36 protein-coding genes and 1 pseudogene (1 of these 37 running past the window's edge) are annotated in these 46,047 nt (G+C 50.6%); 15 read left to right on the top strand and 22 right to left on the bottom strand.

Going from position 1 to position 46,047, the window contains the following annotated elements; translation table 11 throughout:
* On the top strand, positions 1-222 hold a 222-nt coding region (locus ACO0LM_RS17240), incomplete at its 5' end, for a hypothetical protein (protein ID WP_423038472.1).
* Here ACO0LM_RS17240 and ACO0LM_RS17235 read toward each other — a convergent pair.
* Complete coding sequence (locus tag ACO0LM_RS17235; RefSeq protein WP_423038471.1) at positions 219-578, bottom strand: 5-carboxymethyl-2-hydroxymuconate Delta-isomerase; 360 nt, start codon at positions 576-578, stop codon at positions 219-221. The genes ACO0LM_RS17240 and ACO0LM_RS17235 overlap by 4 nt on opposite strands.
* 347 nt (positions 579-925) lie before the next feature.
* Positions 926-1,351 (bottom strand): hypothetical protein, encoded by a 426-nt coding sequence (locus tag ACO0LM_RS17230; RefSeq protein WP_423038470.1) that lies wholly within the window; start codon positions 1,349-1,351, stop codon positions 926-928.
* A 199-nt stretch (positions 1,352-1,550) separates the two neighbouring features.
* Between ACO0LM_RS17230 and ACO0LM_RS17225 the strand changes: the two genes are divergently transcribed.
* Complete coding sequence (locus ACO0LM_RS17225; protein WP_423038469.1) at positions 1,551-2,237, top strand: MarC family protein; 687 nt, start codon at positions 1,551-1,553, stop codon at positions 2,235-2,237.
* A gap of 166 nt (positions 2,238-2,403) precedes the next feature.
* On the opposite strand, the gene ACO0LM_RS17220 is transcribed toward ACO0LM_RS17225, so the two are convergent.
* From ACO0LM_RS17220 to ACO0LM_RS17200, 5 genes are all read right to left on the bottom strand, one after another.
* Positions 2,404-2,697, bottom strand: coding sequence for a hypothetical protein (locus ACO0LM_RS17220; protein ID WP_423038468.1), 294 nt, complete (start codon positions 2,695-2,697; stop codon positions 2,404-2,406).
* 100 nt (positions 2,698-2,797) lie between these two features.
* A complete protein-coding gene (locus tag ACO0LM_RS17215) occupies positions 2,798-4,351 on the bottom strand; it encodes a SpoVR family protein (RefSeq protein ID WP_423038467.1) in 1,554 nt (517 codons plus the stop codon).
* The gene (locus ACO0LM_RS17210) at positions 4,348-5,619 is read right to left on the bottom strand and encodes a YeaH/YhbH family protein (protein WP_423038466.1); all 1,272 of its coding nucleotides are present in this window, start codon (positions 5,617-5,619) and stop codon (positions 4,348-4,350) included. Before ACO0LM_RS17210 ends, ACO0LM_RS17215 begins: the two co-directional genes overlap by 4 nt.
* A gap of 61 nt (positions 5,620-5,680) precedes the next feature.
* On the bottom strand, positions 5,681-7,603 hold the full coding sequence (locus ACO0LM_RS17205) for a PrkA family serine protein kinase (RefSeq protein WP_422985455.1): 1,923 nt from the start codon (positions 7,601-7,603) through the stop codon (positions 5,681-5,683).
* Positions 7,604-8,097: 494 nt separating this feature from the next.
* Positions 8,098-10,398 carry a putative bifunctional diguanylate cyclase/phosphodiesterase gene (locus ACO0LM_RS17200; RefSeq protein WP_423038465.1) on the bottom strand — a complete coding sequence of 767 codons (2,301 nt, stop codon included), beginning with the start codon at positions 10,396-10,398 and terminating at the stop codon, positions 8,098-8,100.
* A gap of 288 nt (positions 10,399-10,686) precedes the next feature.
* On the opposite strand from ACO0LM_RS17200, the gene ACO0LM_RS17195 reads away from it, so the two are divergent.
* Positions 10,687-11,058 carry a hypothetical protein gene (locus ACO0LM_RS17195; RefSeq protein WP_423038464.1) on the top strand — a complete coding sequence of 124 codons (372 nt, stop codon included), beginning with the start codon at positions 10,687-10,689 and terminating at the stop codon, positions 11,056-11,058.
* An 86-nt stretch (positions 11,059-11,144) separates the two neighbouring features.
* Here the strand turns inward: ACO0LM_RS17195 and ACO0LM_RS17190 are convergent, their stop codons facing one another.
* The 4 genes from ACO0LM_RS17190 to ACO0LM_RS17175 all read right to left on the bottom strand — a co-directional run bounded on the left by ACO0LM_RS17190 (position 11,145) and on the right by ACO0LM_RS17175 (position 15,215).
* Entirely contained in the window at positions 11,145-11,957 is an 813-nt protein-coding gene (locus tag ACO0LM_RS17190) for an ABC transporter ATP-binding protein (protein ID WP_423038463.1), read from the bottom strand.
* Positions 11,958-11,959: 2 nt separating this feature from the next.
* Entirely contained in the window at positions 11,960-12,862 is a 903-nt protein-coding gene (gene ntrB, locus ACO0LM_RS17185) for a nitrate ABC transporter permease (RefSeq protein ID WP_422985463.1), read from the bottom strand.
* Positions 12,863-12,871: 9 nt separating this feature from the next.
* Complete coding sequence (locus tag ACO0LM_RS17180; RefSeq protein WP_423038478.1) at positions 12,872-14,041, bottom strand: CmpA/NrtA family ABC transporter substrate-binding protein; 1,170 nt, start codon at positions 14,039-14,041, stop codon at positions 12,872-12,874.
* Between the two features lie 505 nt (positions 14,042-14,546).
* Positions 14,547-15,215, bottom strand: a complete 669-nt coding sequence (locus ACO0LM_RS17175; protein ID WP_423038462.1) for an ANTAR domain-containing response regulator — start codon at positions 15,213-15,215, stop codon at positions 14,547-14,549.
* 157 nt (positions 15,216-15,372) lie between these two features.
* Between ACO0LM_RS17175 and tsaD the strand changes: the two genes are divergently transcribed.
* A complete protein-coding gene (tsaD, locus tag ACO0LM_RS17170; protein WP_423038461.1) occupies positions 15,373-16,401 on the top strand; it encodes a tRNA (adenosine(37)-N6)-threonylcarbamoyltransferase complex transferase subunit TsaD in 1,029 nt (342 codons plus the stop codon).
* Between the two features lie 39 nt (positions 16,402-16,440).
* Here tsaD and ACO0LM_RS17165 read toward each other — a convergent pair whose 3' ends face one another.
* The 7 genes from ACO0LM_RS17165 to ACO0LM_RS17135 all read right to left on the bottom strand — a co-directional run bounded on the left by ACO0LM_RS17165 (position 16,441) and on the right by ACO0LM_RS17135 (position 26,666).
* The gene (locus ACO0LM_RS17165; RefSeq protein WP_423038460.1) at positions 16,441-16,914 is read right to left on the bottom strand and encodes a cache domain-containing protein; all 474 of its coding nucleotides are present in this window, start codon (positions 16,912-16,914) and stop codon (positions 16,441-16,443) included.
* A gap of 222 nt (positions 16,915-17,136) precedes the next feature.
* Positions 17,137-17,754 (bottom strand): glycerol-3-phosphate 1-O-acyltransferase PlsY, encoded by a 618-nt coding sequence (gene plsY, locus ACO0LM_RS17160; protein WP_423038459.1) that lies wholly within the window; start codon positions 17,752-17,754, stop codon positions 17,137-17,139.
* 89 nt (positions 17,755-17,843) lie between these two features.
* A complete protein-coding gene (gene ybaK, locus ACO0LM_RS17155) occupies positions 17,844-18,338 on the bottom strand; it encodes a Cys-tRNA(Pro) deacylase (protein WP_423038477.1) in 495 nt (164 codons plus the stop codon).
* Between the two features lie 147 nt (positions 18,339-18,485).
* The gene (locus tag ACO0LM_RS17150) at positions 18,486-20,483 is read right to left on the bottom strand and encodes a S9 family peptidase (RefSeq protein WP_423038458.1); all 1,998 of its coding nucleotides are present in this window, start codon (positions 20,481-20,483) and stop codon (positions 18,486-18,488) included.
* A 126-nt stretch (positions 20,484-20,609) separates the two neighbouring features.
* Positions 20,610-23,360: a TonB-dependent receptor plug domain-containing protein gene (locus ACO0LM_RS17145; RefSeq protein WP_423038457.1), complete on the bottom strand. Its 2,751-nt coding sequence runs from the start codon at positions 23,358-23,360 to the stop codon at positions 20,610-20,612.
* 463 nt (positions 23,361-23,823) lie between these two features.
* Positions 23,824-23,982 (bottom strand): hypothetical protein, encoded by a 159-nt coding sequence (locus ACO0LM_RS17140; protein WP_423038456.1) that lies wholly within the window; start codon positions 23,980-23,982, stop codon positions 23,824-23,826.
* A gap of 38 nt (positions 23,983-24,020) precedes the next feature.
* On the bottom strand, positions 24,021-26,666 hold the full coding sequence (locus tag ACO0LM_RS17135) for a zinc-dependent metalloprotease (protein ID WP_423038455.1): 2,646 nt from the start codon (positions 26,664-26,666) through the stop codon (positions 24,021-24,023).
* A 621-nt stretch (positions 26,667-27,287) separates the two neighbouring features.
* Here ACO0LM_RS17135 and ACO0LM_RS17130 point away from each other — a divergent pair.
* On the top strand, positions 27,288-30,170 hold the full coding sequence (locus ACO0LM_RS17130; protein WP_423038454.1) for a TonB-dependent receptor domain-containing protein: 2,883 nt from the start codon (positions 27,288-27,290) through the stop codon (positions 30,168-30,170).
* 82 nt (positions 30,171-30,252) lie between these two features.
* Here the strand turns inward: ACO0LM_RS17130 and xerD are convergent, their stop codons facing one another.
* The 3 genes from xerD to ACO0LM_RS17115 form a co-directional block, all read right to left on the bottom strand.
* A complete protein-coding gene (gene xerD / locus ACO0LM_RS17125) occupies positions 30,253-31,173 on the bottom strand; it encodes a site-specific tyrosine recombinase XerD (RefSeq protein WP_423038453.1) in 921 nt (306 codons plus the stop codon).
* 14 nt (positions 31,174-31,187) lie between these two features.
* Positions 31,188-31,709, bottom strand: coding sequence for a methylated-DNA--[protein]-cysteine S-methyltransferase (locus ACO0LM_RS17120; RefSeq protein ID WP_423038452.1), 522 nt, complete (start codon positions 31,707-31,709; stop codon positions 31,188-31,190).
* Positions 31,710-32,460: 751 nt separating this feature from the next.
* The gene (locus tag ACO0LM_RS17115) at positions 32,461-33,465 is read right to left on the bottom strand and encodes a TRAP transporter substrate-binding protein (RefSeq protein ID WP_423038451.1); all 1,005 of its coding nucleotides are present in this window, start codon (positions 33,463-33,465) and stop codon (positions 32,461-32,463) included.
* Between the two features lie 410 nt (positions 33,466-33,875).
* On the opposite strand from ACO0LM_RS17115, the gene ACO0LM_RS17110 reads away from it, so the two are divergent.
* From ACO0LM_RS17110 to ACO0LM_RS17070, 9 genes are all read left to right on the top strand, one after another.
* Positions 33,876-34,016: a hypothetical protein gene (locus ACO0LM_RS17110; protein WP_423038450.1), complete on the top strand. Its 141-nt coding sequence runs from the start codon at positions 33,876-33,878 to the stop codon at positions 34,014-34,016.
* A 117-nt stretch (positions 34,017-34,133) separates the two neighbouring features.
* Positions 34,134-34,772, top strand: a complete 639-nt coding sequence (locus tag ACO0LM_RS17105) for a TRAP transporter small permease (protein WP_423038449.1) — start codon at positions 34,134-34,136, stop codon at positions 34,770-34,772.
* Positions 34,773-34,870: 98 nt separating this feature from the next.
* Positions 34,871-36,160, top strand: coding sequence for a TRAP transporter large permease (locus ACO0LM_RS17100; RefSeq protein ID WP_423038476.1), 1,290 nt, complete (start codon positions 34,871-34,873; stop codon positions 36,158-36,160).
* Positions 36,161-36,320: 160 nt separating this feature from the next.
* Positions 36,321-38,312, top strand: coding sequence for an ATP-binding protein (locus tag ACO0LM_RS17095; protein WP_423038448.1), 1,992 nt, complete (start codon positions 36,321-36,323; stop codon positions 38,310-38,312).
* Between the two features lie 27 nt (positions 38,313-38,339).
* On the top strand, positions 38,340-38,930 hold the full coding sequence (locus ACO0LM_RS17090) for a response regulator transcription factor (protein WP_422985490.1): 591 nt from the start codon (positions 38,340-38,342) through the stop codon (positions 38,928-38,930).
* A gap of 34 nt (positions 38,931-38,964) precedes the next feature.
* A complete protein-coding gene (locus ACO0LM_RS17085; protein WP_423038447.1) occupies positions 38,965-39,855 on the top strand; it encodes an AEC family transporter in 891 nt (296 codons plus the stop codon).
* A 906-nt stretch (positions 39,856-40,761) separates the two neighbouring features.
* The gene (gene pgeF / locus ACO0LM_RS17080; RefSeq protein WP_423038446.1) at positions 40,762-41,430 is read left to right on the top strand and encodes a peptidoglycan editing factor PgeF; all 669 of its coding nucleotides are present in this window, start codon (positions 40,762-40,764) and stop codon (positions 41,428-41,430) included.
* A 202-nt stretch (positions 41,431-41,632) separates the two neighbouring features.
* A complete protein-coding gene (locus ACO0LM_RS17075; protein WP_422990617.1) occupies positions 41,633-42,109 on the top strand; it encodes a (2Fe-2S)-binding protein in 477 nt (158 codons plus the stop codon).
* Positions 42,110-42,120: 11 nt separating this feature from the next.
* Entirely contained in the window at positions 42,121-44,376 is a 2,256-nt protein-coding gene (locus ACO0LM_RS17070) for a molybdopterin cofactor-binding domain-containing protein (RefSeq protein ID WP_423038445.1), read from the top strand.
* 47 nt (positions 44,377-44,423) lie between these two features.
* Here the strand turns inward: ACO0LM_RS17070 and ACO0LM_RS17065 are convergent.
* A pseudogene (locus ACO0LM_RS17065) lies at positions 44,424-44,504 on the bottom strand (hypothetical protein); the annotation flags it as partial.
* A gap of 294 nt (positions 44,505-44,798) precedes the next feature.
* On the opposite strand from ACO0LM_RS17065, the gene ACO0LM_RS17060 reads away from it, so the two are divergent.
* Positions 44,799-46,047: the 5' portion of an alkyl/aryl-sulfatase gene (locus tag ACO0LM_RS17060; RefSeq protein ID WP_423038444.1), read on the top strand. Its footprint extends 764 nt past the window's final position; 1,249 of the gene's 2,013 nt are visible here — the first part of the coding sequence; it begins with the start codon at positions 44,799-44,801; its stop codon lies beyond the right edge, outside the window.

Genomic DNA, 46,047 nt, shown 5'->3' with positions numbered 1-46,047 from the left:
CTTATTGCCACGCTCGTCGACTCCATGCAACGCAAACACATTCTTTGCCAAATCCATGCCAATTGTCGTAATATTCATTTCGGACTCCTCGCCTCAAGTAGTTGGTCATACTTCTACTTTGGCACATTGATGCCGTCGGCGCTGGAGTCCTTCTCTATTTCCAGCAACCTGGAAGGCGGCGTCCATACCATTTGTTTGCGTTCTTACAGGACCGGGCTTTAGGTACTGAAATGCGCCTTGGCATAGGTTTCACGCTCCAGTTCCTGCACCTCGACACACAATTGCACATCCAGCCCTGGCGGCCATGGCCCGGCCTGGTTGATAACGGTGAGTACGCGTTCTGACAAATCCCGTTTCACTTCGGTCGTGCGGCCTTTCAATATCACCAGCTTGGCATGCAGAAAAGCCCTTTCTGCATTGGCGGTACCGACGACATAGGTGTCAAAACGGATGGCCCGGCTTTTGATATCGATTTCCTTGAAATGATTTGTCGCCACCAGGGCAGTATTGATATCCAGCAGCAGTTCCCTGGCCTGTATTGGCAGATTGGCGGAGTATTCGATGGTGAAATGTGGCATAGCTGTCCTGTATCTGTTCGTTTGATTGTGGTCTGGCAGTTTTTGATTCTTTGCTGATTGCTACAACTGTACCAGCATTGGCTAGAACTCACTTCACACATAGGGATGAGTGCGAGCAAGGCGATTCGGGATGCAGTGCAAGGCGTAAGGGTAAGCCTTGTTGCTAAAGCTAATGTGACGCTACCGCGCAGCAATGCGCCCGCAAAGTGTCAATGCGGCCAGCTCCCGCAGGGTTTTGGACCGCAAGCTGTGCGCAATTCGACTCACCAAATAGAAAAGAGGCCTTTATCCCTGAGTCTACATTCACACAGGGAAAAGACCTCTACACAGCTTGCTGCAATGAAAAATTACCTGGATGCAGTCACTGTGCTAGTGGCGTTCGCCTTTTTCAGCTCTTCGCTGGCGTCACAACTGCCTACATTTTCACTGTCAAATATTTTAAGTTCCCAATTGTTTTCCATGATGGAGTCTTTTTTGGCTGTGATGTAATAGCGTGTACAAGGCTGTACATCCAGCACCAGCATTTTTTGTGAAGGTGCGCGGGCCATAGACTGACCGATCTGTACCAAGACATTATGCTTGCCTGGGGCGATTTGTACCGGCCCTTTGAAGTACGCTTGCTGATCCACTGCAACAATGTGCACCGGATACTCATGATTGGGTAACGGGCGGTCAGGGTTGCCATTCAGGTAGGACAACGACGCCATAGTACAAGCCCCCAGAAATGCGGTACTCAGGGCAGAAGCAATGACTACTTTGATCAGGGATTTCATGTGTTTCCTTTATTTTAAGAGGAAAGTCAATTTTTATCAGCATTGTTGATTGGATACGTTATTTCTGGCAATGCAATATTGCCCCGTGTATCTTTTTGTATGCTGAATTCACCCATCCCTACCCTGCCAGCCCTGCTCTGACAGTCGCCAAGCAGGCATTTCTGTTGCATAATCGAAGCCCTATCTTTCAGGAGTAAGCATGAGTATCACGATGATCATTTTTTTCAAGGCATTAATCGTAGTACCGATCACCTTGTTACCTATCCTGAACCCCATCGCGATTGCCCCTATTTTTCTATCCATGACCGGCCCGATAGAGCCACAACTGGCCAACCGGCTGGCGAAGCGTATCGCCCTGAACTGTTTTTTCCTGCTGATGGGTGCGGTCTTTATCGGCTCTTACGTACTGGATTTTTTTGGCATTTCTCTGCCTATCGTACGGGTTGCCGGTGGTATCGTGGTCGCCATGGCTGGCTGGAAGCTGTTGAATGATCAGGGCCAGGACAAATTGCGTAATTCCGTCGCTGCCTCGCATGGTGGCAGCACCTGGACCCGTGAAGAGTTGCGTAGCCGCGGGTTTTACCCCTTCAGTTTTCCGCTGACGGTAGGGCCCGGCACCATCGCCGCCTCGGTGACCCTGGGTACCCAGATGCCAAACAAACCAGTGGACTGGCTGATCACCAGTATTGCTTCTGCCCTGGGTGTATTGCTGACCACGCTGGTGATTTACCTGTGCTATCGCTTTGCCCGCAATATGGAAAGACTGCTGGGTGACGTAGGCGCAACCGTGCTGATGCGCCTGTCCGCTTTTATCTTGTTGTGTATAGGGATAGAAATTGGCTGGGCAGGTATTTCTGACCTGCTTGCTGACCTGAAGCTGCACTAAAGCGACACTGAGGTCGTCTAGTCAAAGCGTGCCCGCATTCACCAGCGTAGGTCACAAACTCGCAAACAATTGAATAGCAAAGCTCAGCGCACAAACCTGCAAAGATAGGTACCAAGGAGAGTGGCATGAGGCAGGCGGATGCCGTATCCGCCTCGCCATTCTGTCGTTACAAAGGCTCTTCCAGCATCAGTGCATGCTCCACCAGTTCGGTTTCATCACCGATGCGGCTATTCCAGGCACGGGTGAAATAACTTTTCTCTACCTGGGTAGGGGCGACATACCAGATCACCATCAGCGTCCCCTTGTGGTCATGGATCTTGGCCAGCTTGGAAATGCATTCCTTATTGCCATCAATATCTGCCAGGCCTATCGCATAACCGTAAACACGGCTCAGACGTTCTATGCGATCTGGCTCGGTTTCACTATTGGTAGCAGAAATTTTCGGGTGATCCAGATACATGGTGCAGTCTCCGTCTTCAGATGGTCGTTTTTCATTCTATCGCATCAGTCTGCCCACAGCTATCGACATTTGGCATGCTTGCGCCGGCGGTGGGGGAAACTCAGGCCCTGTTGCGTTTTTCCCATTTGCATTCCTGCCTGGCCAGCACTTTATTGGTCGGATCCACAGTCTCCAGATAGACGTCAAACCCCCATAGTCTGGCGACATGCTTCAACATTTCGCCCGTCTGCATGTTCAAGGGACGGCGTTGGTACTGGGTATGACGCAAGGTCAAAGCGCGGTCGCCCTGCATATCGACGGACCAGACCTGGATATTCGGTTCACGGTTACCCAGGTTATATTGTCCCGCCAATTGTTCGCGCAGATAACGATAACCCTGTTCATCATGAATCGCCGAGATCAGCAACTTATCCTTACTGTCATCATCAAGGATGGCAAAAAAATGGAAGTCACGCATCAGCTTGGGTGACAGATACTGGGCAATAAAACTCTCATCCTTGAAATTGCGCATGGCAAACTGCAGGGTCTTTTGCCAGTCGCTGCCAGCAAAGTCGGGGAACCATTCGCGGTCTTCTGCCGTCGGTGTTTCGCAGATGCGGCGTATGTCGCGCATCATGGCGAAACCCAGGGCATAGGGATTAATCCCATTGAAATAGCGGCTGCTAACCGGTGGCTGGTACACCACATTGGTATGGCTTTGCAAAAATTCCATCATGAAGCCATCGCCGACCACGCCCTCTTCATACAATTGCTGCAGTATGGTGTAATGCCAGAACGTCGCCCAGCCTTCATTCATGACCTGGGTCTGGCGTTGCGGATAAAAATATTGTGACACCTTGCGGATAATGCGCACAATCTCGCGCTGCCAGGGTTCCAGCAAGGGTGAATACTTTTCTATGAAATACAGCAGGTTTTCTTGCGGCTCGGATGGCACACGCTGCTCTGCCTGGCTTTCTGGCACCTCATTGCGTCGCGGGACCGTGCGCCACAAGTCATTCACTTGTGACTGCATGTATTTTTCTCTTTCGGCCTGACGCACACGTTCTTCAACCAGCGATATTTTGGCGGGACGCTTGTAGCGGTCAACACCATAGTTTTGCAAGGCATGGCAAGAATCAATGATCAGTTCCACCGCTTCCATGCCATAGCGCTGCTCGCAGTCTGCGATATAATTTTTGGCAAACAACATGTAATCAATAATCGCTTCGGCATCGGTCCAGGTGCGGAACAGGTAATTACCTTTGAAAAAGGAGTTATGTCCGTACGCTGCATGGGCAATCACCAGTGCCTGCATGGTCAGGCTGTTTTCTTCCATCAGGTAAGAAATGCAGGGATTGGAATTGATGACGATTTCGTAGGCCAGCCCCATCTGTCCACGCTTATAGCTTTTTTCGGTAGAAAGAAAATGCTTGCCGAATGACCAGTGATTGTAGGACACAGGCATGCCCACTGACGCATACGCATCCATCATCTGTTCGGCAGTGATCACTTCGAGCTGGTTGGGATAGGTATCCAGCCCAAACTGTTCGGCTACCCGGCGTATTTCTTCATGCGCCTGCTCTATGAGTTCAAAAGTCCATTCAGATTGCTCGGGCAAGGCACGGGGATGCTTTCTTCTGGTACTGGCATGGCTGGCTTCCATGTTGGACCTCATTTCGGCTGCTTCTTGAACAATTCCCTAAACACCGGATAAATGTCAGCCGGTGTTTCTATTTTTTGTATCGCAAAGTGCGCATGATGTTCGGTTACTTTCTCATATTCCAGCCACAGGTTCTGCGGCTGACCATCGGTGATTTCCACGTAGGCATAATACTGCACCAGCGGCATGATGGTATTGGTCAGCAGTTGCCCGCAGGTAGCCGAATCATTGTCCCAGTTATCACCATCCGAAGCCTGGGCCACATACACATTCCAGTCGCTGGCGGTGTATCGTTCACGCACGATTTGCGATAACAGGTTCAATGCAGATGAAACAATGGTACCGCCCGATTCGCGTGAATGGAAAAAAGCATCTTCATCCACTTCCATCGCAGTCGTATGATGGCGGATAAACACCACCTCGATTTTTTCATAGGCACGGGTCAGGAACAGGTACAGCAAAATGAAGAAGCGCTTTGCCGTATCCTTTTTCTGTTCATCCATGGAACCAGATACGTCCAGCAGGCAAAACATCACACACTGGCTGGCAGGTTTGGGTACCTTGACCCGGTTGCTATAGCGCAGGTCAAATGGATCAAGAAATGGAATCGCCAGCAGGCGCGTACGCAGGTGGTGAATTTCCTGTTTTAATTCAATCACCCTGCTATCTTTATTGTCTATGCCAGCATCAAGCAGCATCGTCATTTCTGCTTCAGCCACTTTCAGTCTGCGTGCTGATTTACCGCCGACTGCAATGCGTCGCCCCATGGCACCGCGCAATGAGCGCAGCACATGCATGCTGGATGCGGTTCCTGATGTTTTGTAACCGGCACGCTGGCTTTTGAAATCGGTCGTGGAAGTCAATTGCGTCTTGACCATATTCGGCAATTCCAGGTCTTCGAAGAAATAGTTCATGAATTCTTCGCGTGACAGCTGGAACACAAAGTCATCTTCGGCCGGGTCTTCGCTATTGCCACCCTGCCCTTTGCCAGAACCACCACCACCGCCTTTGGGCCGGGCAACCTGGTCGCCGCGCTGGTATTGTTCATTACCAGGCTGCACACCTTCCCACACCCCACCATGCGTATGACCAAAGGTCGGCTCACTGACATCCTTGACCGGTATCGATATACGTTCACCGCTCTCAATATCGGTAATGGACCGCCCTTTTACTGCACGAGCAACAGCATCCTTGATCTGCCCTTTATAACGCCGCAAAAAGCGTTCACGATTCGGTGCAGACTTATTTTTACCCTGGACACGCCGGTCAATCAGATGAACCAAAATGCTCTCCCGTTTGCCGCAAAATCTTTCACTTGCCTGATTCCCATTCGTCCTCCTGCCATCAAGACGATTTTCTTACCCGCAAATACCATTCACACAGCAAGCGAACCTGTTTGGCGGTATAGCCTTTGGCCACCATGCGTTCGACAAATTCCTGATGCTTGTTGGAATCATCCGCACTGGCCTTGGCATTGAAGGAAATGACGGGCAATAATTCTTCGGTATTCGAAAACATTTTTTTCTCAATGACCGTACGCAGTTTTTCATAACTGGTCCAGGCCGGATTTTTGCCAGCATTCTGCGCCCTGGCCCTCAACACGAAATTCACGATCTCATTGCGGAAGTCTTTGGGGTTGGAGATGCCTGCCGGCTTCTCGATTTTTTCCAGTTCATTATTGAGCGCATCGCGATCAAAACTTTCACCGGTATCGGGATCGCGGAATTCCTGGTCCTGTATCCAGAAGTCAGCAAAGGTCACATAACGATCGAAAATATTTTGGCCGTATTCTGAATAACTTTCCAGGTAGGCCGTCTGAATTTCCTTGCCTATGAATTCTGCATAACGCTGTGCCAGATATTCCTTGATATAAGACACATACTTTTGCTCGATCTCTGGTGCAAATTGTTCCCGCTCTATCTGCTGTTCCAGTACGTAGAGCAAATGCACAGGATTGGCAGCGACTTCGGTATTATCAAAGTTAAATACCTTGGACAAAATCTTGAATGCAAACCGGGTGGACAAGCCATTCATGCCTTCATCGACACCGGCATAATCTGAATATTCCTGGCGTGACTTGGCCTTGGGATCGGTATCTTTGAGATTTTCACCGTCATATACCTGCATCTTGCTGAAGATGCTGGAATTTTCTGGTTCTTTCAGGCGTGACAGCACGGCAAACTGGGCCATCATTTTCAAGGTACCGGGGGCGCAAGGTGCACTCGCCAATGACGAAGTACGCACCAGTTTTTCATAGATTTTTATTTCATCATTCACACGCAGGCAATACGGCACTTTGACGATATAGATGCGGTCAAGAAAAGCTTCATTGTTTTTATTGTTTTTAAATGTCTTCCATTCCGATTCATTTGAGTGGGCCAGTACGATACCCTCAAAAGGTATGGCGCCAAAGCCTTCGGTGCCTTTGAAGTTTCCTTCCTGGGTAGCCGTCAACAAAGGATGCAAGACCTTGATCGGGGCCTTGAACATTTCGACAAATTCCATCAAACCCTGGTTAGACAGGCAAAGACCGCCGGAATAGCTGTAGGCATCTGGATCATCCTGCGCATATTCTTCCAGCTTACGGATATCGACCTTGCCTACCAGCGAAGAAATATCCTGGTTATTTTCATCACCGGGTTCGGTTTTGGACACGGCAATCTGTTTCAATACCGAGGGATAACGGCGTACCACGCGGAACTGGTTGATGTCGCCATTGAATTCGTGCAGGCGCTTGACGGCCCAGGGGCTGGGTATGCTTTTCAGGTAGCGACGTGGTATGCCGAAATCTTCTTCCAGCAAGATACCGTCTTCCTCTTCATTGAACAGGCCGAGAGGTGATTCATTGACGGGGGAACCCTTGATGCAATAAAAAGGGATTTTTTCCATCAGGAATTTCAGGCGTTCGGCAATCGAAGATTTACCGCCACCGACCGGTCCCAGCAGATACAGGATTTGCTTGCGCTCTTCCAGGCCTTGAGCAGCATGGCGAAAATACGCCACAACCTGCTCGATGACTTCTTCCATGCCATAAAATTCACGAAAGGCTGGATAGATCTTGATGACCTTGTTGGAGAAAATACGCGACTGACGGGAGTCATGACGGGTATCCACCAATTCAGGCTCACCGATGGCAGCCAGCATGCGTTCAGACGCGCTGGCATATACCAGCCTGTCTTTTTTACACAGATCGAGATATTCCTGCATGGAATACTCTTCTTCGCGTGTTCGTTCATACCGTGCGGTGTAGTTGTCAAAGATATTCATCCCGACCTCCATGGATAAGCAAAAAGCAAATTCCGAACCGGTCTGGTGGCAACACCAATTTCATTGCCGCCAGCACATTACAACTTTAGTGTAGTTGAAATTATCAAAACGTGCAGCGCAAATTGTTACTCTGTGCAAAATGTTGGATCAAAGCACTGTTGTAAATCCGGGACGAAACAACAATGACGGCGCAAGCAGTACTCACATCTGACAAAACAACATAGCGATACAACTACATTAGCTTAAATTTGCAACAGCATTGATATAAACATATTCACTTTATTACGCATGATGCAGACTTTCTCATGCAACGCACTATCACCCATGAACGTTGACCCGTTTGTTAAATATGGTGAGAAAATAATGTGGCACACATGTGTGCGAGTGCACATACAAGCTGACAGCGCTGGTGGATGATGAATTGTGAATTGTGAATTGTGGATTGTGGATTGCGACTTGAGAACGCATTACGCCCATGACGGATGAAATGCGCTTTACGCCAGCTTGAACTGGTAAGGAGGAAGGTCTTCTTTGGCCGGCAATTCCACCAGCAATAATTCCAGTGCCGATACTTCCAGCGGACGATAATAATAATATCCCTGGAAGAAGTCGCAACCTATCTCTTTCAGGAAAATTTCTTGTTCCTTATTTTCCACACCTTCGGCAACGGTATGGCAAGACAGGATATTGGCCAGTGAAATAATGGCTTTGATGATCATTTCACTTTTCTTGTTATGACCGATCTGCGCCACAAACGAGCGATCAATCTTGACGCTTTGTGCCGGGAAATGGCTGAGTTTGGACAAGGACGAATAACCGGTGCCAAAATCATCAATCGCAATACTGAAACCGCGCGCCTTGAGTTCATCCAGATGATGAATGGTCAGTGTTTCGTTGGCGATCAGGCCGGTTTCAGTAATCTCGAATTCCAGATAGGATGATGCAACGTCGTGGCGCTGGCAGCATTCATCAATCAGTTGTAACAAGTCACTGCGGGCTATATCCGTCACCGACAAATTCAGGGCAATCACGGGGCAATCACCAAAGCGGTTCAACCAGTCACGTGTCTGGCAGCACACCTGGTCCATGACGAAATTGCTGATCAGGCGTATCAATCCAGCCCGCTCGGCTATCGGGATAAACTCGGCAGGCGGTACATTGCCCAATGTCGGCGATTCCCATCGCAACAAGGCTTCCAGGCCCGCAATATTGCCATCACGCGCCACTTTGGGCTGGTACACGAGGCGGAATTCATTTTGCTTCAGGCCATTGACAATGCCGACTTCTATCTCGACACTGCGCCGTATTTGTTGCGCATCCTCTTCATCAAACAGGGTCACGCTTTGGTCGCTGGAACGACGCGCGGTATCCAGCGCGACTTCACTGCGCCGTATCAAATCATCTGGCAGTTTGTCCTCCGGCCGCACCAGGGCAATGCCAGCAGAAAACTGTACCAGTAAATTCTCGCCATTGATTTCCAGTTCTTTCGGCAGATTGTTACGGACTTTTTCTACCAGCTTGATGATCTCACCTGGTGTACGTGACTGTTCCACCACAAAAGAAAAAACAATGCTGCGCAGACGTGCGCAAAAACAGTTTTTGGGCAGTGCGCGTGACAATTCTTCGGCAAAACGTCGCAACAGAATATCGCCTGTATGGGCACCAAACTGCTGGTTGGCATGCCGTATGCTGTTCAAACGAAAGGAAACCAGGGCCGTCACCGTGCTGTCGTCATTGTCCGCCAAGATGCCATGCAGATGGCTGCGCAACATGTCGCGGTTAGGCAGGTTGGTCAAGGCATCGTGCCGGCTAAGATAGTCTTCGCGCTCCAGGCTCAATTGCAGGGCATGGTGCATGGAATGCAGGCCGGATACGTCCCTGAGGGCAACGATATAGTGTTCGGCCGAAGTTTGCGAGATATTTTCCAACGCCACCAGCTTACCGTCGCGCGTACGATAGGCTGACATGCGCATGTTTTCAGATTCATCGCTGTTCGAGCTTTTCAAACGTACGCTGTTATCCAGCGACAGCCAGGCAAACAGTGCCAGCTCGTCATCTTTGTCTGCATTGCGACCCAGCAAATTGTTGGCAAGTTGATTGGCCTGCAATATCTGGCCGCTGGCATCTGTCAGCAATAAGGCCGAACCAGCGTTTTGAAACACTTCTTCGTATTGGGCATGGCTCACCACCAGCGCATCACTTGCCTGCCGATAACGCTTGGCCGACACATCGAGCTCATGCAACACCCGGAACACGGCCAACGGCACGCAGGTATTAAAAAACAAAAATAACAGTGCCTGAATATACGTATTGCTGGCTGGAAGGGTAACGTCAAAACCGGGCACGGTGAATACAGGCCGGTTTGTCAACAGCAGCAGGAAAGGCAGGAAATTGAATACCATCAACCCCATGGCCAGTCGGGTACCAAAGAACAGGCGCGCGATGATGGGGGTGGTGTATATGAGAAGATAGCCAAATTTGGCTACTTCAAAATCGCTGACAAAGCTGACAATGGAAAATGCAGACGCATAAACCGCGCCTATTAATATCGTAGCGCCAGCACGCAAGTGACGGGATGAATAATACAAGCCCAAGGCCAGCACGGCATAGAAAAAACCAACGACCCACAACACCTGATAGGCACCAACCGCGATAGCATCCAGAGAACTGTGAATCGCTACGGCTGCTTCCAGCACAAAGCCGGACATCAAAATGATACGTAGTGCGCTTAATTTCCATGCGGTGTGCTCGGCAGGCGTTAATGCACTTTCATTAAGAAAAAGCCAGCGAAACATGTCATGTATTGGAATAAGAAGCTAAAGTCTGTTGCCGGGAACAAATGCACGCCAGCATACTTGCCGACACGACAGCCAGAAAATGCGTAGTACTACCTTGCGATATCACTACCCTGTCTTGCTGAACGGATTGCGCATCCCTTTCGTTGTCAACATCCCCCGGAAAAACCATGAAGAAATGTCTCCAAAATCAAGCCACATTCTCTCATAGATTTATATCGTTTCCGCATTTATCGTGACAATTTACAAACCTTTAATGAAAATTAGTTTTCATTAACTGATTTTCATATGGCGATAGATTTTCACTTTAGTTATTTTATCAATCATTCCAATCAAAATGAATCACTATTGAATTACATGCAATCAACTATAGACGACTGGTCTAATACTTTCGAAAAACAGCTCGAAATTGGAAAACTACTCATTATGTGGAAAATATGCGCAGAACGGCGCAGGAAAGGCCCGGAACGCGACGAAGAAATGGAATCTGCGTCAGTTAGAACAAACTGCAATCAACTTGGGGATTATTTGAACGCCAGCGCCGTTGATTATCCGGCTTCACCAAGCAACCAGGGAACAGCATCGACCACTAACCATGTACTGCAGCAAAGTGACCAGGCATGCGAGATCCACGTTTTGAAATCAACGAAACTGATCTGACAATCGCCGCCTGTCTATCGGGCATCTATCGGCTGAAGGTCAGATCAGGGTGTTACTGGCATCAGTACATCACGGCAACAGGAAAATCATGCCGCCTCATGCACAGGATGTGATTGGCGGTGGTACAAGAATTCCAGCACTTCTGTCCTGTATTGCGCATACCTGGGATTTTGTGCCAGAGCGACACGATCACGCGGCCTTTCCAGATCCACTTTCAGGACTTCACCGATAGTCGCCGCCGGGCCATTCGTCAGCATGACGATACGATCAGACAGTAGCACAGCCTCGTCCACATCATGCGTCACCATCACCACAGTCGATTGGGTCTTGGCGACGATCTTCAAGAGTTCATCCTGCAAATGGGCACGCGTCAAGGCATCCAGTGCACCGAAGGGTTCATCCATGAGCAAGACTTTCGGCTCTATCGCCAGCGCACGGGCGATACCGACGCGCTGCTTCATGCCACCAGAAATTTCATTCGGGCGTTTTTTTTCTGCATGCGTCAACCCGACCAGCGCCAATGCCTGCATGGTGCGTTTCTGCAATTTGGTACTGTTTTCGGTTGCACCAAATACGCGCTCCACCGCCAGGAAAACATTTTCATAACAAGTCAGCCACGGCAGCAAGGAATGATTTTGAAACACCACGCCACGTTCCGGCGAAGGGCCGGAAATTTCGCGGTTGGCGCAAATCAGTGTGCCTGCAGTGGCATTGGTTAAACCGGCGATCAGGTTCAACAAGGTTGACTTGCCACAGCCAGAGTGACCAATGAGGGTAATGAATTCGCCCTTGGCGACATTCAGGTTAATATCACGCAGGGCATGGAAGCTGCCTTTGCGGGTATGAAATACCATTTCAACCTGACTGATGGCGATGTACTTGTTGTCGATTTCGTTCATGATCATGCTCCCACATCTTCGTAAGTAAAGGCACGTGCAATTGCCACCAGAATTTGTTCAAGTATCAAGCCCACCATACCAATCACCACGATGGCGATAATGATGTGCGGCACATTCAGGTTATTCCATTCATCCCATACCCAGAAACCGATACCGACACCACCAGTCAGCATTTCTGCCGCCACGATCACCAGCCAGGCTGTGCCTATCGCAAGGCGCACACCCGTCAACATGTAGGGCAATACAGATGGCAATAAAATTTTTGTGACTATTTTCCATTCAGACAAATTGAGAACCTTGGCCACATTCATATAGTCTTGCGGCACGCGCTGCACACCAATTGCGGTGTTGATGATCATCGGCCAGATCGAACAGATAAAAATCGACCAGATCGCTGCCGGATGTGCAGACTTGAACACCAGCAAACCTATCGGTAACCAGGCCAACGGCGACACCGGCTTCAGCAAGCTGATGATGGGATTGAACATGCCCGACAGGAACTTGAAACGTCCGATCAGGAAGCCGAGCGGTATACCGACCGCAGCAGCCAGACCAAAACCCACTGCTACCCGTTTCAAGGACGCATAGATATTCCATCCTATGCCCTGGTCATTCGGCCCCTTTTGATAAAAAGGATCAGAGAATACCTTGATGGCTTCCTGCAGGGTGACCCATGGCGAAGGAAAGGTACTGTTCTTGACCGCGATAATTTCCCAGATCAAGATCAGCATGCCTATGCCAAACAGGGGTGGCAGCACGCTCAGAAAGAATGGGCGGAAAGAGCGCTGCTTCTTTGCAGTTGGATTTTTCACTGGCTTCACCTTTGCCGGTTTGAGTTCGACGACTGCCGATTCGGTTTTTTCCACAGCGGGCTTTTGCATTGCACCATGTACCAAGGTATTCATTGCGACTCCTTAAGCCTTGATTTTGAAGGAAGCTGCATAGGCAGCCGGGTTTTTTCCATCCCAGACCGTACCATCCATGAACTTGCTACTGCGCATGACATCCTTGGGAACGGATACCTTGGCCATGGCCGCTGCATCCTTGTATACGTCAATACGGTTAACTGCCTTTGCCACCGCCAGGTAATCAGGATCCGTCTTCAGCAAACCCCAGCGCTTATGCTGAGTCAGGAACCACATGCCGTCTGACAGGTAAGGGAAATTCACCGCGCCGTCGTTAAAGAATTTCATGTAGTTAGGGTCATCCCAAGTCTTGCCCAGGCCATTTTGATAGCGGCCCAAAATACGCTGATTGATGACATCAACCGATGTGTTCACGTAGGATTTATCAGCGATGGTTTCTGCCATTTTGATTTTGTTGGACAGCGAAGCATCGATCCAGCGTCCAGCTTCCAGAATTGCGGCAACCATGGCGCGTGCGGTATTCGGATATTTCTGTACGAATTCGGCCGTAGTACCCAATACTTTTTCCGGATGGTCTTTCCAGATATCCTGTGTCGTTGCTGCGGTGATGCCGATACCGTCGGCAATCGCCCTGTGGTTCCAGGGTTCACCGACACAGTAACCATCCATATTGCCGACACGCATATTGGCAACCATTTGTGGTGGCGGCACGGTAATGACCTTGGCATCTTTCATGGGGTTGATGCCATGTGCCGCCAGCCAGTAATACAGCCACATGGCGTGGGTACCGGTAGGGAAAGTCTGGGCAAAGGTATATTCGCGCTTGTCGGTCTGCATCAGCTTGGCCAGGCCTGCACCATCTACCGCACCTTTTTCTGCCAGTTTTTTGGACAGCGTAATCGCCTGGCCATTATTGTTCAGCGTCATCAGTACCGACATGTCTTTCTTGTTGCCGCCGACGCCCAGTTGCACGCCATACAGCAAGCCATACAAGACATGGGCAGCATCCAGTTCACCGTTCACCAGTTTGTCGCGTACGCTGGCCCAGGATGATTCTTTGGTAGGGATAATCTTGATGCCGTATTTCTTGTCGAAACCCAGGACAGAGGCCATCACCACTGAAGCGCAATCAGTCAGTGGAATAAAGCCAATATGTACTTCTTCTTTTTCTGGCTTGTCTGATCCGGCTGCCCATACACCACCTGTACTCAGACCCATGATGCCAGCTCCCGTTGCCAATGCAGCGCTTTGCAATAAACTGCGACGTTTGAAATTCGGTTCATGATCTTCCTGCTTGTTGACATCAATGATGAGAGATTTCTTATTCGATTCCTGATTCGACATGTCTGCACTCCAGCCTGAGAAAGTTTTTCTGCAACGAAAAAAGGTGTCATTCCACGTGGTAAAAAAACCAGTAGAAAGACACCTTTGTCTAATGAGGTGACCATCGTTAGTCAGTCTCATTTATTCTGTAGCGCCAGCGTTGGCGCTTTCTCTTTCATTAGCAATTGCCGTGCCAGAGCAGATTGCGTGGCTACAGCTCTTTAACCTACCCCCAGTGATACAAAATCAAGGACTGCCAGAACTCATTTCGCACCGGAATGACGCAGCGCACCAATTACACGCACAAACTTGGACTGCCATCTGCTGTGCACTAACTATTCACCATGAGTGACCATGAGGGACCGTGCATAACCATGAGTGCGCATCAGGGAAATGCGTTCTACCCACCCAGCAAATCGGCGACATCCAGCATGCGCTGCGCCAGATCCACCAGTTTCAGGTTCTTTTCCATGGCTTGCTTGCGCATTCTTTGATAGGCTTCGTTTTCCGACAACTGATGCCTTTGCATCAACAAGCCCTTGGCCCGCTCTATGGTTTTGCGTTCAAGCAGCTTGGCCTTGGTATCCGACAATTCGCTGCGCAGCTTCTGGTCAGCGTTGAAGCGCGCCATGGCGACATCCAGCACAGGCTTGATGCGGTCCGACTGCAGCCCGGCGACGACATAGGCCGACACTCCGGCTTCCATGGCTGCGGCCATATTCGACTGGTTGCCGTCTTCTGTGAATAAGACTATGGGGCGGGGGGCGTCGCGTGTCACCATGACCATATGCTCAAGCACGTCACGTGAATCGGATTCGGCATCAATGATGATCATGTCCGGTTGCAATTGCGCTACGCGCTCACTCATATACATATCACCAGGAATCACGGCAATGATGTTATAGCCAGCCTGCAGCAACCCTATGCGCAGGGCGCGCGAACGCGCCAGCTGTGCCTGCGCGTCTTCATGCAACTCATCCTCGGTCTGTATGACCGTATTCACCACAACGATACGCAAGCTGGGCGAAACAGGCATTGTCGCATTAACACTATTCTGTTTGGTGCGCATAGATGGGCCATGGCAGATATAATCTAGGTATGCGTTCTTTAGCAAGATTCGCACCAATCCGCCATATTATTTAAGTAAAAGCATCATTTCCTGTCATTCATCGGTCCACCCATGGCGAGACGGACCAGGCTGTGCTCTGCGCCATTTAGAAATTAACATGATAGTTCTTGGAGTTGAATCTTCCTGCGATGAAACCGGCCTGGCCCTGTACGACACCGAACAGGGTCTGCTTGCCCATGCCCTGCACTCACAAATCGCCATGCACCAGGAATATGGCGGCGTCGTGCCGGAACTGGCCTCGCGTGACCATATCAGGCGTGCCTTGCCCTTGCTGACAGAAATCCTGACCACATCCGGCTTGAAGAAACAGCAGATAGATGCGATTGCCTACACCCAGGGGCCAGGCTTGGCCGGTGCCCTGCTGGTGGGTGCATCCGTCGCCTGCGGATTGGGCTTGGCGCTGGACAAGCCGGTATTGGGCGTACATCACCTGGAAGGCCATTTGCTATCGCCCTTACTGGCCAGCAAACCACCAGAATTTCCCTTCATCGCCTTGCTGGTGTCGGGTGGGCACACGCAATTGATGCGTGTCGATGGGGTGGGTCGCTATCAATTACTGGGAGAGACGCTGGACGATGCTGCCGGTGAAGCTTTTGACAAATCGGCCAAATTGCTGGGCCTGTCTTACCCTGGCGGCCCAGCTATTTCACGCATGGCAGAATTTGGTGATCCAACTGTTTATAAATTCCCGCGTCCCATGTTGCATTCCAAAGATTTGAATTTCAGTTTTTCTGGCTTGAAAACTGCAGTCCTGACAGTCGTCAAAAATCACCCTGCGAATATTTGTGAACAGGACAAAGCCAATATCGCCCGTGGTTTTGTCGATGCCATTGTGGACGTACTGACAGCGAAATGTGTGACGGCGATACGCGAGAGTGGCTTGAAGCGGCTGGTGATTGCCGGGGGCGTCGGCGCGAATCAGCAATTGCGCGCATCCTTGAATGCAGCGGCACAAAAACGCCGCTTTCAAGTCTATTACCCCGAGTTGGAATTCTGTACCGACAATGGTGCGATGATTGCCTTTGCCGGTGCCATGCGACTCAAAAAAAATCCCGCACTGGCTACACGGGACTATGGTTTCAATGTACGGCCACGCTGGCCTTTGCAAGAATTACTGGAAGCCTGACAGGCTACCGCACCCAGGTCTTCATCGGCCTGGGCTACTTTACTTGTAGATGCCACAACCAACAATCACGCCCTCATATTTTTCTATGTACATGGACTTGGGCTCTATCTGTTTGGTGCTTGGATTGACAAATTTATAGTCTTGCCAGCCTTTACCCTTGGCCTTGACTAATTCCAGCCGTTCGCGGATAAAGAATTTACCATCCACATCGGTAAGATCTATCATGTCCTTGCCAACCATCTTGGGATTCAGGTGGGCGATATTTTTGCCCTTCATGTCGTACACGACCACATATAAATCCCGGTCCTGATATTGACCATCACGTTTATTGATCTCAGCGACGATGGTGTCAACGCCATTCTTTTTCATGGCATCAATCGCTTTTTGCACCAATGCTTTTGCTTCATTGGCTGTGCCATGCTCAGCGGCATGTACCGGCAGGCTCATTAACACCAGCACAAAACTGATCAGGCAAAAATTCAGGAAACGCAAACGGTATGAACTCGCAATCATTTCCAGCTCCATCGTGTGAGGGTGCAAGGCTGTGATAGCCCAGGTAACCCAAGTAACTCATCAATTTCTTAGAGCCGTTTACGATCTTACATCTGAGACTTACGCAAAACCGCCCTACATACGTTGCAGGGCCTTACTGGGACAATTTTGCATAAGTCCTGACATTGTTACTTCAGGATAATTAACAAACTGAAAAAAATCTAGCGCTATTTGCCGCATTACTTACTTTTTAACACTTTCTTTCTTGCTTCCCAAACGGCTTTCCTTGCCATTCATTAAATTCACGATGTTCTGACCATGGCGATATATCAGCAAACCGCTCATTACAAATACGGCCAGCAACTTGATATCCGGGCCAAACAGGAAGCCGTAATATAAGGGCGCGAAGATGGCTGCGATCAGGGCAGCCAGAGAAGAATAACGGAACGCAAAAGCCACGATCATCCAGGTAGCAAGCGTCGCCACCCCCAGCCAGATATCAATCCCGATCAGGACACCGGCAGCAGTTGCCACGCCTTTGCCACCAACAAACTTGAAAAACACCGGCCACAAGTGCCCCAGGAAAACGGCAATCGCCACCAGGGCAACGCTGCCATCATCCAGACCAAACTGGACTGCATAGGTGCTGGCCAGCCAGACTGCCAGCCAACCCTTGACGGCATCACCCAGCAGGGTCAGCACTGCGGCCGCCTTGTTACCGCTGCGTAAAACATTGGTCGCGCCAGGATTTTTTGATCCATACGTACGCGGGTCAGCCAGGCCAAACAATTTGCTGACCACCACAGCAAACGACAATGAACCGATCAGGTAAGCGGCAACGGCTGCCAGTATTGTATTCATCTTGATCCTTATTCTTCATGGGGAAAAATTCCCCGCAAGTATATGCCAGTAGCCAGCGCATCTGGCAAAAACCGGGGCAGCGGGGCTGATTACTCTTCCAGGGCGCAATCAACGGGGCTGGCCTGCAACAGACTTTCCAGCAAGCCCGGCGCAATACCCACCAGATAACCGCGCTGGCCGCCATTGATGTAAATCTTGGGTAAAGCCAGTATGCTGCGCTCTACATAGACAGGCATGGCCTTTTTAGTGCCGAAGGGTGAGGTACCACCAACCAGATAGCCAGAATGCTTTTGTGCATTCTCTGGCTTGCAGGGTTCTACCGATTTACAGCCTATCTGTCTTGCCAGGTTTTTGGTCGACACCTTTCTGTCACCGTGCATCAATACGATCAAAGGTTTGGCAGTGTCATCCTGCATCACCAAGGTTTTCACTACAGCATGCTCATCTACACCCAATTCGCGCGCAGACACGCCGGTGCCGCCATGTTCTTCGTATGCATACGGATGTTCAGAAAATTCTGCCTTGTGCTTGCGCAGGAACTGCGTTGCCTGGGTTACCGAAACATGTTCTTTCTTGGCCAAAATTACACTCTCAAAAACAGGATTTGCGAAATATACCGCTGCAAATTATAGCCTCCGATGGCCAACTTGCATAATTTGCGCTCCAATTCACCGGGAATAAAAAAACCGACAGGCAAAGCTGTCGGTTGTGATTTTTTTACGCCACGCCTCTTATTTTTTGGCTGCGGGAGAATTGTCGCCGATATATTTGTCTATGAAACGCAGGACAGCTTCACCCCATTTGATATTGTTGCTCTCTTTTGCCCAGCCATGGCCTTCACCGGTAAATACCATCCATTCCACCGTATTGCCTTGTGCCAGCAACTTGTCGCGCATTTTTTCACCATGAATCAGCGGAACCCTAACGTCTTCGCTGCCATATGCCATCAAGACCGGTGCCTTGATCTTGCTGGAGTTTTCTATCGCCGACACTTTATGGAAATAGGCATCGTCAGTTTTTGGATCGCCATGCATTTTTGCCCCCATATTATCCATATAGGGGCCGGACATATCTGACCAGTTGACGGTAAACAGCATTTTGACATCGGTCACACCTACCCAGTTAACACCGCATTTGTACAGATCAGGGTCTTTCACCAGACCGTACATGGTGGCGTAACCACCATAGCTGGCACCGATGATGCAGACACGATTCTTGTCAACAATGCCCTGCCTGACCAAATTCTCCACCCCGTCCGTAATGTCATCCTGCATAGCCAGGCCCCACTGTTTCCAGCCGGCGGTATGATGCTTCCATCCAAAACCGGTAGACATGCGGAATTGCGGCTGTAAAACCGCATAGCCGCGTGATGCCAGCATTTGTGTAATGGGGTCATAGCCATGGTGATCACGCGCATGCGGCCCACCATGAACATATGCTACCAGGGGTAGGTTTTTCGCTGGCATCCCTTCCGGCAAAGTCAGGTAAGCTGGAATATTCAAGCCGTCACGTGCTGTGTAATTGATGACCTTTTGCGCCGATAATTTCTTGCCTTCAAATTCAGGCTTAACGACGTACACAGGTTCCAGCACTTTTTTCTCGGTGTCATAAAAGTAAACAGAACCAACGTTATTGTCACCACGCACGGCGACAACGACATTCTTGCCACTCCACTGGAATGAAACCTTTTGTCCAGGAAAACTTGCCTTTAACGTTGCATCCAGTTTGGCATAGTCATCGTCGAAGAAAATCATTTCAGGCAACATACCATCTACACTGACGCCAATGAGCTTTTTACGCAGACTCTCCATTGCCAGATCTGATACATCCACATCGGGATGATCTGCCACCATCTCACCAACTGTTTTTTTGGCGAAGTCCCATATATACACTGCCGTTTTGTCACGACCATTGAAGCGACCTGCCACCAGCAAAGTTTTATTATCAAAGTCAAAGCCCAGCGGATGCATTTCCTTGCCTTCATCCCAGTAAGCCACATGAATGGCTTTCCACGATTCGCTTTCGGCATCGCGGTAATACACTACCTGTTTGACACGCTTATTGTCCGGATCGACACCGTTGGACACAGCAACGCGTATGACATTGTTATGGTCAAGTATCCAGTCACTAACCTTACCGGGGTTATCGAAGGTCAGCAGCTTGGTCCGCCCCGTGACAGTATCAAGGCGCAATACGTCCGAAGCTCCCAATTGAGCATCCCTGCCGCGCTGGTTGTTAACAACAATCAGGTCATTACTGCCATCTAAAACCCGTGCCAACACGGAAAACGGCTTATAAGCAATATTACTGCCGAGCGCCTCCTTCCTGGTAGGTACCAGTTTGCGGAAAGCGGAGCCATCACTATTGACGGCGAACAGGCCACCGCCATCATTGTCTTCCAGGACGACATCACTGCCACGACTCACACTGAATACCAGACGCTTGTCGTTGACCCAGGTTGGGGCAACGATGTCATATTCTGAATCCGCGGCAATCACTTTGGGCTGGCGCGAATCAAGGCGGATGATGGCCAGCACAAAACGGCCATTGCGTGGTGTCAGTACTGCCATGCTCTGGCCATCGGGTGACAATACCGGGCGACCGCTGAATTGTGCTTTCTTGAAAAAATCTGCCACCGGTATGGATTTGTCTGCAAACGCGGGCACACAGACTGCAGCAGTTGCGCATACCATGCCAGCCATGACGGCCCCGTAAAATTGTTTCTTCACGATTTATCTCCCTCAGAATCAGTTCTTATTACTCTTTTTTATATCTCTATACCACTATGTATCAGAAAAGCCGCAAAAAAAATAAGTGCCGGAATCTGGGATTCCGGCACTTATCAGCTCATGAAATTACTTGAATTTGTAATCCACTGTGATCTGGAAGTAACGACCTACCACATCATGCAAGCTGGTAATGGCTGCAATGGCTTGCGCTGACGTTGCGCTAGGCGCAAACGGAGGCATGCGATCCAGCACGTTTCTGATGGCAAAACTCAATTTAAGATTTTTCATCAGACCAGAATAACTGCCACCCAGGTTAAAAGTCGTGAAGGATGGAATGTCCTTGCACAAGTTGGCATAACCCTGGGTTGCAAATACGCATGGTTGAGTAAAGTCACCATTCGACGACATGTGGCCGATATGCACGGCATCCAGCGATGCCTTCCATGCGGCTTTTTCCCATGCTATACCCGCAGTTGCCTGGACCCGCGGCTGATTACGGGAACCCGCGTATTCAATCGCTTCGGCCTCTGGTGACGGCGCAGATTTATACGAGTGATTGTAAGTGACCTTGAGATTAGGATTGATACGGCCATATTCGCCCAGATTGAAATTGGCATTAATGTCCATATCCACACCACGCACCTGGGTGGTTGCCACATTAGTCAGCAACAACCTGAGGTTGGTGATTTCACCAGCAGTGGCGCCGGCGGCTTTGTCGGCTGCGCTCAAAGGATCGCGCGTAATGACTGCGGCCGGATTACCTGCATAGCGTCCAGGATTTGCCAATACCGTGGTCAGATCGAATGTAGAGATTTCATCCTTACGCTTGATCTGCCAGAAATCCAGGCTGGCATTCAACCAGGTAGTTGGTTCCCATACCAAGCCCAGGGTAAAGCTATCTGCTGTTTCTGGTTTCAGGGCTGGGTTGGAACCGCTTTCATAAGAACTACTCCATTGGCAGCCATTCTTGAATTTATCGTTGCAACGCTCAGGATCACGATAAGACAGGAAAGCCTTCAGTATCTGGGTAGAGTTTTCTACCAGCGTCGGTGCACGGAAACCGGTTGCATATGTACCGCGCACCATCAGTGTCGGATGCACATTCCATTTCAAACCCACTTTTGGTGTAGTCGAATTACCATAATCGGAATAACGGTCATAACGCCCGGCAATCTGGCCTTCCAGGGTCTTGAAAATAGGTACCGACAATTCAGCATAGGTGGATGCAATATTGCGGCCACGTGTATAACCTGGTTGCGATTGTGCCCTGTGGTACAAAGCGCCGTCGATGGATAACTGTGAAGGATTGACTTCCAGGGTTTCACGACGTGCTTCAGCACCAACCGCGATGGACAATGGCCCAGCCGGCAGCTGCATCAATTCGCCCGACACTTTGGCGTCCCACATATACATGCCAGACTTAAAATTGTCCGAAGAGTCTGTCACGATTTTCTTGTACAGATCAGCGTTCTGTGCCGAGCTGCCAAACAGGAAAGTACCGCTGTTATAGGCGGCAATAAAGGGCACGGACAAGAGGCCGGCAGTGGCCTTGGATTCCACCTTGCTGGTGTTGTACATCAACGCGGATTCCCAATCCCAGTTGGAATACGTTCCTTTCAAGCCCGCCAGATAACGACCGAAATCAGTCGTATTTTCCAGCCCCTGGCCCGGAAAGTCTTTCAGGGATGCGCGCACACGCACGGTACCGTTACCGCCCGCCAAAGTCTTGCCAGTGACAGGATCAATCAGCTCTTTAGGATATTGTGGGTGGGTGATTGGCAAAGGCCCGGTATCCAGTCCATTTTGACCGGCAAACCAGTGGGGCAAACCGGTGACGGTGGCTTTATTCTGGTTGTACATGATTTCGGCAAATGCAGTCATGTCAGCATTGACCTGCCATGTGCCACGGCTGATCAGACCAACACGGTCAGTTTTACCGCCAGAGTTCACCGATGCATCTTTGAGGTCATCGAATACGCAGGCGGTTCCCAGTGTGCCGGCACCAAAGAAGGTATCGGCAGGAACCAGATTATTTGCTGGGCAATTCTTGTCAAGGCTACGGGAAACGAATTTTCCAGTCGCCTTGTCCGTCCAGTAAATATTGCCAGGGAAAGTGTACAGTGACCGGTTATCCTTATAGCCATATGGACGCAGATCTTCGGTACTCAGGTAATCATCGCGCTTGCTGATGAACATGGGCTTGCGCTGGCGGATATCCAGGGTGGCATACACGTTGTAGTGATCTTCGACCAGACTACCAAAACCGTAGCTCATGGTGGTGCGGACTTGCTCACCATCATTTTTTTGTGATTGCGAGATTGAGCCACTGATTTCTGCCCCGACAAAATTGTCACGCAAGATGATGTTGACCACACCCGCCATCGCTTCAGAACCGTAAATCGCCGATGCGCCGTCTTTCAAGACTTCGATGCGCTCAACCGCGCCCACAGGCACGGAATTCAAATCAACGAAGGTGGTTTGATATTCTGGTTGCGCATAGGCGGCCAGGCGACGGCCATTGATCAGTACCAGGGTTGCCTGGCTACCGATACCGCGCAGGTTCAGGCCGGATGCGCCAGCGGTAAAACCATTGGTACGGTTTTCATCAATACCGCCCTGGTTGGCAGAAATGGTTCTTAGCACTTCCGTCAGGGAAGTAGCACCGCCACGTACGATTTCATCCCGGGTGATCACTTGCACCGGTGATGCGGTTTCGTAATTGATGCGTTTGATTTTTGAACCAGTCACTTCCACTTTCTGGACTTTTTCTGCTTTCTTTTCATCCTCTTGGGTGGTGGTTACCTGTGCCAATACGCCGGTGGCGATTGAGAACAGACCTATGCTGGACAGCGCGAATGTGAGACGACTCAGCTTCATGAATTACCTTTCTGGTTTATTTTTTCAATGCAAGCGCGTTTCTCTTTCCTGTATCGTCATTGCCGCCATGACTGATGGATATCGACATTCATCCCTTGTATCCACATCCATGACATGCCATTCGGTAGCAAACAGTCCTCCTTCAAAAAACTGTTTGCTTCACACACTCCCGGCATTTTTACTTGCAAAAGCACTACGACCATTGAAAGAAATTCGATTATGAGGCGTTACAGAATGTTACTTGCAGGGTTTTTATCGCTGCATTTCGGAATGATGAATTCGATATTTGTTAAATTAGGAAATAATGTTTTTATTTTTTTAGCAAAAGGAATGTTTTTTATGGATTTTTCTTTTCTACCAAAATTAAGTTTTTAAAAATTACTTCTTAACTAACTTTATAAATATATTCAGGACGTTGTTTTTTTGAGTTATTTCATTTATGCAATATCAATTCGCCATTACGTTATGGAAATACCATGTATACGCTGGCTTTTTTGCGTTTTCCACCAGTAAATTCGTAGTCAATTGATAGTAAATATTCCATCGCCAACCCGCTCAAATGCCGCGCTTCAATAAAAAAACCCGTGCCAGAAGCACGGGTTTCAGAGACGGCCTGACGCATCAGGCCAGCTTACAAACGCTCAGCACCATTTTACGATCTTAGATGCCTGTTTTTACCAGTGAAGCTTTCAACACCTCATTCAAGGTAGCCAGGCTTTCTGACAAGTGCGCCCGCGACTCAGGGCTCATCGGTTTGCCGACAGCGCCACGAATGGCGGACAGCAATTGCGTAGCCTGTTCCCTTTGCAAACTGCGGGCATCTGCTGGTGCTGTTGCAGTCGGCTTGATCAGGGCATTCGATAAACGCTTCAGATGCTCACGCTGTAAATTGCGGCGGGCAGATGTGATTTCTGTGCCATTGGACAATTCACTCCAGATACTGGCCTGCAGATTGCCGTACAGTTCATGCAGGGACAGCACTTTCTTTGGATCACGCAGTTTTTCTGCCGTATTGAGCATACGTTGCGCAACCACGTCTGACATCAACTGATCCAGCGCCGCAGTTTGCAAACCCAGCAGACGGGCCGAAATAGAAATATCGCTACGACCAGCACGCTGGAAGTGATCCACACCCAGACGGCTCAACAATTCCGGTGTGAACACAAAGCTCTTGGCCGTAAACAAGCTGTCTGACACCAGCTTCAAAGCCTGACGCTGACGCTCTACCGGCACAGGGGTGAAGGTAGCGCGACCAGTTCCGGCATGGTCCCTGAGGAAGGTGGTGCCACCGACATATTTGGTCGCCAGCGGTACGGTACGGGCAAATTGACCGAAACCATATTCAAAACTGCGACGCAGGCTTTCATAACTGTCGCCAGCCTTCAATTGGCGGGTCTGCAATTTGTCCCACAACTCACGGGAAATCGTCAGGCGCTTCTGGATATACGTCAAAGGATCAGAACCCAGATCGAAGACGTTGACATCAGGATCAGACACTAAGGTGCCCATGGAATCTTCATCCGTGCCGTAAGCCAGCAGCGGTTCCGTAGAACGTGACGCAATGCGTGTCAGTTCGTCTTTTTCCTTGTCGGCGTCTATCGGCTTGTATGCATATTCAATCGCCCAGTAATCGTATGGGCCAAGTGAAGACATCACATACTCACCCTGTGGCTCACCCTTGGTAGACAGGTTGAAGGGGATGTAATCCATGACCGATCCTGCCAGACCATTGGCCTTGGTGAAGGCCGGGTCCTGCAATTGCTTCAAGGTGTAGATGGTGGATGAGCGGAAGTTGTGACGCAAGCCCAGGGTATGACCAACCTCATGCATGATGACGTCTTTGACATAGGCTTGCGCCAGTGCCTCTGCTTTCGGGCTATCCATGTCCACTTCACCGCGTGCTTCCAGCAATTCCATGGCAAAGCCCATTTCCATTGCCGCTTCGTGGGCAAAATCGCAGTCACTGTTGTGCTGGTGGCTGGCGACCTGGCCGCCCACGTCTTCACCTATCATGCGACGGGCACCACGGGCAAATACATCGGACATACCAATGTCGGCATCCAGGATTTCGCCACTGCGGTCATCGACCCGTGAAGGGCCAATCGCAAAGCCGACATCGGCACCGACAAACCAGCGAACGGACGCATGGCCTGCATCCATGGTGTCAAAGGTATCACTTTCCGCCTGCTGTTTGGCGACCACGGCATTCTTGAAGCCGATCTTCTCGAAAGCCTTGTTCCATTCCAGGATGCCTTCGGTAATCGATTTGCGGTATTTCTCAGGGACGTTTTTATCCAGCCAGTAAACGATGGGCTGTACCGGTTCAGACAGGGCAGCAGTTGGGTCTTTCTTTTCCAGACGCCAGCGGTTCACGAAATGACGTGAAGTCTTGGGCTTGATGTCATCGGTAAAATCGTAGCTGGTAGTCACGAAGTGGCCAATACGGTCATCTGCCATACGTGGGCGCATTACCTCTTTCGGCAAGGCAGAGAAGTTATAGTAAAAGCCGACGAAGAAACTGCGCGGGTCTGGGGTAGTCGTTGGCGGTGTTGGCATAGGAACCGGCAAAGGCACCAGTGGTGCGGCGGCAATTCTTGGCACGAAGAAATGCGTATTCACCAGGAAACCTGTCAATGATTCATCTACATTGATCTTGCTGAAGCTGGTATTGCTACGGTCAATCGCATAAGCCATGCGATAAGCCGATTCCAGACGGGTCGAATAGCCAGGGATATCAGAGAACAGCAAGGCGCTGGCATCAATCAGGATGCCTTTCGATTCTGCATGCGGCGAACTCAACACAGGGGCACTGCCCAACAGGCTGTCAGAAAACGCCTGGGCCACAGCCTTTGCCTGTGGTGTACCTGGGGTAGCGTAATAATCGGTATTTTTTGCCAGCAATTGCACCTGGTTACCGATTTTATGGAATACCGCCTGGTGGCCGCCCCCCATCTGGCTGCCATACAGACCGCGCTCACCTATGCTGTTCGGGATGTTATAAGTGAACAGGAAGGGCTTGTCGAATTGCTCAGGACGAATTTCCAGCCAGACCTTGTCGTCTTTCTGATACAGATTGAAAAAGCCTCTAAGCTCTTTGGCATCCTTAATGATATCTTTGAAAGGACGCAATGCCACCGGGGCAGCAACAGGGGCAGCACTGGGCGCAGGAGTAAGTGTACCGTTTGCAGCCGGAGCACTGGCAACAGGTGCTGCTGGCGGTGTTTGCGCAAATGCTGCGCTACTCATTGCACACAACAAAAGCAGCATGGTCTTTTTCTTAAAATGGCTTTCTTTTGACGATTTCATAAATCAATCCTGGTTAAATTAAAAACAGGCAGTCAACCCGTCCCCGGGCGCTACCTGACTGTGTTTGTAGACCACATTTTTCGTTACAAGTTCTTACAAGTTGCAGGAACCTTTTCACATGTTGATTTTTGCAGAAATTTCATAATTTGAAAATTTTTTCGCATTTTTTAGTGAAAAAATATATGTGTTTGAGCAAGTAAACATCGATTTATTGATCATATTTACAAGAAAATAAGCTATTTTCTCTGTTTTTATAAGCTTATTACTTGAAATTATATGTAATTAAGCGACTTTTCAAAAAAGTCACAAAACCGTGCTTTTTCAGAAATTGCGAAAGTAAATTTTCATTTCTTGTCTCAGTCATACAACAAGAAATCAAAAAAGCGTAACAAATGCTTTCCCATAAAGGTATTTTATTTACATAATAAAGTTCTGTTTGATTAATTGCTTTTCATTTCCCGGGCGTAAATTTAAAGAGGAAAAAACATAGCAATATCTCATCAGACCGCAGTACAGGCAAACATGGAAGTTCACAAAATTTTCCGACGTGCCAAAGTTAAGCTGCCACAAACGGATCCGGCACCCGATTGCATCTGGTCTATCAATAAAGAGGGAATAATAATGATTTTCAAAGAAAAAGTTGGCGTACAGTCCGTACGTCTGGCACTCAGCATATTCGCTGGCTCCATGCTGATCGGGGGTTATGCCCACGCTCAGACTGAAGCACCGCAACGTATCGAAATTACCGGCTCGAACATCAAACGAACGGACAAAGAAGGTACATCTGCAATTCAAACGATTAGCACCCAAGAAATCAGAAACAGTGGTGCAGCAACTGTTCTTGAGCTGATGAAGGCTCTTGTACCAGGAATGGGCACGGGCGGTTACAACAATACGGCAAATCAAAACGGTTTTTCCAGATCTGTTGCTGTTGCAGACTTGCGCAGCCTTGGTGCAACTTCTACTTTGATCCTGTTGAATGGTCGTCGTATGGCGCCGGCCCCGTATGCAAATCCGAACAACGGAAAGTCAACACTCTATGATCTGAACAATATTCCAATTTCTGCTTTAGAGAAAGTGGAAGTATTGAAAGATGGTGCCTCCGCGATTTATGGTTCCGACGCCATCGGCGGTGTAATCAACTTTATTACCCGTCGTGATTACCAGGGTGGCGAAATTTCTGCCACTGTAGGTGCAAACGACGACAATAAATTCGGCAAAAAAGATGTCAACGGTTTCTACGGCAAAGGTGATCTGTATAAAGATGGTTACAACTTCTTTGTCACAGCCGATTTCAGCAAACATGACCCCGTCTGGAAACGTGACGGTGTAAAAGATATACAGCAAGATTTGTACGGTGTCTTAAATAACCGATTGTCTATATGGGATGGCTCTGCATTGGCAAATGCATCATCAAACAGTGGTGTAAGCAACCAGGCAGGTCTGTACCGCGAATCTGCACCTGGCAGCAAAAATTTCCCTTTAGCCAATTCGTCTTTCCAGACCAATTGCGTTGATTCCAGAAAAGTGACTGGCACTGCAGCAAACCATGCCAATGCTGCTTTCTTGAACAAAACTTTCTGTATCTACGACGTTGATGGAATTACACAAGTACAAAATCGCTCAGAAGAGGCAAGCTTCCTGGGGCGTGGTGAAATTAAAATCAATGACAATTTGAGTGCATTTGGTGAAGCCGCAGCAACAAGAAATACCAATTACTATACTGGTGCACCAATCGCCATCAATGGCCGGACCCCTACCACCAATTTCACAGCCACTGGCTTGGCAGATCCGTTCCAGGCGATCTTGCCTGTTGGTCACCCCGACAATCCATATACTGTCCGTACCGCACTCGCCTATCGCTTTGAAAACCTGCCGGGTGGTAGTGAAGAACAAGCTGACAGTGCTCGTCTGTTGGGTGGTTTGAAGGGTACAACAGCAGGTATCGACTGGGAAACAGGCGTGCTGTGGAGCAGATCCAAAGTCAAAACAACGGGCTTTGGTAATCTGTACCTGCCAACCTTGCGCAAGTTGATGACGGATAATCGCTCTATTGCTTCCATCGCAGCTGACCCTAACATTTCCCGAAACACAGTTGATACCGGCACATCCGAAATCACACAATGGGATGGTAAAGGTAGTACTGAGTTCGGTAGCCTGGGCGGCGGCCCGATTGGCGTAGCTGCAGGTTTTGAACTCCGTCAGGAAAAGATCAAGCTTGATCCAGATGCAGATAAAGCTGCTGGTAATATCTACGGGTTTGCGAACACCATTATTGATGGTAAGCGTAAAGTAGGTTCTGCTTTTGTTGAGTTCCGCACTCCATTTACCAAGACCTTTGAAATGGATTTTGCTGGTCGCCTTGATAAATATGATGGACTCAAAGCCAATTTTGCTCCAAAAGCTGGGGCAAAATGGACACCTAATGACACCATTGCTTTCCGTGGCAGCTATTCCGAAGGCTTCCGCGCTCCTGCGTTGACCCAGGTTACTCCAGGTGGTGCACAGTTCTTCCTGAGTGGCTTACAAGATCGCGTTCGTTGCCCAGATGGGACTAACCCAGCTGCCGGAGCAGACCCTACCGATTGTGCGAAAGGTGCCTCCGGTACAGGCGGTGCAAATCCTAACCTGAAACCAGAGACAGCCAAGGCTTATACCTTGGGATTAATATTGTCACCTACACGTAATTTTGACGTTGCTCTGGATTGGTACAAAGTGCGCAAGGAAGGAGAAGTTATCCTGACAAGTGCACAGTTCCTTTTGGATCATGAATCTGCAAGTACTGTTGGAATCACTCGCGATCCAAATCAGGCAAACTGGTTGAAAGATGCCAAAGGCAATCCAATTCCAAATACTGGACCTTTGTTGTCTATTGCTGAACCATGGATCAACCAAGGTGCAACAGAAACATCTGGTATTGATTTTGATGCACGCTATCGTACAGCATTGGCGGGTGGTAAATTAGAAACATCCCTGAGCGGCACTTATATTCTTTCCTATCGCAGGGCCGAGAATATTGGTGATAATGAATCCAATATTGTAGGCTCAAATGGCGGTCTGTCTGACTGGAGCACTTCAGGTGGCGACATTCCACGTGTGAAAGCACGCTTAGGCGCAAACTGGAAGAAGAATGAGCACAATATCTTTGGTGCTGTGAACTTTGTCAGCGGCATTTCCTTGCTGCGCCGTTCTGATAACCAAACGATTTACCCAGCGGCGTATTGCCACTATGGTACAGGTCAACCATCCACTGCTTACTCACTGGGTGGAATACCACTGTTCAATCAATACATCGCTGATTGCAGTGTAGCGTCCTGGACTACCATAGATGTTGGTTACAAATACTCAGGCATCAAAAATCTGACGCTCGGTGTAACCATCGCTAACCTGTTTGATGCAAAAGCTCCATATGATCCACGTTTCATCGCCAATGGTTATAACGATCAGTTGCACAACAACACAGGCCGTTATTTCACATTTGCGGCTAACTATAAGTTCCAATAATGTCGTTTAGGGAGTCAGTCCACTCAAACAATGACTCCTAAGATATTGAAAGCGCCCGGAAATTTTCGGGCGCTTTTTTTTGTCAACCACGCGGATGATGCTGCGCATGCAGTTTCTTCAAACGTTCCCGGGCGACATGGGTATAGATTTGTGTCGTCGAAATATCCGCATGCCCCAGCAACAACTGCACCACCCTAAGATCCGCACCGTGGTTCAGCAAATGGGTGGCAAAGGCATGGCGCAAGGTATGGGGTGACAATGCCACCGCAATATTCGCCTGCTCCGCATATTTCTTGATCAGTATCCAGAACATCTGCCGCGTCATGGCCGCGCCGCGTGCGGTGACAAACAGGGCATCATCAATCTGTCCATTCAAGATGGCAGGCCGCCCTTCTTTCAAATAACGTTCCAGCCAGGCGCGGGCTATTTCACCAAAAGGTACCAGGCGGGTTTTGCCGCCCTTACCGGTAATCCGCAAGACGCCTTCGTTCAAGCCTACTTCAATAGAGCGCAGCCCCACCAGTTCACTGACCCGCAAGCCGCAAGCGTACAACACTTCCAGCATGGTCCTGTCACGCAAGCCCAGCGGGGTCGAATCGTCAGGTGCTTTCAACAGGGATTCCACCTGGGCTTCGCTCATGGTCTTCGGCAAACGCGGTGCCTGCCTGGCCGAACGCAGTTTGCTGCAGGGGTTCTGGCTGATCAGGTTTTGACGAAATGCCAATAGATAAAAACGTTTCAGTACGCTCATGCGCCGGTTGGCAGAACTGGCTTTGGAACTGGCATGTTTCGCCGCAATATAGCTGCCGATATCCGCATGGCTGACCTGGTACAGGTCTTTACCATAGGTATGCTGCAGCCATTCGGCAAACAGGCGCATGTCGCGCCGATAGGCTTCAATGGTGTTTTTGGCCAGCCCGTCTTCCAGCCACAAGGCATCACAAAACTGGTCAATTTGTGCCGTTATACTGGCCGGTAAAGCAATCGCAGGTTCTGGCAGCATGCCTGACTTGCCTTTTACTTCCACAATGCATCCTGAGTCTGGGTGTAGCCGGCGACGCCTTCGTGGGCGAGTAGCCAGCGTTTCACACCAAGATGGAAACCGGTTTCGTCATCATGGTGGGCAAAGCCACCGATACCACCGGCAGCCGTCACACGATGACAGGGGATCACCAGTGGGTACCAATTGGCACCGCAAGCCTGGCCTACGGCACGTGGCGCAGAGCGCAAATGTTTGGCAATCTGCCCATAGGTTAATACCTGTCCACGCGGTATGGATGAAATTGCCTGCCACACCCGGCCCTGAAAAGCCGTACCGGCACCTTTCAAAGGCAGTGTGAATTGAAAATCAGGATTCTTCAGGTAAGCATCAACCTGTTTCGCTGCCTGCTCGGTCAACTTGTCAATCGGTGCTTTTTCTTTAAAGCGCGCTGGCAGATATACCAGTTCAGAAATGTGGGGGCCTTCACTGCGAATACCGACAGCACCGAAAGGTGCCTCTACGATGGCTGAAAAAATACCCGACTCTTTGTCCAGCATGATTTTCCTTTCAGGCAAAAGAAAAAAAGGCGCATCATCTGATGCGCCTTTAAAACGTCTTTCGCGTTTTCGGCTGTTTAGCGTACATGATTTTTTTAATTTATCACATCCGCTCAGCTTGTAGTAAAAACGCGCGTCTCCTCAGTGTGTACGGTATCTTTACCGTTATTTTGCACTACCGCCTTTTAAACTGGTACTTGCTTTTCGTCTTGCAAAAATCTGAACTGACGAGAATATAGCATGGTCAGAATTGGCTTTCAAAATAAAAATGGTACAAATTGGTGCGTTGTTGCAGATTTGTGAAATATGATCATAACCTCTAAAAATGTGCTAGGCAATGCCAATTTTTATTTTGCGAAAATAAAAAATGCCGTATTTCCTAGCGGAAAACACAGCAATTTCTTTTTAACTTTGGTTAATCCTGCTTTTATTTATCTACTTATATATTAGTTTTAGCAATGCCATCGGGATGTGACTTGCTTAAGTAATTAGCAGCTGCAAGCGAATTCTCTTCTCAAGTGTGACAAAAGTGTGACAACCCGTTACCAACAGTACAGGAATCACCATTTTGGGGATTCCTGTACTGGCTAAACAATTCAAGCTTGTGGGTTTGTCGCGGATACCGGCGTCGATGCTGCCAGCAGCCTGTGCAGAGCAAGGAACAGGGTCACATGACATCTGGCAATGCGACACATCGCCACGGGCACTGCATGCCCTGGCGATACCGGAGAGGACTGCGGAGAGGACTGTATTACTTGTAGCCGAGCTTCTGGCCTTCTTTATTGACGTTGGCGATCAAATCCTTGCCGATACGGCCTTCCATTTCTTTTTGTACCGGCAACAGCGCTTTGCGCCATTCCGCTTTTTCCTTGTCGGTCAGCACATAGACCGTTGTCTTGCCAGATTTTTTGACGGCTTCCAGGGCATTGTCATTTTCTTGCTGGGCAATTGCATTCGCGTATTTGGTGGCAGACTTCATCGCCTCATCAAGTTGCGCACGGATATCGGCTGGCAAGCCGTCCCAGAACTTCTTGTTGACGATGACAGCATAGCCAAGGTAACCATGGTTGGTGAGGGTTACGTGCTTTTGCACTTCATGCATTTTCTGTGTGTACAGATTGGATGGTGGATTTTCAGTACCGTCAACCACACCTGTCTGCAGGGCCTGGTAGACCTCTGAGAATGCCAACACCTGGGGATTGGCACCCAATGCACGCATTTGCGCATCCAGCACCTTGGATGACTGTATACGCATTTTTTGCCCTTTCATGTCAGCCGGCAAATGCATGGGCTTGTTGGCCGACATCACTTTGAACCCATTGTCCCAGAAACCCAGCCCAGTAATGCCTTTGGGTTCCAGCTTTTTCATCAGGTCCTTGCCGATTTGACCTTCAGTCACTGCATACAGCACGTCTTTTGAAGGGAAAATATACGGCAGATCAAAAACTTCAAATTCTTTCACACCCAAAGGACCGAATTTGGCCAGCGAAGGTGCCAGCATTTGTACTGCGCCCAATTGCAGGGCTTCCAGCTCTTCCTTGTCTTTATACAGGGTGCTGTTTGCGTAGACCTCAACCTTGACGCGTCCCTTGGTGGCTTTCTCAGCTAATTCTTTGAAACGCTCAGCAGCTTTACCCTTAGGCGTATCGTTGGAAACCACATGACTGAATTTAATGACGATAGGGGCCTGCGCAAATGCGGCACCACTCACGAGGGAAGCGACCAACAGGGAAAACAGCACTGATTTCAGTTTCATATTTGTCTCCAGACATTTTTATGGATTATTGCAGGGATTATTTCAATGCCGGCATTATCCGGCAACTGTGGAAAACCACAAGTACACAGGGTTGAACGAGGGATGCAGTCCAAATACATCACGTCATATCAATACACGCATTGCTCCCATGGATAAGCATGATGCGTAGTTTCCGGGATGATAACGTGTCGACAGCCAGGACCATGTGACGGGGCGTAAGCTTGTTTGCGATTGTTCAAAAAAACGGGGCCCGGTTGCAAGTGCCTGCAAATGATCTAACTGTTTCTGGAATCTGGAAAAGTGTCGCTTATTCCATAGAGATGTGGATAACCACAGTTGCAGCTCGTTACGTGCTTGCCGGAAAATATAAGGCATAACAAAAATGATTTTCTTGCAACATGGGAGACCTTATGAAAACAACGTCCACCGCAGCGACCACGTATCCTGCCAACATTCCACTGACTGTGTGGCCAATCTCGCTGACCAGCATCGCTGGTATCGAAATACCACATGCAAGTACAGCAGATACTTGTCGAAACAAGCTGATCTGAACGAAGATACACATATCAATCTGCCTTGCAAATCTGCCGTATTGCATGGCTTGCTTGCTGATGCCTGGCTATTACTCTCACAATAACACCAATCTTTTATTCAACTGGGAACCTGCCATGAAATTCCTCGATCATCTGGAAGAGTGGATTATCGCCCTCCTTATGGGCGGTGCAACGCTCGTCATTTTTATCTCGGTACTGCACCGTTACGGTACCGGTTTCAGCATTCCTTATGTCCAGGACTGGTTGTTGTCGCTGCATTTCAGCTGGGCGCAGGAACTGTGCATCATCATGTTTGTCTGGATGGCCAAATTTGGTGCTGCCTATGGTGTACGCGCCGGGGTGCACGTGGGGGTAGATGTGCTGGTCACCCGGCTGCCAGCCGAATGGCGCAACGCCACCGTGTATACAGCCCTGTCATGCGGAGCAATCTTTACCGCCATCATCGGTACCCTGGGCCTGACCTTCGTGTGGGAAAACGGCATGCATTATGCGCTGTTTAATCTGTTCGGCATCGCTGGCAGTGAACTGTCTGAAGGCCCTACCACACCAGATCTTGAATGGCCTACCTGGATAGTCTATTCCGCAGTCTGGATGGGTTCTTACCTGATGTGCTTCCGTTTCCTGCAGGTTGGCGTCATCTTTCACCGTACCGGCGAATTGCCTCAGCATGACCATGCCCATGTCGAAGGTCTGAGTGACGAAGAAAATGCCGTCGAATTACCCGCAACCCCTGCCATGAAAGGAGGTGTGTAATGAGCGCCGCCATCGATACCCTGGGCATCAAACAGATGTCAAAGCAACGTGCCACGATAGTCCTGCTGTGTATCGGGTTGGCACTTGGCGCCATGTGCATGGTAGGCAAGGTCGGCATCGTCTTTGCCCTGCTGATAGCGCTGATGCTGACCGGCATTCCCGTCTCCATTGCGCTGGGCCTGACTGTGCTGATGTTCATGTACCTGCTGACCCAGGTGCCAATTGAAGCAGTCGCCTTGAAACTGTTCACCGGCATAGAGAAATTCGAGATCATGGCGATCCCTTTCTTTATCCTGGCCGGGAATTTCCTGACCCATGGTGGCGTCGCCAAACGCATGATCAATTTTGCCACCAGCATGGTCGGCCACTGGCATGGTGGTCTGGCACTGGCAGGCATTATTTCATGCGCCATGTTTGCGCTGGTATGTGGATCAAGCGTGGCGACGGTTGTGGCTATCGGCTCCATCATCCTGCCTGCCATGGTCAAGCAGGGTTATCCCAAACAGTTCGGTGCCGGTGTCATCATCACCGCCGGTTCTCTGGGGATATTGATGCTGCCATCGATCCCCAAGGTCATTTATGCCATCTCGACCAATACTTCGATTGGTGCACTGTTCGTGGCCGGCTTGTTCCCGGGCATGCTGCTGACAGCCATGCTGTGCACCACCACATGGTTCCTGGCCAAGAAAAATGGCTATCCGCGTATGAAGAAAGCCACTTGGGGTGAACGCTGGAAAGCCTTCCGCGAAAGCATCTGGGGCCTGCTGCTGGTCGTCATCATCATCGGTGGTATTTATAGCGGCATCTTCACTGCCACCGAAGCAGCGGCGATGAGCGCGGTATACGCTTTCCTGATTTCCGTCTTTGTCTACAAAGACATGAAGATATCCAATACCCCCAAAGTCCTGGTGAATTCGGCAGCGCTGTCAGCCATGCTCTTGTATATCATCACGAATGCGGTCCTGTTCTCTTTCCTGATGGCGCATGAGAATATTCCGCAAATGATGGCAGACTGGATATTAGGAAAAGAACTCGGCCGCGCAGGCTTCCTGTTCTTTACCAATATCCTGCTCCTGCTGGCTGGCAACGTGATGGAACCCTCTTCCATCATCCTGGTGATGGCACCGATTCTGCATCCCGCCGCCATCCGTCTAGGCATAGATTCTGTCCATTTTGGTATTTTGATCGATGCCAATATGGAAGTTGGCCTGTGCCACCCACCGGTAGGCCTGAACCTGTATGTTGCCAGCGGTATCTCGAAAATGAGCATCACCGAACTGACTGTTGCCGTCATGCCGTGGCTGTGCACGATGCTGGTGTTCCTCGTCATCGTCACCTATTGGCCAGGTTTGTCCTTATGGCTACCAAGGGCAATGGGCATGATGTAAGGAAGGCATGCAACAAGCAAAGCTTTTTAAAATCTGGACCATCCCCACACCGGGATGGTCCAGATTTGCTATGCAGCTGCATGACAAGCTGTTACCACGGTTGCCACACGTCCATGCATTGTCTCTGTCCGTAAAGCTGAGGGTACAGTAAACTAGGCCCATGAAAAGCCTCTACCGCACCCAATCCTGGCCAAATCAGAAATGGCGCTGGATCATTCCCATCCTGCTGCTGTTACTGTTTCTGTCCACCTTGATCTGGCTGCCGTGGCAGGCTCAGCGCATGGAAGCCAACGAACGACAAGAACAGCTGATCGCCGATTCGCTGTGGGTAGAGCAGGCCATACAGTTCCAGTTAACCCGCAATGATGAAGTCTTGCGCCAGATCGGTGGTGAAATCGCCTCGGCCAAGTTGCAAAGAGAAACCGTGCTGGATCGCTTTCGCGCCATCCTGAAAAACAACCGCGAAGTCCAGCGCATTGCCTGGTATGACGCCAACAACAAGGTCGTCGTCGATACCCGTGAAAACACGGTGGCCAATGCCGAACGTTTGCCGGTACCCAAATTTGAATTCGGTTCACTGGATGTCAGTGAAGAAACCGTCTGCCTGAGGCCGGTGCTGGAAATCAATGCCAAGAATGCCTATCTGCTGCATTGCCAGATCCCCATGATCAAGGATGAACGGCGCATAGGCAGCATGATGATCAGCTACCGCATGAGCGGCATCCTGGAGGAACTGGTGCCCTGGTGGTTTGCCCAGGATAACCAGATCACCATCACCGACATTGATGACCGCATACTGGCCGAACGCGCTGCCGGTGGCAGTGGCAAAAGCGTGTATACCCACAGCCGGGCCCTGGAACTGCCCAGCCTGACCCTGATCTTGCGCACCAATAGCATCAAAAGCGAGCCCAAGCTGCTGTCCAACCTGCTGGTGCTGTCTGTCATCCTGTTGTCGGCAGGCCTGATCTGGAGCCTGATGGCGCTGTGGCGTGATATCAATCGCCGGCTGGCAGCAGAAGGCGCGTTGCGGCAGCAGGTTACCTTTCGTACCGCGATGGAAAACTCTCTTGTCACCGGCTTGCGGGCACGCGATATGGAAGGCCGGCTGACCTATGTCAATCCGGCATTTTGCCGGATGGTGGGCTTCCCGCCAGAAGAAATCATAGGACGGGTACCGCCCATGCCTTACTGGGCACCGGAAGCCATTGAAGAATATCAGCAAAGGTTCACCCAATTGCTGGCCGGCTCGGTACCGTCCGAAGGTTTTGAAACCGTCTACCAGCATGCCAGCGGCGAACGCATACCGGTGCTAATCTACGAATCCGCACTGATCAATGAAAACGGCAGACAAACCGGCTGGATGAGTTCCATCCTCGACATTTCCGAACTACGACGTGCGCAAGACCTGACACGGCAACAGGAAGAAAAACTGCATACCAGCGCCAAACTCGCCACCATGGGTGAAATTGCGTCCATGCTGGCGCATGAATTGAACCAGCCACTGGCCGCTATCTCCAGTTACACCACGGGTGCCATCAACCTGCTGCAATCCGGCATCATGGACCGCCCGCTGTTTCAAAGCGCCCTGGAAAAAGTCAATGCCCAGGCCCAGCGGGCCGGCCATATCATCCGCAGCGTGCACGAATTCGTCAAAAAACGCGAAGCCACACGGGAACCGGTACAAATCACCGACCTGATACACAGTGTCACGCCGCTGGTCGAACTGCAGGCTCAGACCAGCCATGTCGCCCTGCAATGGCAAATCAAATCCGGCCTGCCCATGGTGCTGGCCGATAGCGTTTTGCTGGAGCAGGTATTATTGAACCTGACTAGGAATGCGATTGAATCGATGCAAAAAACACCACCAGAAAATCGTATCCTGCGTATAGAAACCAGCTATGACGAAGAAATGCAGCAAGTCATCGTCGCCGTAATAGACCGTGGGCATGGCATTCCTGCCGAAGTGGCAGAACAACTGTTTTCACCGTTTTTCACGACCAAATCATCGGGCATGGGCATGGGTTTGAATATCTGCCGCACAGCGGTGGAATTCCATGGCGGCAAGCTGTCACACAGGGATAACCCTGTGGGTGGTACTATTTTCCAGTTTGCATTACCGATCTATCAACAACAGCAGAGCGCAGACAACTGAAGCGCCGATTACCGTCTGGGAGGCAGCATGTTACACATTATTGATGACGAAGAAGTCATACGCGACGCTTTGTCATGGTTGGCAAGGTCCAGGCAGATTGCCGCCCACAGTTATGAAAGCGCCGAAAAATTCCTGGCCGCACTCGACCGCCCCATGGCCTTCGACACCCAGGGTGATTGCATATTGCTGGACGTGCGCATGCCCGGTCTGAGCGGCACCAGCCTGTTTGAAATGCTGGCATCCAGGCAGTTGATCAAACGTCTGCCTGTGATTTTTCTGACCGGCCATGGCGATGTACCGATGGCCGTCGATACCCTCAAACGCGGTGCTTTTGATTTCTTTGAAAAACCTTTCAACGACAACAAACTCATGGACCGCGTGCAGGAAGCACTGACACAATCGCGCCAGGCCGGTAGCGCCGCCGTCATCCATGAACGCCTGGCGACCCTCTCCAGCCGTGAAAAAGAAGTGCTGGAACTGATACTGCAGGGAAAAATGAACAAGGTCATTGCCGATCAGCTAGGTATCAGCATGCGGACCGTTGAAGTGCATCGCGCCCATATCTTTGACAAGATGCAAGTGAAGACCGCCGTCGAACTGGCTGGCATCCTTAAATAAGAGACCGTTCTGACCATAGAGAAAATACCCGGGCATGTCCATCTTCACCCTGCTCTTCCCTGATTTCACCCTGATACTGCTTGGTTTTTTGTTGGCACGTCATGCACATTGGGGTGGACATTTTTGGGCTGGTGTAGAAAAAATCGTTTATTTCATCATGTTCCCGGCGCTGCTGTTTTACACCACGGCACGCACGCAGTTTGATTTCCATTCCACCCGTCACCTGCTGCAGGTAGCCGTATTTGCCACAGCCTGCGGCATGTTGCTGGGCTGGTGCGCAAAGTTCCTGTTCAAGACGGCACCACGCATATTTGAATCCGGCGTACAAACCGCCTTTCGCTTCAATTCTTATATTGCACTGGCGCTGGCATCACGCCTGGCCGGTGAACAAGGTACGGCGCTGATGGCCTTGCTGATTGGCTTCCTGGTCCCCTTATGCAATATGGCAGCCGTGTATGCACTGGCACACAATAGCGGCAGGCTGCTGAAAGAAATCGCCAGCAACCCGCTGGTGGTTGGTACTGCCAGTGGCGTATTGTTCAGCGTCTTGCAAATCCAGTTGCCCGAAGGCATCGCCGCCACCCTGTCACGCCTTGGCAATGCGTCCATCGCCCTCGGTTTGCTGGCCGTGGGTGCCGGCATTCAGGTGTCCGGCCTGAAACAAGCCAAAGGCATTGCCAGTTATTTCCTGGCCGTCAAACTGCTGGCCCTGCCCTTAATCGCGCTGCTATTAGGCCGCTGGATGGAACTACCACTACTGCAACTACAAATCGCCGTCATCTTCTGCGCCTTGCCCACTGCCTCCAGTGCCTATGTGCTGGCGGCACGCATGGGGGGCAACGGGCCATTTGTGGCTTTCCTGATTTCAGCAAGCACCGTGTTGTCGGTGCTGACTTTGCCGGTGTGGTTGAGTTTGGTGCGGTGAGGGGAAGGGATACCGATCTCAATCGTTTGCGAAACAGGCGCAATAAGCAGCAATCATATTAACGTCGCTACAGTGGCGTTCTTTGGATACATTCGTCGTCAATTAAAGCGATTACCCTTCGTGGAACCAAGCCGGGTCTCGGCCCGGCAGCCGAATTCCTTTCTTTGCTTCGCCAAAGAACGGAATCAAAGAAAGGCGACCGCAGACTCGCCCTTCGGGTGCTTACGCTGCGCTTCAGCATAATTTGTGCATCACAAAAAATGGGAAGATCCGAAACTCGCTACGCTCAGACACCGGCTCTTCTTTTTCCATTTTCTGTGACGCACAAATTACATCGTCCCAAGCGGATTAGAGTCAACTGCAACAGCAAAGTCAAAACCAACGTCAACACAACCACTAGTCATATTTATTTGAATGCCATCGATTAACCATGGTGTTGGGGTTGCAGTTGTTTTTGACGTTGGGGTAGTTTTTGACGTTGCGGTTGGGGTCGCTGTTGACTCTAATCCGCTTGGGACGAAGCCATTTGTGTAGTGCAGAAAATGGATCAGAAATGACCGATGTTTGAGCGCAGCGAGTTGCGGGCATTTCCCATTTTTTGCACTACATAAATGGGCACTCCCGCAGGGAGCGAGTCTGCGGTCGCCTTTCTTTGATTCCGTTCTTTGGCGAAGCAAAGAAAGGAATTCGGCCGCCGGGCCGAGACCCGGCTTGGTTCCACGAAGGGCAATCGCTTTAATCAAAGTACGACATGCAACGAACGCCGGTGGACTCCAGCCTACGCTGGAGCGACATTATTTTATGATTGCCTCTAATCGATAGATGCCCATCCCTCCCGTTATCTCCAACATCAAACAAAAAAACTCGCTAAAATCCTGTTTTCGCAATCGAACACCGGAGCACCCCTTGCACAGCAGCCCCCTACTCGCCACCATCCCTCATATCCGCCACGGCTTCGGGAACGCCCGGGAATTTGTACCTGCTGCGCTGAGTGCACACTGGGATACGGTACCAGTGAAACTCCAGGTGCATGGCAAGCGCGTGGTCGAGATTACTGAAAAGAATCAACAGTGTGGCGATGCCGATGCATTTTTTACGCGACTGCCGGGCATACCCGTGACCATCATCACGGCGGATTGCGTGCCGGTGCTAATGGCAAAACGTGATGGCAGCGTGATCGCTGCGGCCCATGCAGGGTGGCGCGGGATAGTCGGTGGCGTAATTGAAGCCCTGTGGCAAGAACTGGCAGCGCAGGGGGAACAGCCGCAGCATTGGGTAGCAGCCATCGGTGCGCATATCGGGCCATGCTGTTTTGAAGTCAGCGAAGAACTGGCTGACGATTTTCTCAGGCAATTTCCGGATCTTGATGCAAACACACTCCGCCCCACACATCGCCATATCAGCCTGAATGCACTGGCCAATCGTGCCTTGCAAAAGACTGGCATTCAGGACATTGATCATGTCACGCCATGCACCATGTGTAGCATGACAGCAGAAGGCAAGCACGCATTTCGCAGCTACCGGCGCGGTGACCGTAATTCTCACCAGCACTCTGGTCTGGTGATCCTGCCTTAAAACATATTTCATCGATAGGGAGTGCGGGTTAAACACAGGTAGCAATTCCTACACACAGGCCAGGGGGTCCGGCATTCAAATAGCCAAAAATATGCTTTTTGTCAGGTGCCAAATGTACTTTTCACCGATTGTGTGAATAACTACTACAATGTGCAAGCGTACACCATATTGCATCTTGAATTCATCCTTGCACGGGAGCACCATGAGCAAACATAGCCTGAACATCAACGGCAAGATACAAACCGTAGACGTCGCACCAGATACGCCGCTGTTATGGGCTTTGCGCGACTCACTCAACCTGGTCGGTACCAAATATGGCTGCGGGGCAGGCCAGTGTGGTGCCTGTACGGTACAGATCAATGGCGTACCCACGCGTTCGTGCATGACGCCTGTGTCGACCCTGGACAAGCAAAAAATCACGACCATAGAAGGCCTGGATGCCAAGGCCACGCATCCCTTGCAACAGGCATGGCAAGAGCTGGATGTACCGCAATGCGGTTACTGCCAGGCTGGCCAGATCATGACTGCGGCGGCATTACTGAAGAATAAACCGCACCCTACGGATGCCGATATTGATGCTGCCATGTCTGGCAACCTGTGTCGCTGCGCGTCTTATCTACGCATACGCGCCGGCATACACCGGGCAGCCGAGCTGGCCAACAGCAAGAAGAAAGCATAAGGGGAACCGCGATGACCAAGACTATTCAACAAGCTTCACGCCGCGCTTTCTTACGCAATTCCGCCGTCGGCGGTGGTGGACTGGTGCTGGCTTACCTGACTGGCCAGGCCGGTGAGGCGATTGCCCAGGTCAGTAAAGCAGATGCCGCACCGGCTGCCGGCGATTTCACGCCGCATGCACTGATACGCATAGGTGCTGATGGCACGATCACGCTGGTATCAAAACAGCCGGAAATTGGTCAGGGTATCAAAACTTCATTACCGATGGTGATTGCCGAAGAACTGGAAGTCAACTGGAAAGATGTACGCATCGTCCAGGGTGACCTTAACCCCGCCTATGGTAGCCAGGGGGCTGGTGGCTCGACATCCACGCCCACCAATTACAATGAATTTCATCGTCTTGGTGCCACTGCCCGCACCATGCTAATCACTGCTGCCGCCCAGACCTGGGGCGTGAATACTGATGAATGCCATGCTGCAGACAGTGCCGTGCATCATACCGCCAGCAAACGCAAGCTGACGTATGCCGCACTGGCAAGCAAAGCGGCCAGCTTGCCAGTACCGGATGCAAAAAACGTCAAACTGAAAGACCCGGCCACCTTCAAATTACTGGGCACACGTATAGGTGGCGTGGACAACCTGGCCATCGTGACTGGCAAACCCCTGTTTGGTATTGATGTCAAACTACCCGGCATGCTGTATGCCGTGTATGAAAAATGCCCGGTATTTGGTGGTAAGATCGTCACCGCCAATCTGGATGCCATCAAGACTTTGCCTGGTGTGAAAGATGCCTTCATTGTCGAGGGCACAGAGAATATCCGCGGCCTCGTGCCTGGCGTTGCCATCCTGGCAGAAACCACCTGGGCTGCCTTCAGCGCCCGCAAGCAGTTGAACATTACCTGGGACGAAGGTAAAGCAGCAACGGAAAGCTGGGCTGGCTTTGCAGCCCAGGCAAAAGAACTGTCGGGCAAGCCTGGCAGCAATGTCTTGCGCAAGGATGGCGATGTCGCTCAGGCATTGAGCAAATCGGCGAAAACGGTAGAGGCTGCATATAGCTACCCGTTTATTTCGCATGCCAGCATGGAACCACAAAATTGCACGGCAGCCTATAACGCCAGAGACGGCAGCATGGAAATCTGGGCACCGACACAAAACCCGGAAGCCGGACAAAACCTGGTGGCAGAGACCCTCAACATCCCCAAGGCCAGCATCAAGCTGCATATCACCCGCAGCGGTGGCGGTTTTGGCCGCCGCCTGAGTTCTGATTTTGTGGTCGAGGCAGCCGCCATCGCCAAGCAGGCCAAGGTACCGGTCAAACTGACCTGGTCACGCGAAGATGATATGCAACATGACCATTTCCGTGCCGGTGGTTTTCATTATTTGCGTGGTGGTGTTGACAGCAAAGGCAAGCTGATCGCCTGGCACAATCATTTCGTCACCTTTGCCAATAAGCAAATGCGTGACGGCAAAGCCATGTTGCAAACAGGCAGTGGTGCCGGTTTGTCGGGTGATGAATTCCCCGGTCGCTGGCTGGAAAACTGCCTGCTGGAACAAACCCCCATCGAATGCAATATCCCCATGGGGCCCTGGCGCGCGCCGGGCAGCAATGTATTTGCCTGGGTGTTCCACAGCTTTATCGATGAACTGGCGCACGCGGCGGGGCGTGACCCGCTTGAATTCCGCCTTGAGATACTGGGCGACAAGGACATCGTGCCCGGCACTGGTGAACGCGGCCAGGCGTATCACGTAGGCCGCATGAAAAAAGTCTTGCAGGAAGTTGCCGACAAATCAGGCTGGGGTAAAAAGAAATTCCCACGTGGACAGGGCCAGGGCATTGCCTTCCACTTCAGCCACCGTGGTTATATTGCTGAAGTAGCGGAAGTCACGGTCAGCAAGCAAGGCGATTTGACGGTGGACCGCGTGGTGGTGGTTACGGATATCGGCGCGCAGATTGTCAACCTCAGTGGTGCAGAACACCAGGTGCAGGGATCCGTACTGGATGGCATCAGCACCCTGATGTATCCGGAACTGGATATACAAAAAGGCCGTATCGTGCAGAGCAATTTCCACGAATACCCACTGATGCGTATCAAGGATAGTAAGACCAGGGTGGATGTGCACTTCCTGAAAACCGATTTCCCGGTGACCGGCCTGGGTGAGCCTGCCTTTCCACCTTTGGCACCGGCGGTCTGCAATGCGATTTTTGCGGCAACCGGCAAACGTGTGCGCCAGTTACCTCTGTTGCATACCGACCTGAGCTGGAGTTGAATCCGGCAGACCGGCAAGGCCCCTGAACAGCAATTCCTGCCTACCGCTGTCAGGACGAACTCTGTCGTGCCACAATCGAACAGTTGCACCTGCAATTCAGCCTCTGCGGCCTGTATGCTATGGCTCAGGGCTGATTGCGATCAATGCACGAGGCAGCTGCACAAACAAAAAAATCGCCCGGCAGACCAGCACATACCTGAGCCGTTTCAACGCCATTACCGTACTTCCTCAAAAATGCGGACAAGCTGTGTAAGCTAAGCGAGCTACAAGAGTTACCCGAGCTCAAACATGACTTACCATCAGCATTGGGTTTTGTATCACTCCCATGCAGGTAATGCATGGATTTTGGTTTAAGAATGCATTGGACACGCAAACCTGCTGGTCCTACACTCTTCTTCAAAATACATCATCGGAGACTGCTCATGTCGCTCGCGCCAGATTCTGCAAAAAGAATATCCCCTGTTGCCCTAATGCTCACCCTGCTCATCCTGCTCACCCTACTGACCAGCAGTCTGATACTGACAGCATGCGGACAAAAAGCCGCCATCCACAGTAACAGTGAAGCCAGCGAAGCCACGCAAAAAGCCAATGCCGACATGGGCAAGACCCTGGCGCTGGACGACCCGCAAGATTTTGAAGATGCTAAACGCGGTCTGATCGCCAGGCCCGAAGGAAAAATCCTTGGCCCCACAGGTGAAGTGCTGATCGACTTCGACGCCTGGAAATTTATAGAAGGACCTGCGCCGGCAACCGTCAACCCCAGCCTTTGGCGCCATGCCAAACTGAATGCGCAAATTGGCCTGTTCAAAGTGACTGATGGCATTTATCAATTGCGCGGCTTTGACATCGCCAACATGAGCATTATCGAAGGCAAGACCGGCTGGATCATCGTGGACCCGCTGACTTCCAAAGAAAGCGCCGCCAGCGCCATCGCCTTTGCCCGCAAGCATCTGGGCGACAAGCCTGTCGTCGCCATCGTCTTCACCCATAGCCATGCTGACCATTTTGGTGGTGCACTCGGTGTCATCTCGCCGGAAGAAGTGAATAGCAAGAAAATACCCGTCGTCGCCCCCGATGGTTTCATGGAAGAAGCCACCAGCGAAAACATCCTGGTTGGCACCGCCATGGCCAGACGTTCTGGCTATCAGTTCGGCAAAGACCTGGAACGATCAGCCAAAGGTCTGGTCGATACGGGCCTGGGCAAGAGCGTCGCCTATGGCAGTGTCGGTGTACTGGAGCCGAATCAGCTCATCACCAAAGCAACGCAGGAACTGACACTGGATGGCGTCAACTTCGTTTTTCATAACGTGCCCGGTGCAGAAGCACCAGCAGAACTGACCTTCAGCATCCCCGATAAAAAGGCCTATGCCGGCGCAGAAATCCTGGCGCAGACCATGCACAATCTTTTACCCGTGCGTGGTGCCAAAGCCCGCGATGCGCAGCGCTGGGGGTCTTACTTGGAACAGGCGCTGGCCCAAAGTGCCGATGCCGATGTGTATTTTGGCCAGCACAACTGGCCAGTCTGGGGCAAGGCACGCATTGCAGAATTCATCACCAAGCAACGCGACGTTTATCAATACACGCATGACCAGACCGTGCGCCTGATCAATGCCGGTTACACCCCCTATGAAATCGCCGACAAGATCAAACTGCCCAAATCACTGGAAAGCT

Source organism: Undibacterium sp. Di26W, assembly GCF_049340265.1.
Lineage (GTDB): Bacteria > Pseudomonadota > Gammaproteobacteria > Burkholderiales > Burkholderiaceae_D > Undibacterium.
Note: the sequence above shows the minus strand (reverse complement) of the source record. Positions and strands in the feature narration are given on the sequence as shown.

What these genes read in the sequence shown, in the direction of transcription:
- ACO0LM_RS17235 (WP_423038471.1), bottom strand. Translation starts at nt 578, where the DNA reads ATGCCACATTTCACCATCGAATACTCCGCCAATCTGCCAATACAGGCC.
- ACO0LM_RS17230 (WP_423038470.1), bottom strand. Translation starts at nt 1,351, where the DNA reads ATGAAATCCCTGATCAAAGTAGTCATTGCTTCTGCCCTGAGTACCGCA.
- ACO0LM_RS17225 (WP_423038469.1), top strand. Translation starts at nt 1,551, where the DNA reads ATGAGTATCACGATGATCATTTTTTTCAAGGCATTAATCGTAGTACCG.
- ACO0LM_RS17220 (WP_423038468.1), bottom strand. Translation starts at nt 2,697, where the DNA reads ATGTATCTGGATCACCCGAAAATTTCTGCTACCAATAGTGAAACCGAG.
- ACO0LM_RS17215 (WP_423038467.1), bottom strand. Translation starts at nt 4,351, where the DNA reads ATGAGGTCCAACATGGAAGCCAGCCATGCCAGTACCAGAAGAAAGCAT.
- ACO0LM_RS17205 (WP_422985455.1), bottom strand. Translation starts at nt 7,603, where the DNA reads ATGAATATCTTTGACAACTACACCGCACGGTATGAACGAACACGCGAA.
- ACO0LM_RS17200 (WP_423038465.1), bottom strand. Translation starts at nt 10,398, where the DNA reads ATGTTTCGCTGGCTTTTTCTTAATGAAAGTGCATTAACGCCTGCCGAG.
- ACO0LM_RS17195 (WP_423038464.1), top strand. Translation starts at nt 10,687, where the DNA reads ATGGCGATAGATTTTCACTTTAGTTATTTTATCAATCATTCCAATCAA.
- ACO0LM_RS17190 (WP_423038463.1), bottom strand. Translation starts at nt 11,957, where the DNA reads ATGAACGAAATCGACAACAAGTACATCGCCATCAGTCAGGTTGAAATG.
- ntrB (WP_422985463.1), bottom strand. Translation starts at nt 12,862, where the DNA reads ATGAATACCTTGGTACATGGTGCAATGCAAAAGCCCGCTGTGGAAAAA.
- ACO0LM_RS17180 (WP_423038478.1), bottom strand. Translation starts at nt 14,041, where the DNA reads ATGGGTCTGAGTACAGGTGGTGTATGGGCAGCCGGATCAGACAAGCCA.
- ACO0LM_RS17175 (WP_423038462.1), bottom strand. Translation starts at nt 15,215, where the DNA reads ATGCGCACCAAACAGAATAGTGTTAATGCGACAATGCCTGTTTCGCCC.
- tsaD (WP_423038461.1), top strand. Translation starts at nt 15,373, where the DNA reads ATGATAGTTCTTGGAGTTGAATCTTCCTGCGATGAAACCGGCCTGGCC.
- ACO0LM_RS17165 (WP_423038460.1), bottom strand. Translation starts at nt 16,914, where the DNA reads ATGATTGCGAGTTCATACCGTTTGCGTTTCCTGAATTTTTGCCTGATC.
- plsY (WP_423038459.1), bottom strand. Translation starts at nt 17,754, where the DNA reads ATGAATACAATACTGGCAGCCGTTGCCGCTTACCTGATCGGTTCATTG.
- ACO0LM_RS17145 (WP_423038457.1), bottom strand. Translation starts at nt 23,360, where the DNA reads ATGAAGCTGAGTCGTCTCACATTCGCGCTGTCCAGCATAGGTCTGTTC.
- ACO0LM_RS17140 (WP_423038456.1), bottom strand. Translation starts at nt 23,982, where the DNA reads ATGCGTCAGGCCGTCTCTGAAACCCGTGCTTCTGGCACGGGTTTTTTT.
- ACO0LM_RS17135 (WP_423038455.1), bottom strand. Translation starts at nt 26,666, where the DNA reads ATGAAATCGTCAAAAGAAAGCCATTTTAAGAAAAAGACCATGCTGCTT.
- ACO0LM_RS17130 (WP_423038454.1), top strand. Translation starts at nt 27,288, where the DNA reads ATGATTTTCAAAGAAAAAGTTGGCGTACAGTCCGTACGTCTGGCACTC.
- xerD (WP_423038453.1), bottom strand. Translation starts at nt 31,173, where the DNA reads ATGCTGCCAGAACCTGCGATTGCTTTACCGGCCAGTATAACGGCACAA.
- ACO0LM_RS17120 (WP_423038452.1), bottom strand. Translation starts at nt 31,709, where the DNA reads ATGCTGGACAAAGAGTCGGGTATTTTTTCAGCCATCGTAGAGGCACCT.
- ACO0LM_RS17115 (WP_423038451.1), bottom strand. Translation starts at nt 33,465, where the DNA reads ATGAAACTGAAATCAGTGCTGTTTTCCCTGTTGGTCGCTTCCCTCGTG.
- ACO0LM_RS17110 (WP_423038450.1), top strand. Translation starts at nt 33,876, where the DNA reads ATGAAAACAACGTCCACCGCAGCGACCACGTATCCTGCCAACATTCCA.
- ACO0LM_RS17105 (WP_423038449.1), top strand. Translation starts at nt 34,134, where the DNA reads ATGAAATTCCTCGATCATCTGGAAGAGTGGATTATCGCCCTCCTTATG.
- ACO0LM_RS17100 (WP_423038476.1), top strand. Translation starts at nt 34,871, where the DNA reads ATGGTAGGCAAGGTCGGCATCGTCTTTGCCCTGCTGATAGCGCTGATG.
- ACO0LM_RS17095 (WP_423038448.1), top strand. Translation starts at nt 36,321, where the DNA reads ATGAAAAGCCTCTACCGCACCCAATCCTGGCCAAATCAGAAATGGCGC.
- ACO0LM_RS17090 (WP_422985490.1), top strand. Translation starts at nt 38,340, where the DNA reads ATGTTACACATTATTGATGACGAAGAAGTCATACGCGACGCTTTGTCA.
- ACO0LM_RS17085 (WP_423038447.1), top strand. Translation starts at nt 38,965, where the DNA reads ATGTCCATCTTCACCCTGCTCTTCCCTGATTTCACCCTGATACTGCTT.
- ACO0LM_RS17075 (WP_422990617.1), top strand. Translation starts at nt 41,633, where the DNA reads ATGAGCAAACATAGCCTGAACATCAACGGCAAGATACAAACCGTAGAC.
- ACO0LM_RS17070 (WP_423038445.1), top strand. Translation starts at nt 42,121, where the DNA reads ATGACCAAGACTATTCAACAAGCTTCACGCCGCGCTTTCTTACGCAAT.